Origin of the sequence: uncultured Pluralibacter sp. (assembly GCF_913775985.1) — a bacterium.
GTDB lineage: Bacteria > Pseudomonadota > Gammaproteobacteria > Enterobacterales > Enterobacteriaceae > Pluralibacter.
On sequence record NZ_CAJYMB010000157.1, the window covers coordinates 1 to 49,906 of the forward strand.

Consider the following 49,906-nt stretch of genomic DNA (forward strand, 5'->3'; position numbering starts at 1 on the left):
ATTCATGATTCTGTTCGGCAGCTATAAAGTGGTGCCGACCATTACCGTTATCTCCACCTTCGGTCTGGTCTTTGCCTCGGTCTACTCGCTGGCGATGTTGCACCGCGCTTACTTCGGTAAAGCGAAAAGCGAAATCGCGGCGAAAGAGCTGCCGGGGATGTCGCTGCGCGAGCTGTCTATCGTCCTGCTGCTGGTGGTTCTGCTGGTTCTGCTCGGGTTCTTCCCGCAGCCGATTCTGGATACCTCCCACGCTGCGATGAGCAATATTCAGCAGTGGTTTGTTAATTCCGTTTCTACTACAAGGCCGTAAATCGCCATGACAATAACTCCACAACAACTGATCGCACTGCTACCGCTGCTGATCGTCGGCTTGACGGTGGTGGTTGTGATGCTCTCCATTGCGTGGCGACGCAATCACTTTACCAATGCCACGCTGTCGGTTATTGGCCTCAACCTCGCGCTGCTGTCGCTGTGGTTCGTTGGCCAGGCCGGCGCGATGGACGTTACCCCGCTGATGCGGGTTGACGGCTACGCCATGCTTTATACCGGGCTGGTGCTGCTGGCAAGTCTTGCCACCTGCACCTTCGCTTACCCGTGGCTTGAAGGCTATTACGACAACAAAGATGAGTTCTATCTGCTGGTGCTGATTGCCGCTCTCGGCGGTATTCTGCTGGCGAATGCCAACCATCTGGCGTCGCTGTTCCTCGGCATTGAACTGATCTCGCTTCCGTTGTTCGGCCTGATTGGCTACGCCTACCGGCAGAAGCGCTCGCTGGAAGCCAGCATCAAGTACACCATCCTTTCGGCAGCGGCTTCGTCCTTCCTGCTGTTCGGTATGGCGCTGGTGTATGCTGACTCCGGCAGCCTGTCGTTTACCGCGCTGGGTAAAGCGCTGTCTGACAACATGCTGCACGAGCCGCTGCTGCTGGTTGGGCTGGGCATGATGATCGTGGGCCTGGGCTTTAAACTCTCGCTGGTGCCGTTCCACCTGTGGACGCCGGATGTCTACCAGGGCGCGCCTGCGCCGGTATCGACCTTCCTGGCCACCGCGAGCAAAATCGCCATCTTTGGCGTGGTGATGCGCCTGTTCCTGTACGCCCCGGTTGGCGACAGCGAAGCGGTGCGCACCGTGCTGGGCGTGATTGCCTTTGCCTCCATCATTTTCGGTAACCTGATGGCGCTGAGCCAGACCAACATCAAGCGTCTGCTCGGCTACTCTTCCGTATCGCATCTCGGCTATCTGCTGGTGGCGCTGATTGCGCTGCACAGCGGCGAAATGTCGATGGAAGCGGTAGGCGTCTACCTGGCCGGTTATCTGTTCAGCAGCCTCGGCGCCTTCGGCGTGGTGAGCCTGATGTCCAGCCCGTACCGCGGCCCGGACGCAGACTCGCTGTTCTCCTACCGCGGTCTGTTCTGGCATCGCCCGATCCTGTCGGCAGTGATGACGGTGATGATGCTCTCTCTGGCGGGTATCCCGATGACGCTGGGCTTTATCGGCAAGTTCTACGTGCTGGCGGTGGGCGTCCACGCGCATCTGTGGTGGCTGACCGGTGCCGTGGTAGCAGGTTCGGCGATCGGCCTTTACTACTACCTGCGCGTAGCCGTGAGCCTGTACCTCAGCGCCCCGCAGCAGCTCAACCGCGATGCGCCGTCTAACTGGCAGTACAGCGCGGGCGGCATTGTGGTGCTGATTTCCGCTCTGCTGGTGCTGGTGCTGGGTATCTGGCCTCAGCCGCTTATCGATATCGTACAGCTGGCGCTGCCGGCGATGTAAACGTAAGTTCTGAAATGAAAAAACCGCCGATTTAACCCGGCGGTTTTTTTATTGTGCGGAGTGTAAACAGGCTAGCTGTCGTCCTGACAGGTACGCGGCGTTATCTTGTTTTGTTGTGCGTAGGCGTTAGCGGATTTCTCGATAATCGGACGCAGCAGCGCCCAGTCCGGCGCAATCCAGTCGCTGATAACCTTCCAGTGCTGGCCGTCCCACTGCTGGAAAGTGACCCGGCCCTGGCCTTCGTGATCCTCGCAGGTGACATTAATCGAGTGGAACAATCCTTTTGCGCCAAGCGCTTCAACGCGGGCAGGATCGAGACGCAGATGCTCGAAGCCCCAGCGGATCTCATCGCCGGTCAGCGTACGGTGGCCGAATTTTTCCTGCGCGATGCGGATAGCTTCAACGTTGAGAATACCGTTAACGATCCCGAGATTGTGATACACGCTGCCGATACGCTTTCTGTCCTGCAGATTCCCCTTGTTCGCCCCGTATACCTTATCAATAATCTCCTTCACCACCGGATAGACCGCGCCCGATGCCTGCGTCGTCAGGGCGATATAGCCCTTCGCGGCGCTGCCGGCCGGGATAACGTCCTCTTCCGAGTTTGACCAGACGTTACCGATAATTTTTTCTGCCGGATAGCCAACTTTCTGAGCGGTTTTTAGCGCCACCGGGTTCATTACCCCAAAACCGCGCAGCACCACGAAATCCGGTTTGGCCCGGCGGATGGTCAGCCACTGGGACTGCTGCTCATTGCCGGGATGCGGAACTTCAATTTGCTGCAGCGTAAAGCCATACTTCTTCGCCAGCAGCTCGTAGATAGGGATAGTTTCTCTGCCATAGGGCGAACCGTGGTACAGCACGATAATCTTTTTCCCTTTGAGCTTTTCAAGCCCGCCGACCCGGCTGCCAATAAAGGTCACGATCCCGGAGGTTTCGCTATAGGGATTGAGCAGAAGCGGGAAGACGTAAGGGAAAACCCGGCCGTCGGTGGAGTCGGTTCTGCCGTGATCGATAGTGACCAGCGGCGTTTTATCACGGGTCACGTCATCAATCATCGCATAAGCAATACCGACGGAAAGGGGATTCCAGGCGGCAACGCCGGGACGGCTTTTTTGCCGCTTGTAGCATTCCACGCCGCGCTCTACCTCGTACTGGGTTTCGCACTCGTCCCAGGTCAGCTTGACGCCGTTAACCCCGCCGTCGCGCTGGTTTATTAGCGTCAGGTAATCAATAAAGCCGCCGAAAAATCCGCTGCCGGCTGCCGCATAGGGTCCCACCCGATAACTCTGCAGCGGAAAATACTGCTCATCCGCTCTGGCTCCCAGCGTCAGCTGCGCCGCCAGCAGAAACAGCCCGACGATAAAACGCACGCTCATTTTGACCATCTCTATCCCCTGTCATTAATTAAATTATTATTGTTGCCGCTGCGTCAGTTCCAGGCGTGCTGCGGCGGGTTCACGCCGTTTAAGGCATAGTTGCCCAGAATGGCGTACTTCCAGCGCACCGGATCGTGCAGCGTGTGGGTGCGGGCGTTGCGCCAGTGCCTGTCCAGATTATTGTTGGCAAGCGTGGATCGGGTGCCCGCCAGTTCGAACAGCCGGTTAGTGGCCTCAATGGCTATTTCGGTACTCAGTATTTTGGCTTCCGCCACCGCCAGCTGGGCCTTTACCACATTGTCAGTGGTGGCCTGCGCGACGGCCCTGTCGATCAGCAGGCCGGCCCTTTCCTGCAGCGCCTCGGCGGCATGCAGCCGCAGCGTCAGATCGCCAATCCGCTGAATGGTATAGGGATCCTGACTGGCGCTTTCCAGGCCGCTGTCCACCCACGGACGGGACTTTTCACGTACGAAGGTAATGGTGTCGGCAATTGCCGCCTCGGCAATGCCGGTATCCACGGCGACCTGGATAATCTGGGAGATAGCGCCGTCGGCACTGGGGGTTTCATAACCCTTGTAACCGGGTACCAGATGGCTTTTTTCCACCCGGACATTGTCCAGCAGCACGGTACCGCTGGCGGTAGTGCGCTGTCCGAAGGAGGACCAGTCGTCAATCACCGTTAACCCCGGCGCATCACGTTCGGCGATGGCGTACCAGGGGCGGCCCTTATCGTCCAGAGCCACAATCGGTACCAGATGCGCCAGCAGCGCGCCGCTGGCGTAAAACTTCTTCCCGTTGACCAGCACGTGATCGCCCTTGTCCCGCAGGCGGGTTTCGAAATCCGCTGCCCGCCGGCTGCCAAATTCAGAGAAGGCATTACCGAAGCGCGCCCCGCCGAGTACTAAATCGAACAGCGTTTTCTGCTGCGCCTCATCGCTGACCGTGCGGATAGCCGCCACTATCGCCAGATGGTTCTGGGAAATTTGCGCGATAGACGGATCTGCTGCTGCGATGGTCTGCACGACCCGGGCCAGCGTGGCGTAAGACACTTCCGGGCCGCCGAAGCGGCGGGGCACGTTGAGCGACCACAGCCCGCTTTGTGAAAAAGCGTCCAGCTCGGCGATGGGCAGCGTGCGGTGGCGATCGCGTTCGGCGGCGTTAACCGCAAACTGCGCCGCCAGCGCTTGCGCAACGCGAATCGCTTCTTCGTCGCTGGTAATAATGTGCGCCGGCTCGGCGGGTTTCGGATACCCCGGTACGCCCTGCGGCGCTTTTTCTACAGCGGATTGCGTGGTGCTCATAGTGATATCTCCTGTCAGAAAAGTTATGCCGCGAAGCCCAGATAGATTTTTTGGATGTCCTCCTGCTGGCTTAACGCCGCGGCGCTGCCGGACAGCGCCACGCGGCCGCTATCCAGCACGTAGGCCCGATGTGCATGGCGTAATGCGATGCTGGAATTTTGCTCTGCCACCAGAATCGACAGCGCGTGCTGTTGGTTGAGCTGGCGTAGAACGGTAAAAATCTCCTCTACCATTTTCGGCGCCAGTCCCATTGAGGGTTCATCCAGCAGCAGAAGCCGGGGTTTCGCCATCAGCGCCCGCCCAATGGCAACCATCTGCTGCTCGCCGCCGGAAGCCAGCCCCGCAGCGAGTCGGCACTTATCTTTCAGGCGGGGAAAAATGTGGTAGATCTCCTCCAGCCGCAGGCGAAGCTCCCGCCGGGACAGGGGATGCGCCAGCGTGCCGGCGATCAAATTTTCTTCAACAGTCAGTGAGGTAAAACAGTGCCGCCCCTCCAGAACCGAGGCGATCCCCCGGCGCACCAGCCCGTGGGGCGTCGCAGTGGTGATATCTTCTGCCGCCCACCGCACCCGCCCGGCAGTAACCTCTCCGCGCCGGGCGGGCAGCAGGCGGGCAATGGCCTGCAGCGCGGTAGATTTCCCCGCGCCGTTGCGTCCCAGCAGGGCCACGATTTCGCCTTCATTCACATACAGGCTTAGGGTTTCCAGGGCCACAATGTGCCGCTGGTAGCGGGCGCTGAGGTCGGTGACGTCAAGCAGTGGAGATGCATCAGGCACGGTGTTTTCTCCCGGCGGTAAAGCGGGCATACAGGCGCCCGGTAAGCGCCGCCAGGCCCTTCGGCTCGGCGATCAGAAAAGCGATGAGCAGCACGCCGACGATGATGTTTTGCACCAGCTCCAGCACACCGGAGTCAACGTGATCCCCCAGCAGCCACGAGCCGACCCGGGAGAGCAGCAGCGGAAACAGCGTCAGCAGCGCTGCGCCAAGATAGGCGCCGCGCACGGTGCCCAGCCCGCCGATAATAATGATGAACAGCAGCTGGAACGATTGCGCAAGGTCAAATCCGGCCGGCTCGATATTGCGCAGGTAGGCGAATGACCACAGCACGCCGGCGATGCCGATGATGAACGAGGAGAAGCCGAAGGCGAGCATTTGCGTGTACGCCACCGGTACGCCAATCACTTTCGCCGCCAGCGGATTATCGCGCACCGAGATAAAATTTCGCCCCGTGGAGCCGCGCACGACCCGCACCACCAGCCAGGTGAGCAGGCTCACTACGGTGAGGGTAAACAGATAGCGGCGTACGGCGCTGTCGATAACCCAGCCTCCGAACTGCAGCGGTGCCAGCGACACGACGCCCGAGGCGCTGTTAAGTGAAAACCAGCCAAAATTATTCAGCATCCACTGAATAAAAAACTGCGGCGCGAGGGTCGAGATTGCCAGATAAAAGCTGCTGAGCCGCAGGCTGGGTAGGCCAAAAATTAGCCCGATCGCCGCGCTGACGGTTCCCGCCAGCAGCAGCACGATGGGCAACGGTAGAAACGGAAGCCGGCTTATCAGGTTGAGGGCGGTATAGGCGCCGGCGGCCATAAAGGCCGCGCTGCCGAGCGAAATCTGTCCGGTATAGCCCGCAAGCACGTTCAGACCCAGCGCGGCCAGAGAGAGGATCAGAAACGGCGTCAGCACCGCATCAAACAGATATTCATTGCCGAGCCACGGCAGCAGAATAAACGCAGCGCCGGGCAGGAGCAGCCGCGTGGAATTAAGGCCCTTCAGGAATGCGCGGCGCGGGGCCGCAGGGAGCGTAGTCATCATTACAGCCTCGCCAGCCGACGGGATCCAAACAGCCCGGACGGGCAGATCAGCAGGAACAGCAGTACCGCCGCATAGGCAATCCAGCTGTCGATTCCGCCTCCCAGCAGCGGGCCAAGGTAGACTGAGCCGAGTTTCTCAATTGCGCCCACCAGCAGACCGGCCACAATGGCGCCGATAATGGAGTCGAATCCGCCCAGCACCAGCACCGGCAGGGCCTTGAGCACCACCAGCGAGAGCGAAAACTGCACCCCGAGTCTGGCTCCCCACAGCAGGCCAGCCACCAGCGCCACGACGCCGGCCGCGGCCCACACTACTGCCCACAGGCGGCCAATATTGAGCCCGACGGCAAGGCCGGCAAACGCATCATCAGCAACGGCGCGAAAGGCCAGCCCGGTATGGGTATAGCGAAAGAACAGGCTCAGCAGCAGAACCAGCAGGCCGGCGGCACCGGCCGCGAACAGATCGAACTGGCTTATCAGCACCCCGCCTATTTCAAAAGGGGTATCGTCAATGCCCAAATCCAGGGCGTGAACCTGAGTGCCCCACATCAGCTGAGCGGCACCTTCAATGATGTAGGACACCCCGAGCGTGGCGACAAACAGAATAATCGGCGGCTGGTTAACCAGCGGGCGCAGAACGGAATATTCGATCAGCATGCCCAGTAGCGAAACCGCGGCGAGAGCCACCAGCACCACAATCCAGGCTGGCCAGCCGCGTTCCAGCAGGCAGACGAAGGTCAGGGCAGCGAACAGCAGCATCGACCCCTGAGCGAAGTTAAAGACGCCCGAACTTTTGTACACCAGCACGAAGCCCAGCGCGACCAGGGAGTACATCACCCCGGAGAGCAGGCCGCCGATCAGCACTTCAAAGAAAAACGGCCAGTCGATATCCATTATGCGTCCTCCGTCCGGGGAGAGGCAGTACCGAGATAGGCGGCAATAACCGCCGGATCCCGGCGGATAACGTCGGGCGTACCCGACGCTATCGCGCGCCCGTACTCCAGAACCGTAATACGGTCTGACAGCGCCATTACCACGCCGATATCGTGCTCGATCAGCACAATCGTGGTGCCAAAATGGCGGCGAACCGCGCGGATCAGCTCGCAGAGTTCCTGCTTATCTGCGCCGGTACAGCCCGGCAATCACATTCAGCAGCGTGCTTTTACCCGCGCCGTTCGGGCCAATAATCGACAGCAGCTGGGAAGGGCCCGCCTGGAGCGAAACGTCCGTAAGGGCGCTGACGCCGCCAAAGGCGAGGGAGATGCCCGACAGCGTCAGCGTCAGGCCGCGAGCGCTGGTGCTGTCTTCCTCGGCGCTCCAGCCCGCGGCAACCGCCTGTCGGAGAGTAGTTAAAGAGCTATCGAATACGGTCATGAGCGGCTCCCGGGATTCAGCTCGCAGCCGCAGCCGCGGACTGTGCCTGCTGCTCCAGCTCGCGCACCAGAGGAATAATTTCCCGGCCGAAGTACTCCACCTCTTCCTGGAAGTGCAGGAACGCCAGCAGCAGCAGATCGACGCCTGCCAGCTTAAGCGCGACAATCCGTTCGGCGATCTGCTGCGGGGTGCCGATCAGATTGGTTTTAAATCCGTCGTTGTACTGAACCAGATCCTCAAATGTCGACTTTGCCCAGTTACCTTCACCTTCAGGGGAGGCGCTGCCGGCATTTTTCACCTCGTGCTGGAAACCCTTAACGGCGTCCGGATTAGCATTATCAATAATTTCCTGCAGCACCGCCTGTGCTTCCTCTTCGCTGCTGCGGGCTATAACAAAACCGTTGACGCCAATTTTGACCTTGTGCTGGTTCTGCGCCGATTTATGGTGGATATCCTCTACCTGCGTGCGGATATTCTCCAGCGAGCCGCCGTTGGTGAAGTACCAGTCGGATACCCGGGAGGCCATGTCTCTTGCCGCCCGCGAGCTGCCGCCCTGGAAAATTTCCGGCAGCGGCGAGAGCGGTTTGGGCTTGAGCGAATAGTCGCGGAAGCGGTAGAAGTCGCCGGCAAAGGTGAAGCTGGATTCCGACCAGATCCCTTTCAGGCAGCGGATAAACTCCTCCGAGCGCAGGTAGCGCTCTTCATGATCCAGCCACGGCTCGCCGATAGCCTTGAACTCCCCCCGGAACCAGCCGCTGACGATGTTGACCGCGATCCGCGGGCCGTACAGGTGGCTGATGGTGGCAATCTGTTTGGCGGCAAGCGTCGGGTTCCACGGGCCGGGAAGCAGCGCGGCGATCACGTTGAGCTTCTCCGTTGACGCCAGAAGCGCCTGGGAAAAGGACACGGATTCATGCTGGTTATCGGCGCCGTAGCCTGCGGTGAAGCGGATCTGGGTCAGGGCATAGTCAAACCCGGCGCGCTCGGCTATCTGCGCCAGCTTGCGGTTGTAGTCGATATCCCAGCTGGTCCGCTGGGGAATATTACTGATCACTAATCCACCGGATACATTGGGTACCCAATAGGCAAACTGAATCGGCTGATATACTGAATCTGAGCTGGACATGGCATTCCCCGTTTTATGCAGGTCAAAAGTTGGCATTGCGCATTGGTTATCGAATTTTTATATAACTATTTTATTAATAGTGATAATGAATGATAACCAAAAGCTATATGAGCCTTAGCATAATGCGTGCCACTGACGTAAGGTAAAAAAACGATTAAAAGTTAGGGGATTAGCAAACCTGGGAGGGCAGGGCACTGCTGCATTTGCAACAGGCGCGCGGCCGGGTTGTTACAAATGCAGCGCCCGCCGGAGGGGCGAAGGGGAGATCAGCGCAGGCTGAAGCGGCTGAAGTCTTCTGCCAGCTCGCACTGGGGAAATACCGTCCGGCATTCGGCCAGCAGGCGCTGGCAGCCCTGCCAGTCGTAGCGGGAGCTGACGTGGGTCACGATAAGCCTGCCGACCCCGGCCTCCCGGGCCAGTTCCGCCGTCTGTACCGACGTGGAGTGGCCCCGGCTGTTGGCCTTCTCCGCCATCGCGTGCTCAAGGGTGGTTTCGTGCACCATGATGTCCACGCCCCGGGCCAGCTCCAGCGCCGCCGGGCAGGGCGCGGTATCGCCAAAGATTGCCAGCTTCACGCCCGGCGTTGCGGGCCCGAGATAGTCCCGGCCGTTCACCACCTGGCCGTCCGGCATCGTCACCGTCAGCCCTTGCTTGAGCTGGTTAAACAGCGGACCGGCCTTGATACCGTCGGCCCGCAGCCGGACTGCGTCCAGCGGGCCGGGCTTATCGTGCTGCTCGATGCGGTAGCCGTAGCAGGTGACCGGATGCTCAAGCGGGTAGGCGATAACCCGGAAAAGCCCGTCGTCAAATACCTCTCCGGGGCCAATTTCCTCAATGGTCAGCGGGTAGTCGGTCCACGAACCGCTCAGGCGCAGGGCGGTTTCAACAAACTCCCCCAGCCCCGGCGGTCCGTACAGCGTTAGCGGCGCCGGGTTTCCCTGCATCGAGCGGCTGCACAGCAGGCCCGGCAGGCCAAACAGATGATCGCCGTGCAGGTGCGTGATAAAGATTTTATCCAGCTTGCCGGGATGATGCGGCGTGCGCAGGAACTGGTGCTGGGTTCCCTCGCCGCAGTCGAACAGCCACATCTGCGCGCTGTTCGGCTGCTGTAAATTGAGCAGTATCGACGTCATATTGCGGTGGCGGGTGGGGACGCCCGCCGATGTTCCCAGAAAAATCAATTCCATAATCCGTTAGCCTCGGCCTTTGCAACACGACCAGTATACCGTCATTCTCTAAGCTGCATCAGTGGGCTACGTTTGAACGTCACGATCTGCTGCCGGCTGAATTAAGATATACACTTTATTCCCCAACCGTTCCGGCAAGCCCCCGCTACGGCACGGTGGATTTACAAGATAAAACGGAGCACAGCATGATCCAGTGGAACGACCTTCACCATAGCCAGCTTACTGCCGCCCAGCTTTACACGCTGCTGCGCCTGCGCAGCGAGGTCTTTGTGGTTGAGCAAGCCTGTATTTACCAGGATATTGACGGCGATGACCTGACGGGCGAGAACCGCCACATCCTCGGCTGGCGCGGCGAAGAGCTGGTGGCGTATGCGAGGATCCTGATAAGCAACAGTGATATTGAGCCCGTGGTTATCGGCAGAGTGATTGTCAGCCCGTCCGCCCGCGGTGAGAAACTCGGCTATTCGCTGATGGAGCAGGCGCTTGCCAGCTGCCGGCAGCACTGGCCGCAGCGGGCAATTTATCTCGGCGCCCAGGCTCATTTGCAGCACTTCTATGCGCATTTTGGTTTTGTGCCGGTCACCGAAGTGTACGACGAGGACGGGATTGCGCATATTGGGATGGCGCGCGAAGCAAAATCGTGAATGTTTGCCTATAGTTAGCTTACGGATTAAACACGGAGAATGAAAATGGCATACCGTAACGATGAATCACGCTTTGACGATGACCTGACGCTGCTGAGCAACACCCTGGAAGAGATCCTTGCCGCATCCGGCGATCCGGCCGATCAAAAATATATCGAGCTTAAGCTGCGCGCCGAGCAGGCGCTTGACGACGTAAGAGACCGCGTTAGCCGCGCGTCGGATAATTATTACTACCGCGCCAAGCATGCGGTGTACCGCGCTGACGACTACGTCCATGAAAAACCCTGGCAGGGTATCGGCATTGGTGCCGCCGCCGGCCTGGTGTTGGGCCTGCTGCTGGCGCGCCGCTGAGCCATCCCCCGCATTAAATAACATCTTCCTCATTATGGGTACTGCCTTTTAGGGCCAGTACCCTTTATAATGTGCGGCTTTTGCCGAGGGAGGTTCGCGTGCAATTCATCACCGCCGCGCTGGAGACTCTGCAGGTTTCGCTGCAGGGCGTGCCGGATATCCCCGGTCTGCGCGTCTTCGACATCTCCGTTCCCCTGAAAGACGACTTCGATCCCCTGAGCTGGCTCAGCTGCCAGGCGCTGTATCCCCAATTTTACTGGCTACACCGCGATGAAAACGAAGAAGCCGCCGCCCTCGGTGCCGTCTGTCATTTTGATTCGCTGCCGGAAGCCCGCGCCTTTTTACAGCAGCAGGCTCGCCAGGATCTTCGCCTGTGGGGGTTAAACGCCTTTTCGCCGGAGCGCGGGCAGCTTTTTCTGCCGCGCCTGGAGTGGCGGCGCGAAAGGGCTGCCGTTGTTCTGCGCCTGAATCTCTTTAGCGCCACTTCCCTGCACGACGACGCGCGGCTCGCGCGGGCGCAGCTGGAGGCGCTGCGGCCTTCCGTACCGCTCCCGGCACTGAAATTAACCCTGACGCACGAGCGCAATCTCCCGGAATACGAAGGCTGGCGCAACCTCATCGAGCAGGCAACCCAGGCGATTGGCCGCGGCGAGCTGGAGAAGGTGGTACTGGCGCGCGCCAGCGACCTGCAATTCAATCAGCCCGTGAACGCCTCCGCGGTGATGGCCGCCAGCCGCCGGCACAACCTGAACTGCTATCATTTCATGATGGCTTTCGATCCGCACCGCGCCTTTCTGGGATCGACGCCGGAGCGGCTGTGGCGGCGGCGGGATTTGGAGCTCGACACCGAAGCGCTGGCGGGCACCGTGGCGAATCATCAGGACTCGCGTCAGGCCGCGCGCCTGGCGGAGTGGCTAATGCAGGACGACAAGAACCAGCGCGAAAATCTGCTGGTGCTGGAGGATATCTGCCAGCGGCTGCGCAACGACGTTAGCGCGCTTGAGGCTGCCGCGCCGGAAATCATTCGCCTGCGCAAGGTGCAACACCTGCGCCGCGCCGTGCGGGCAGTGCTGAACCGCGCCGACGACGGGCGCTGTCTCATTCAGCTGCAGCCTACTGCCGCGGTGGCCGGCCTGCCGCGCGAGAAAGCCCGGCGCTTTATCATCGACGGCGAGCCTTTCGATCGGGAGTGGTATGCGGGATCGGCAGGCTACCTGAGTCTGGCAAACAGCGAGTTTTGCGTGGCCCTGCGTTCGGCAAGCGTGACGGACAGTACGGTGCGGCTGTATGCCGGCGCCGGTATCGTCGCCGGTTCCGATCCGCAGCAGGAGTGGCAGGAGATAGAGCACAAGGCCGCCGGATTACGATCCGTGCTTTTTGGTGAGTGACGACACCTATTCGTGGGTGACTACACCTAATCCCGATGTATATCAAAAACCCGATTTTGGCGGTTGATTATACTTCTTGGCAAAATTGATTTCGGACGAACTCATGTCAGTAAGCGCATTTAACCGACGCTGGGCGGCGGTCATTCTGGAGGCTCTCACCCGGCACGGCGTGCAGCATATTTGCATCGCACCCGGCTCGCGTTCGACGCCGCTGACGCTGGCGGCGGCCGACAATCGCAGCTTCATACACCACACCCATTTTGACGAGCGGGGCCTTGGTCACCTGGCCCTGGGTCTGGCGAAGACCAGCGGTCAGCCGGTGGCGGTGATTGTGACTTCCGGCACGGCGGTGGCCAATCTCTATCCGGCGCTGATTGAGGCCGGACTTACCGGCGAAAAGCTGATTATGCTGACCGCTGACCGCCCGCCGGAGCTTATCGACTGCGGGGCAAATCAGGCCATTCGCCAGCCGGGCATTTTTGCCTCCCATCCGTCGCAAACCCTCTCGCTGCCGCGCCCGAGCCAGGATATTCCGGCCCGCTGGCTGGTGTCGACGATTGATAATGCGCTGGCCCGGCAGCAGGCGGGGGCGGTGCACATCAACTGTCCGTTCGCCGAGCCGCTGTATGGCGACATGGACGACACCGGCCTGAGCTGGCAGCAGACGCTGGGCGACTGGTGGCAGAGCGACAGGCCGTGGCTGAGCGAATCGCTGCACACCGAAAGCGCTAAGCAGCGGGACTGGTTCTTCTGGCGGCAGAAGCGCGGGGTCATTATTGCCGGGCGCATGAGCGCTGCGGCAGGCAAAAAAGTGGCGGAATGGGCACAGACGCTGGGCTGGCCGCTGATTGGCGACGTGCTGTCCCAGACCGGGCAGCCGCTGCCCTGTGCCGATCTGTGGCTGGGCAACGCCCGGGCCGTTGGCGAGCTGGCGCAGGCGCAAATTGTGGTGCAGCTCGGCAGCAGCCTCACAGGTAAGCGCCTCCTGCAGTGGCAGGCAGCCTGTGAGCCCGACGAGTACTGGCTGGTGGACAATCTGCCCGGACGTCTCGATCCGGCGCACCACCGCGGTCGGCGGCTGGTGTGCGACATTGAACGCTGGCTGGATCTGCATCCGGCAGAGAAGCGCCAGAGCTGGAGCCAGATCGTACCGGAGATTTGCGACGGCGCGCGGCAGGCGGTCCGGGCGCAGCGCGAACCGTTCGGCGAGGCTCAGCTGGCGCACCGCATCGGCGACTATCTTCCCGACCAGGGGCAGCTGTTCGTCGGCAACAGCATGGTGGTGCGCCTTATTGACGCGCTGGCGCAGCTTCCCGCGGGCTACCCGGTCAACAGCAACCGCGGCGCCAGCGGCATCGACGGCCTGATTTCCACCGCTGCCGGCGCACAGCGCGGCAGCGCCCGACCGACGCTCGCTATCGTCGGCGACCTTTCTGCGCTGTACGATCTCAACAGCCTGGCCCTGCTGCGCCAGGTTTCCGCGCCGCTGGTACTGCTTATCGTCAACAACAACGGCGGGCAGATTTTCTCCCTGCTGCCGACTCCGGTGGACAAGCGCCGGGATTTTTACACCTTGCCGCAGAACGTCAATTTTGAGCACGCGGCGGCGATGTTCGGCCTGGGCTACCGGCGCCCGGAAAGCTGGCAGCAGCTTGACGAGGTGATGAACGGCGCGTGGCGTCAGCCTGCGACTACCGTGGTTGAGCTGGCGGTTAACGAAACTGACGGCACGCGGACGCTCCAGCAGCTGCTGGCGCAGGTGAGCCAGCTATGAGCCTGCACGCTTCCTTGCATGCGGGTAACCCGGCGCTGCCGTGTCTGGTGTTCCTGCACGGGCTCTCCGGCGACAGCCGGGAATGGCAGGCGGTGGGCGAGCGGCTCGACGACTTTTCACGCCTTTATGTTGATTTGCCGGGGCACGGCGCATCGGCGGCGCTGCCGGGCGTTGATTTTGAACATACGGCGGCGCTGCTTCAGGAAACCCTGGAGCAGCACGCCATTGTTAATTACTGGCTGATTGGCTACTCCCTCGGCGGACGTATCGGCCTCTGTTTCGCCAGCCTGCAGCCGCGTGACGGCCTGCAGGGAGTGATTGTTGAAGGCAGCCACCCAGGCCTGACGAGCGACGAGGCCCGGCGCGAGCGTCGCGAAGGCGATCTGCACTGGGCCAGGCGCTTCGCCCGGGAGTCGCTGCATGACGTCTTCAGCGACTGGTATCAGCAGCCGGTTTTTGCCTCGCTGACCCCCAGCCAGCGGCAGGCGCTGGTGGCGCTGCGCTGCCGCAATCATGGTATTGCTCTGGCGGAAATGCTGATGGCCACCTCGCTGTCTGCACAACCGGATTTACGCCCCGCGCTCGCTGTCCGGGACTATCCTTTTTATTACCTGTGCGGCGATCGCGACGCGAAATTTATCGCCCTCGCGCAGGCGCTCGACGCGCCGTGCACCCGCATTCCACAGGCCGGACATAACGCCCACCGGGAAAATCCCGCCGCGGTCGCCGCATGTCTGGCGCAGATACTGAAACACTGACCACAGGAAAACCTATGATCTACCCCGATGAAGAAATGCTGTACGCCCCGGTTGAGTGGCAGGACTGCTCTGAAGGCTTTGAAGACATCCGCTACCAGAAATCCGCGGACGGCATCGCTAAAATCACCATTAACCGCCCGCAGGTGCGCAACGCTTTCCGTCCTCTGACCGTCAAAGAGATGATTCAGGCGCTGGCGGACGCGCGCTATGACGACAACGTCGGCACCATCATTCTTACCGGCGAAGGGGATAAAGCCTTCTGTTCCGGCGGCGATCAGAAAGTGCGCGGCGACTACGGCGGCTACCAGGATGACGCCGGTACGCACCACCTCAACGTGCTGGATTTCCAGCGCCAGATCCGCACCTGCCCGAAACCGGTGGTGGCGATGGTAGCCGGATATTCCATCGGCGGCGGCCACGTGCTGCACATGATGTGCGATCTGACCATCGCAGCGGAGAACGCCATCTTCGGCCAGACCGGACCGAAAGTGGGCTCTTTTGACGGCGGCTGGGGCGCATCCTACATGGCGCGCATCGTCGGTCAGAAAAAAGCGCGTGAAATCTGGTTCCTCTGCCGCCAGTACGACGCCAAAGAGGCGCTGGATATGGGCCTGGTCAATACCGTCGTGCCGCTGGCGGATCTCGAAAAAGAGACCGTGCGCTGGTGTCGTGAAATGCTGCAGAACAGCCCGATGGCGCTGCGCTGCCTGAAAGCGGCCCTTAACGCCGACTGCGACGGCCAGGCGGGCCTGCAGGAGCTGGCCGGTAACGCCACGATGCTGTTCTACATGACCGAAGAGGGTCAGGAAGGGCGCAACGCGTTCAACCAGAAGCGCCAGCCGGACTTCAGCAAGTTTAAACGGAATCCGTAATGCGCACGGCTCAGGTATACCGCTGGCAGGTGCCGATGGACGCGGGTGTGGTGCTGCGCGAGCGGCGCCTGAAAACCCGCGATGGACTTTTTGTCCGCCTCGGCAGTGCGGCGGGCGAAGGCTGGGGCGAGATCTCGCCGCTGCCGGGCTTCAGTACTGAAAGCCTTGATGAAGCCCGGGCGGTTACGCTGGCCTGGGTGCAGGCGTGGCGCGACGGGCATGAGCCCGCGCTGCCCGCGCTGCCGTCCGCCGCGTTCGGCATCAGCTGTGCGCTGGCGGAGCTTGCGGGCACGCTTCCCGCAGAGGCCGACTTCCGGGCCGCGCCGCTGTGTACCGGCGATCCCGATGCGCTGCTTCCGCTGCTCGAAACCATGCCGGGCGAGAAAATTGCCAAGGTGAAAGTCGGCCTGTGGGAAGCGGTGCGCGACGGCATGGTGGTCAACCTGCTGCTAGAGGCGGTTCCCGATCTCACCCTGCGGCTGGACGCTAACCGCGCCTGGACGCCGGCCAGGGCGCAGCAATTCGCGAAGTACGTCGCGCCGGAAAACCGCGCGCGCATCGCCTTTATCGAAGAGCCCTGCAAAACCCGGGATGACTCCCGCGCCTTCGCCCGTGAAACCGGCATTGCCATCGCCTGGGACGAAAGCCTGCGCGAGGCCAGCTTTACCTTCGACGCCGAACCCGGCGTTCGCGCGGTGATTATTAAGCCTACCCTGACCGGCAGCCTGCAAAAGGTGCGGGAGCAAGTGGACGCCGCCCGCGCGCTGGGCCTGACGGCGGTGATCAGCTCCTCCATCGAATCCAGTCTCGGCCTTACTCAGCTGGCGCGGATCGCCGCGTGGCTGACGCCGCAAACTCTGCCCGGGCTGGATACTCTTAATCTGATGCAGGCCCAGCTGGTGCGCCCGTGGCCGGGCAGCGAGCTGGCCTGCATGTCGCTGGATAATCTGGAACCGCTGTTATGACCTTTAGCGACTGGCCGTGGCGACACTGGTGCGCTCAGCGTCCGCAGGCGCGGGCGCTGCGGCTCGGCGATGAGAGCCTGAGCTGGCAGCAGCTGTGCCAGCGGATAGACGCTCTGGCAGCCGGATTTATCCGCCAGGGCGTGCGCCCCGGGCAGGGCGTGATGCTGCGGGCCTACAATCATCCGCAGGCCCTGCTGGCATGGCTGGCGCTGTTGCAGTGCGGGGCGCGGATCCTGCCGGTCAATCCGCAGCTTCCCCGGGCGCTGCTGGAAGTGCTGTTGCCGCAGTTCACCCTTAGCCACGCCCTGACCCTGGCGGACGACGGCGCATTTGATGGCCTGACAACGCTGGCCCTGCGTGAAGATTTGCAGGGGAACACGGAGGCTGGCTGGCAGCCGGCGCGGCTGGCGACCATGACCCTGACCTCCGGTTCCAGCGGCCTGCCGAAAGCGGCGGTACATACGCTGGCTGCCCACCTCGCCAGCGCCGAAGGGGTGCTGGCGCTGATGCCCTTTGAGCAAGACGACGACTGGCAGCTGTCTCTGCCGCTGTTTCACGTCTCCGGGCAGGGCATTCTGTGGCGCTGGCTGCTGCGCGGCGCGCGGCTAACGGTGCGCGAGCGGCTGCCGCTGGATGAGGCGCTGGCGGGCTGCACCCACGCTTCACTGGTGCCGACCCAGCTCTGGCGCCTGCTCAACGACAATGCGCCGCTGTCCCTGAAGTGCGTGCTGCTCGGCGGCGCGGCTATTCCGGTGGCGCTAGCCGAAGCCTGCCATACCCGGGGGATCCGAACCTTCTGCGGCTACGGCCTGACGGAGTTCGCCTCCACGGTATGCGCGAAAGAGACCGACGGTGCTGCGGATGTTGGCCGCCCGCTGCCGGGACGTGAAGTCCGCGTAGTGGACGGTGAAATCTGGCTGCGGGCCGCCAGCATGGCGGCAGGATACTGGCGCGACGGCGGGCTGGTGCCGCTCACCAACCCGCAAGGCTGGTTCGCCACCCGCGATCGCGGCGAGCTGCGCGACGGCGCGCTCACGGTGCTCGGGCGCATGGACAACCTCTTTTTCAGCGGCGGCGAGGGCATTCAGCCGGAGGAAGTCGAGCGGATTATCGCCCACCATCCGCTGGTGGAACAGGTCTTCGTGGTGCCGCTGGACGACGCCGAATACGGCCAGCGTCCGGTGGCGGTAGTGGAGGGCGGTGAAGGTCTGGATCTGCGGCAGAGGCCCGGCTGGGCGAGCAGCCGGCTGGCCTGCTTTCAGCGGCCAGTCTACTGGCTGCAGCTGCCCGGCAGCCTGAAAACCGGCGGGATTAAGATCTCCCGCCGGGCATTACGGGAATGGGTCAACGCAACCCTTGGAAGATAGCTGCCTTTCCCCTTTTCCGCCGCCTCCGCTATAGTGACTCCACCTCTTGTGATGGAGAACAACATGATTAACGTGGAGATGCTGTCCACCGGTGACGAAGTGCTGCACGGACAGATAGTGGATACCAACGCGGCGTGGCTCGCCGACCTCTTCTTTAGCCAGGGACTGCCGCTGGTGCGGCGCAATACCGTCGGCGACAGCCTCGAATCGCTGGTGGCGATCCTGCGCGAGCGCAGCGAACACGCCGACGTGCTGATTGTTAACGGCGGCCTCGGCCCTACCGGCGATGACCTGAGCGCGCTGGCGGCGGCCACCGCCAAAGGCGAAGCGCTGGTGCTGCACGAAGCGTGGCTGCAGCAGATGGAGCGCTATTTCAGCGATCGCGGCAGGGTCATGGCCCCGAGCAACCGCAAGCAGGCGGAGATCCCCGCCAGCGCCGAGCTGATCGATAATCCCGTCGGTACCGCCTGCGGTTTTGCCATCCAGCTAAACCGCTGCCTGATCTTCTTTACTCCGGGCGTGCCTTCTGAATTTAAAGTGATGGTCGAACAGCAGATCCTGCCGCGCCTGCGGCAGCGCTTTACGCTGCCCGAACCGCCGATTTGCCTGCGCCTCACCACTTTCGGGCGTTCGGAAAGCGATCTGGCCCAGCACCTGGACGGCCTGGCGCTGCCGCCGGGCGTGACGATGGGCTACCGATCGTCAATGCCGATTATCGAGCTTAAGCTGACTGGCCCGGCCTCAGAGCGGGACGCGATGCTGGCGCTGTGGCCGGAAGTTAAAAAAGTGGCCGGCGAGAGCCTTATTTTTGAGGGTACTGAAGGGCTGGCGGCGCAGATCGCCGGCGCGCTGAATGCCCGCAGCCTGAGCCTGACCCTCAGCGAGCAGTTTACTTCCGGGCTTATTGCCCTGCAGCTCGGACGGGAAAACGCGCCGCTGTTGGCAAGCGAGGTGGTTCCTTCTCAGGAGGAGACGCTGGCGCAAACTGCGCGCTGGACGGCAGAGCGGCGCGAAAATCGCTTCGCCGGGCTGGCGCTGGCGGTGAGCGGGCTGGAGCAGGATCACCTGAACTTCGCCCTGTCCACGCCGGATGGCACCCACGCTCTGCGGGTAGCGTTCAGCACCACGCGCTACAGTCTGGCGGTGCGTCAGGAAGTGTGCGCCATGATGGCGCTGAATATGCTGCGCCGCTGGCTGAACAACGGTCCGGTAGCGGCTGAGCACGGCTGGATTACGGTGGTTGAGGATCTGTATCTGCCCTGATGCGGTACCGGTTGTCGCAGTGTAAAAGGCCGCCGGGGCGAATCGCGCGTTGACGCATCGCTCCGGTGGCCTTTATCGATCGGGGAACCGGGAAAATTACTCTCCGCTCAGCGCCTGTGCCAGCAGTGAAATGGGATGTTCGCAGCGCTTGCTGGTGGACATCTCAATCTGCCATTTGCAGGTTTCGCAGTCGGTGATCACCAGATCCGCGCCGCTCTCCTCAATCTGCTGGAACAGCGGGGCGCCGATGGCCTGCGAGGTGAGATAGTTTTCCGCCTTAAATCCGTAAGTGCCCGCAATGCCGCAGCACTGAGAATCCAGCACTTCCACTTCCAGCTCGGGAATGCTGCGCAGCAGCGCCAGGGTATAAATCGCCCAGCCCATTTTCTCCATGTGGCAGGCTGTGTGATAGACCACTTTTAGCGGCAGGCGGCGCAGGGGCAGGGTTTTCCCGCTGTCCAGCTGCTTCCAGATCCAGCGGGTAGCCAGTTCGATATGATCCCGCAGCCCGGCGTTGTCCACGTCCAGCAGGTGCGGATACTCATCGCGTAGAGTAAAGGTGCAGGTTGACGATGTCCCCAGCACCGGCAGCTGTTTTTCCACAATCGCCTGACGCAGCGCCCGGGTATTGCTCCGCGCCTGCTTTTTCGCCTTATCCATAAAGCCGTTAGCAATCAGCGGCACGCCGCAGCACTTCTCTTTTTCCAGCAGCTGCACGCCGGTGTCCAGCGCGTTCATCACCCGCACCAGATCCTTGCCGAGCTGGGGGTTGTTGTAGTTCACATAGCAGCCGTGAAAAAAAGCGACCTGCTGCGGATACTGCGCCTGTTGCGCGGCGATGCCGCGGTACCAGCGGCGAAACGTCGTGCTGCCGTATTTTGGCAGCGCGCGGCGGCGGTCGATTTTAAGGGTTTTGTCCAGCAGCCCGCGCACCGGGCCAAGCCCGGTTGTCGCGTTAACGATGGGCGCAAAGGGCACGGAGAGCGATCCCATTAAGTCCGTGTGGCTGAGGATCGCATCGCGCAGGGTCGGTTTTTTCTGGCTGTACTGCGCCCGGGCGCGCTGAATAATATCGCCAATTTTGACATCTGACGGGCAGGCTACCTCGCAGCGCTTGCAGTTGATACAGTCTTTCAGCGCTTCGTCGTAGAGCGCGCCGTTCTTCAGGCGCAGGCGCTCGCCGTCCGGCCCGGCCTGCTTCGGGCCGGGGTAGTGCGGGTTGACCCGAACCATCGGGCAGACGGTGGTGCAGACCGTGCACTTGATACAGCTTTCAAAGCGGGTATTGCTCATGCCTCACCTCCTGCAAGAGCGCTGATTTGTCGGGCGGCGTGTAGCGCGGTTACGGCGCTGACGCCGCCGCCGCAGCCCTGGTCGATGGCGTCAAAGCCGCCCAGCACGCCGCCGATGGCGTAGAGATTGTCGATTGGCTCGCTATTCCGGTAGCCCCGCAGCGAACCGTCGGTTTTGACGCCGCACTGCTGCCAGGGCTGAGTGTCGAAGAAATCAGCGTTATACCAGCCGCTTCTCGCGGGTAGCGCGGTGACGTCAAGATTGAACACCGGTTCGCAAACGTCACTGCGCCCGGCCACCAGCCCGCCGCTGAAGAAGCTGCCGCTGGCGAGTACCGCGAAGCGCGTCTGCAGCGGCACGTCGCCGTGATTGCGGGTTGATACAGAGGCGACTCGCGCGTCGGCATAGGTAATATGGGACACCTCGTCGCCGGCAAGCCAGGTGCCGCCGAGCTTAACGAAATTGCGCTGCAGCGCAGCGTGCATGCGGATCCCGGGCACCGACGGCGGCATGGTGGGCAGCAGTTCCAGCGGGCAGGGAAGCTGTTCGTTAAGCCAGCGCCACAGCTGCTGATTTTGCAGCCCGAAGCAGGCCGGGAACAGCAGCCGGTCATAGCGGGCGGCGATGGGCTGCAGGGCCGCGAGCAGCGGCGCCCACTGGCTTTTTTCATCCAGCAGCCGGGCGATGTTGACGGAGCGAAACTCGGAGGCGTTATCCCGCAGGCCGTCCAGCTGCGGCAGCTCAATCTCCATGGCGTCCGCCAGCGCGCCGGCCTGGCGCAGGGCCGGGGCGGCAAGGTGCGCCTGAAAGTCCGGGAAGCCGCTGATGCCGATTACCGCAATACGCTGGCCCGCTACCGGCCCGACAGGCGCTTCTTCCGGGCTTAGCCAGGTATTCTTCAAGCTGCCGAGTGGCGTTACCCGCGCGTGAAGTTGCTCGGTGCCGCCCTGCATCGCAATCCCGCAGCTGGCCAGCAGCTTTTCTGCCTGCCGGGCGTATTCAATCACCTGATCGGCGCCAATCAGGCTGTAGGGATGTTGCGGATATTTTTTTTCCAGCACGCTGAGACCAGCCGCCAGCTCGTCAGGGCAGGCGGCATCGAGCAGATCCAGCGAGCCGGATGAGAAGTGCAGCCCGTTCTGGCCGCGGCTGATGATGGCGCAGCGCAGTCCTTGCTGGGTAAGCGCAATACCGCATAGTAAACCTGCCAGCCCGCCGCCGACGATAAGCGTGTCAAACTTCATCCTGATTCTCCTTTTGCAGGCCGCAAAGCCCGAGCCAAACCCAGCGGGTAAAATCGCTCTCCCGCAGCGCGTCGCCCCATGCGATGGGCTGCACGCCTTTCCAGCGCTCGTTGAGAAAATCGGAGAGCTGATTAAGCGACTGCGCTGGCGTGGTGACCTCGAAACGGTTGAGCAGCGCCGCTGCCCGGCAGGCGCACAGCTCGCCCTGGCAGGTGCCCATCCCAACCCGGGTGCGCCGGCGCAGGTCGAGCAAATTCTTAACCGCCAGGTTATCCACCGCGTACTGTACTTCGCCCGCGGTGACCGCTTCACATTCGCAGACCAGGCTGCGGTGCAGGCGGGAGTCGCCAAGCCACGCCGGCGTGCGATCGCCGTGGCGATAGACCGCGGAGCCGCGCAGCGGAGCGGGGAGCGAAATTACCTTTTGCAGGGTTTTTTCTGCTGGCTCCTGCGAGCCAGGCAGTGGCGTGGTGGCGGTGGTGCAGCGGGCGCTGTGATTGAGCTTGCGGCATACCGCATCGGTGGCCATCTCGGCCATCAGGCGGTAGGTCATCAGCTTGCCGCCGGTAATGGTAATGAACCCTTCCAGCCCGTCCCTTTCAGCGTGGTCCAGCAGCACGATGCCCCGGCTGACGCTGCGGCCACTCGGATCGTCATCGCTGGCAACCAGCGGGCGCACGCCGCTGTAGGCGCGCAGAATGCGGGTGTGGGCCATGATCGGCGCCAGCTTTTCCCCCTCCCGCAGCAGAATATCCACCTCCTGCGGCGTCACCCGGTTGCAGTCAATGTCTTTATAGTCAATGTGCGTTGAGGTGGTGCCAATCAGCGAAATGGTATCCCCGGGCACCAGAATGTCGGCATCCGCGGGCTTGCGGCAGCGGTTAATCACGTGCTGATTGATGCGGTGATCGAAGATGAGCAGTGAGCCTTTCGCCGGGAACATGCGCACGCTGAGATCGGCATATTCGGCAATGCGCTGCCCCCAGATCCCTCCCGCATTGACCACCACCGGGGCGTGCAGCATTTCACTCACTCCCGTGGTTTTGTCATAAATCACAACCCCGCTTACTGTTCCCCCGCTGCGGATAAGCCCGGTGACTTCGCAGCCGGTGCGCACCCGGGCGCCGTGCTCGCGGGCATCCAGCATGTTGGCGGCGGTGAGGCGAAACGGATCGACCGTGCCGTCGGGAACGCTGACCGCGCCGATAAGCGCCGGGTTTACCGAGGGCTCAATGCCCAGCGCCTGGGCAGGCGTGAGGCGGCGGGCGTCTATGCCGGCGGCGAGGCAGGCATCAATAAACGTTTGCTGATAGTCGAGGCAGTCTTCCGGCAGGGTAATGAACAGGCCGTCTGTTGCTTCGATACAGTGGCGGGCAATGCGCTTGAGGATTGCATTTTCAGCGATGCACTCCCGGGCGGATTCGGGATCGGTAACGGCATAGCGCGCGCCGCTGTGCAGCAGACCGTGATTGCGCCCGGTGGCGCCGGTGGCTATATCATCTCGTTCAACGAGCGTTACGCGCAGGCCGCGCAGCGCGCAGTCGCGGGCAATGCCCGCGCCCGTTGCGCCGCCGCCGATCACGATAACGTCGCTTTCGTATGCGGAAGAAGGGCTCATGAAACATCCTTTGTTTTCGTTTTAGTCCATTTAGCCACAATTATGTTGTGGATTGTTTGATATCGAGCATATTCGAGCGTCAAAAGAAAATAAAATGTGATATTGTGCGCACATTGGGGTAATTTGTCATGAAAATGTAACAGTCTGTGCGACAATTCACAGTCAAATTACGTCAATTCCCTTACTGTCAGGCCGCAATAATGATTTCACTCACTTTCGTTTTTGCTCGACTGCGTTCTTTTAATGTCTGTGGCCACGGAGGCTATTCATGTTAAGTATTTTTAAACCTGCTCCGCATAAAGCGCGTGTCGCAGATGCGGAAGTCGATCCGCTCTATCGCCGCCTGCGCTGGCAAATCTTTATTGGTATCTTCTTTGGCTATGCCGCCTATTACCTGGTGCGTAAAAACTTTGCGCTGGCGATGCCGTATCTGATCGAGCAGGGCTTCTCCCGCGGTGATTTGGGCTTTGCGCTGTCGGGCATTTCTATCGCCTACGGTATTTCTAAATTCATCATGGGCTCGGTTTCGGATCGCTCGAATCCGCGCGTCTTCCTGCCGGCTGGCCTGATTCTGGCGGCGCTGGTGATGCTGATCATGGGCTTTGTGCCCTGGGCGACCTCCAGCATCATGGTGATGTTTGTTCTGCTGTTCATGTGCGGATGGTTCCAGGGGATGGGCTGGCCGCCGTGCGGTCGCACCATGGTGCACTGGTGGTCGCAGAAGGAGCGCGGCGGTATCGTTTCGGTCTGGAACTGCGCGCACAACGTGGGCGGCGGTATTCCGCCGCTGCTGTTCCTGCTCGGGATGGCGTGGTTCAACGACTGGCACGCGGCGCTGTATATGCCTGCCTTCGGCGCTATCCTGGTGGCGATTATCGCTTTTGCCCTGATGCGCGATACGCCGCAGTCCTGCGGCCTGCCGCCTATTGAAGAGTACAAAAACGACTACCCGGATAACTACTCTGAGCAGGATGAAGAAGAGCTGACCGCGAAGCAGATCTTCATGCAGTACATTCTGCCTAACCGCCTGCTGTGGTATATCGCCATTGCTAACGTGTTTGTTTATCTGCTGCGTTACGGCATTCTCGACTGGTCGCCGACCTACCTGCGCGAAGTGAAGCATTTTGCGCTGGATAAATCTTCCTGGGCTTACTTCTTCTATGAGTACGCGGGGATCCCGGGAACGCTGCTGTGCGGCTGGATGTCGGATAAGGTCTTCCGCGGTAACCGCGGAGCAACCGGCGTGTTCTTTATGACGCTGGTGACTATCGCTACCGTGGTTTACTGGCTCAACCCGCCGGGCAACCCGGGCATCGATATGATCTGCATGATCGTTATCGGCTTCCTGATTTACGGCCCGGTAATGCTGATTGGCCTGCACGCGCTTGAGCTGGCACCGAAGAAAGCAGCGGGCACTGCCGCAGGCTTTACCGGTCTGTTTGGCTATCTCGGCGGATCTGTCGCGGCGAGTGCTATCGTGGGCTACACCGTTGACTTCTTCGGCTGGGACGGCGGCTTCATGGTGATGATCGGCGGCAGCGTGCTGGCGGTACTGCTGCTGGCCGTGGTGATGGTTGGCGAACGTAAACAGCACCAGCAGGCGCTGGCGAAGAAAGATTAAGGAAGACGACATGAAGCATGTATTTAGCGTGCTGATGGTCGGAATTGCGCTGGCGGGCTGTGCCGCCAGCGGGATTGCCGCCGCTGCCGGAGATAAAATTGTTATCGCCCACCGCGGGGCCAGCGGCTATCTGCCGGAGCACACGCTGCCGGCGAAAGCGATGGCTTACGCCCAGGGCGCCGACTATCTCGAACAAGATCTGGTCATGACGAAAGATGACCATCTGGTGGTGCTGCACGACCACTATCTCGATCGCGTCACCGATGTCGCCGAGCGCTATCCGTACCGCGCCCGCAAAGACGGTCGCTTTTACGCCATTGATTTTACCCTTGCGGAAATCAAATCCCTGAAGTTCTCCGAAGGATTTGAGGTGAAGGACGGCAAGCGGGTGCAGACGTTCCCGGGCCGCTTCCCGATGGGTAAATCCGATTTTCGGATCCATACCTTCGAAGAGGAGATCGAGTTCATTCAGGGCCTGAATCACTCGACGGGGAAGAATATCGGTATTTATCCGGAGATCAAATCCCCCTGGTTCCACCATCAGGAAGGTAAAGACATTGCTGCCCGCACGCTGGAGGTGCTGAAGAAATACGGCTACACCAGCAAGCAGGACAAAGTCTATCTCCAGTGTTTTGATGCCGACGAACTTAAGCGCATCAAGACCGAGCTGGAACCGAAGATGGGGATGAACCTCAATCTGGTGCAGCTGATTGCCTATACCGACTGGAATGAAACGCAGCAGAAGCAGCCGGACGGCAAGTGGGTAAACTACAGCTATGACTGGATGTTCAAACCCGGGGCGATGAAGAAAGTGGCGCAGTACGCCGACGGCATCGGCCCGGACTACCATATGCTGCTTGCGGATGACTCCACGCCGGGGCACATCAAAGTGACGGCGATGGTGAAAGAGGCGCACGCCAGCAAGCTGCAGGTCCATCCGTATACGGTTCGCGCGGACCAGCTTCCGCCTTACGCCAGCAATGTGAATCAGCTGTACGAAGCGCTGTACAAGCAGGCGGGCGTGGACGGGCTGTTTACCGACTTTCCGGATAAAGCGGTGGAGTATCTGAAAACCCAGCAGTAAGCGTTGATAACAGACGATAAAAGGGCCGCAAATGCGGCCCTTTTTTACATCTCTATTTCGATATCGCCCTTCGCTTTGCAGCAGCAGGGCAGGATCTCGCCCTGGTTAACAAAGGCCAGCGGTTCGGTGAGCCAGTCGACCTGGCCGGAAACCAGCCGGCAGCGGCAGGAGCCGCAGTAGCCGGAGCGGCACTGGTATTCCACTTCCACCTTGTGCGATTCAAGCGCCACCAGCAGAGAAGGGTGCTCCTCCCGGCATAACAGCTGGGTGCCGGAAAGGAGAAGGGTCACGCGGCTCATCAGAGCTGGAAGCTGCTCAGGTCGTCGGCGTCGATTTCGGAGTCGATCTGCCCGACCAGATAGGAGCTGACCTCCACTTCCTGCGGCGCCACCTGCACGTTATCGGATACCAGCCAGGTGTTGATCCACGGGATCGGGTTGGAGCGGGTTTCGAACGGCAGATCCAGCCCCACCGCCTGCATGCGGATATTGGTGATGTACTCGATGTACTGGCACAGGATCCCCTTGTTGAGGCCAATCATCGAGCCGTCGCGGAACAGGTAGTCCGCCCACTCTTTCTCCTGCTGGGCTGCCAGCACGAACAGGTCGTAGCACTCCTGTTTGCACTCTTCGGCAATCTCCGCCATCTCCGGATCGTCCTGGCCGCTGCGCAGCAGGTTCAGCATGTGCTGGGTGCCGGTGAGGTGCAGGGCTTCGTCGCGGGCGATCAGGCGAATGATCTTGGCGTTGCCTTCCATTAGCTTGCGCTCGGCAAAGGCAAAAGAGCAGGCGAAGCTGACGTAGAAACGAATCGCTTCCAGCGCGTTAACGCTCATCAGGCACAGGTAGAGCTTTCTTTTCAGCGCCCGCAGGTTAACGGTAACGGTTTTGCCGTTCACAGTGTGGGTGCCTTCGCCCAGCAGATGCCAGTAGCTGGTGAGCTCAATCAGATCATCGTAATAGTGGGAGATGCCTTCAGCGCGCTTTTGGATCTGCTCGTTGGTGACAATATCGTCAAACACCGTCGCCGGATCGTTGACGATATTGCGGATGATGTGGGTGTAGGAGCGGGAGTGGATGGTTTCTGAAAAGGCCCAGGTCTCAACCCAGGTTTCCAGCTCCGGGATGGAAATCAGCGGCAGCAGGGCCACGTTCGGGCTGCGTCCCTGAATAGAGTCCAGCAGCGTCTGGTACTTCAGGTTGCTGATGAAAATGTGTTTTTCGTGGTCCGGCAGGGCCTGATAGTCGATGCGGTCGCGGGAGACGTCGACCTCTTCCGGGCGCCAGAAGAAGGAGAGCTGCTTTTCGATGAGCTTCTCAAAGATGTCGTATTTTTGCTGATCGTAGCGGGCCACGTTAACCGGCTGGCCGAAGAACATCGGCTCTTTAAGCTGATCGTTTTTCGTCTGTGAAAAAGTGGTGTATGCCATTGCGGTGTCCTGTTGAAATTTCGCAGCCCGGCGCCTGGGCGTCTTTCGAACTGCGATGCAAGGGCCGGGCAGGCGGAGCGCTGCCCGGCGGGTAACTTAGATTTTGCACGCGCCGCTTTCGCAGCCGTCGTCCTGGATAGACGGGGCCATATCGTCCTGCGTATCCTCTGCGCCATCGCGGGTGTTGTGGTAGTACAGCGTTTTCACGCCGAACTTATAGGCGTTGAGCAGGTCTTTCAGCAGCTGCTGCATCGGTACTTTGCCCGACGGGAAGCGGGTCGGATCGTAGTTGGTGTTGGCAGAAATCGACTGGTCGATAAACTTCTGCATGATGCCCACCAGCTGCAGGTAGCCGTCGTTATTCGGCATTTCCCACAGCAGCTCGTAGGCGCCCTGCAGGTTTTCGTAATCCGGCACGACCTGACGCAGGATGCCGTCCTTCGACGCCTTGATGCTCACGTGGCCGCGCGGCGGCTCAATGCCGTTGGTGGCGTTGGAGATCTGCGATGAGGTCTCCGACGGCATCAGGGCTGAAAGCGTGGAGTTGCGCAGGCCGTGAGTTTTAATGGATTCACGCAGGCTTTCCCAGTCGTAGTGCAGCGGCTCGTTAACGATGGTATTCAGGTCTTTCTTGAAGGTGTCGATCGGCAGAATACCCTGCGCGTAGGTGGTCTCGTTGAACCACGGGCAGGCACCCTGTTCCTTCGCCAGCTCGTTAGAGGCTTTCAGCAGGTAGTACTGAATGGCTTCGAAGGTTTTGTGGGTCAGGGCGTTGGCGCTGCCGTCGGAGTAGCGCTTGCCGTGCTTCGCCAGATAGTAGGCAAAGTTGATTACGCCGATACCCAGCGTGCGGCGGCCCATCGCGCCGCGCTGGGCGGCAGGGATCGGGTAGTCCTGATAGTCGAGCAGGGCATCCAGCGCGCGTACCGCCAGAATCGCCAGCTCTTCCAGATCGTCAAGGCTGTCGATCGCCCCGAGGTTAAAGGCCGACAGGGTGCACAGCGCGATTTCGCCGTTTTCGTCGTTGACGTCGTCCAGCGGTTTGGTCGGCAGGGCGATTTCCAGGCACAGGTTGGACTGGCGCACCGGGGCGACCACGGGATCGAACGGGCTGTGGGTGTTGCAGTGGTCAACGTTCTGAATGTAGATGCGGCCGGTTGAGGCGCGCTCCTGCATCATCAGCGAGAACAGCTCGGCGGCTTTAATGCGCTGCTTGCGGATGCTGTCGTCTTTTTCATATTTGGTGTACAGGCGCTCGAACTCGTCCTGGTCGGCGAAGAAGGCGTCGTACAGGCCCGGCACGTCGGACGGGCTGAACAGGGTGATCTCTTCCCCTTTCAGCAGGCGGGTGTACATCAGCTTGTTAATCTGCACCCCGTAGTCCATGTGGCGCACGCGGTTAGCGTCAGTGCCGCGGTTGTTTTTCAGCACCAGCAGGCTTTCAACTTCCAGATGCCACATCGGGTAGAACAGGGTTGCCGCACCGCCGCGCACGCCGCCCTGGGAGCAGGATTTCACTGCAGTCTGGAAGTGCTTGTAGAACGGAATGCAGCCGGTGTGGAACGCTTCACCGCCGCGGATCGGGCTGCCGAGGGCGCGGATGCGTCCGGCGTTAATGCCGATGCCGGCGCGCTGGGAAACGTATTTCACAATGGCGCTGGAGGTGGCATTAATAGAATCGAGGCTGTCGCCGCACTCGATCAGCACGCAGGAGCTGAACTGGCGCGTCGGGGTACGCACGCCGGACATAATCGGCGTCGGCAGTGAAATTTTGAAAGTAGAAACCGCATCGTAAAAGCGCTTCACGTAGTCGAGGCGCGTTTCACGCGGATAGCCCGAGAACAGGCAGGCGGCGACCAGGATATAGAGGAACTGCGCGCTTTCGTAGATTTCACCGGTGACGCGGTTCTGCGCCAGGTATTTGCCTTCCAGCTGCTTCACAGCAGCGTAGGAGAAGTTCATGTCGCGCCAGTGGTCGATAAAGCCGTCCATCTGCTGGAACTCTTCTTCCGTGTAGTCTTCCAGCAGATGACGATCGTATTTACCCAGCTCGACCATCTTCACCACGTGGGCAAACAGCGCCGGCGGCTCGAACTGGCCGTAGGCTTTTTTACGCAGGTGGAAGATAGCCAGGCGCGCGGCAAGGTACTGGTAGTCCGGGGCGTCGCGGGAGATGAGATCCGCAGCCGCCTTGATGATGGTTTCATGGATGTCGCCGGTTTTGATCCCGTCGTAAAACTGAATGTGGGAGCGCAGTTCGACCTGTGAAACAGAAACGTTGTTCAGGCCCTCTGCCGCCCAGTCCAGCACCCGATGAATTTTATCGAGATTAATGCGCTCGGTGCGGCCATCTCGCTTGGTCACCATCAGACTTTGATTCATGTGCTTTTTACCTGTCCGTGAATTATCCGTGAAAAAATATCCCCTACTTATCCACAAAGGGTCGCTGTGACTAACTCTGTGGATAAATACTATATGTAGGGGTTATGAAATAAGTAGAACGCTATATGGTGAGTATTCTAGTAAGGAATCATTTAAGTACAAGGGTTGATTTTGACGTTAAATTGAGGTTGCGGCAGGGTAATAAAGGCTAAGTCCACGGTCCATAAGGGCTACAGAAAATGTCAATAATTACAGAAAAAAAATGAAAATTTGATCGGGCGCTGATTTCTTCATCGTTGTGGTGAATTGCGCAACTGACGCTGCGCAATTTGTCATAAGTAAAGCCAATATTGTGCTGTTCTGCGGGGCGTTTTGTGAAGCGTTTAACCACTTTTGAGGTGGGGTTTTTCGTCCCTGTTTTCTCTTTATACATCCGCGATGGAAAATTACCCCGCCGGTGTTTCGCTGCTGTTCGTGATGAGCAGGGGAGCGTCGGCTTTTGCCGTGGTGTGCAACATATAGTTCACATCAACGCCCGGACCGAGCTTAAAGCTGTTGGTCAGCAGGTTATAGTGCAGGCCGGTGATGTGCTGCTCGCGCAGAACCGTATCGTCTACCCAGCCGAGCAGTTCGGAAGGCTTGATGAATTTCTTCACGTCGTGGGTGCCTTTGGGTACCATCTTCATCACGTACTCTGCACCGAAGACCGCCAGCAGCCACGCTTTGGGGTTGCGGTTGATAGTCGAGAAGAAGACCTGCCCGCCGGGTTTCACCAGAAGTGCACAGGCTCTGACTACTGACGCCGGATCGGGAACGTGCTCCAGCATCTCCATGCAGGTCACCACATCGTACTGCTGAGGGTGGGCGTCGGCGTGGTCTTCCACAGTTTCCTGAACGTACTCAACCTTAATGCCGCTTTCAAGCGCGTGCAGGCGCGCTACCTGGAGCGGCTCCGCACCCATGTCCAGCCCGGTAACATTCGCCCCTTCGCGGGCCATGCTTTCGGCCAGGATCCCGCCGCCGCAGCCGACATCCAGTACCTTTTTATCAAACAGTCCGCCCGAGCGTTCGGCGATGTAGCCCAGCCGTAAAGGGTTAATGCGGTGCAGCGGTTTAAACTCTCCTTCGAGATCCCACCAGCGGGAGGCGACGGCTTCAAATTTCGCGATTTCCGCGCTGTCGACGTTAGCCACCGTCGGTTTTTCGGCATTCATGGGCGCATTCACTCCTTTCTTTATAAGACCTGTAAGTATATCAGCCATCCGGGATCAATAAAGCGCCGGGCGGGTACTATAGGTTTACCTCAATGACGGCGTCTGTGTTATAATTTGCGACCTTTGAATCCGGGAAACAGTAGAGGGATAGCGGTTAGATGAGCGACCTTGCGAGAGAAATTACACCGGTCAACATCGAGGAAGAGCTTAAAAGCTCCTATCTGGATTATGCGATGTCGGTCATTGTTGGCCGTGCGCTGCCGGATGTCCGCGATGGTTTGAAGCCGGTACACCGTCGCGTGCTTTACGCCATGAACGTATTGGGCAATGACTGGAACAAAGCCTATAAAAAATCAGCCCGCGTGGTGGGTGACGTTATCGGTAAATACCACCCACATGGTGACACCGCCGTTTATGACACCATAGTACGTATGGCACAACCATTCTCCCTGCGCTACATGCTGGTCGATGGCCAGGGCAACTTCGGTTCTGTTGACGGCGACTCCGCTGCAGCGATGCGTTATACGGAAATCCGTATGTCGAAAATCGCCCACGAACTGATGGCGGATCTCGATAAAGATACCGTTGATTTCGTGGATAACTATGACGGCACGGAACGTATTCCGGACGTCATGCCAACCAAAATTCCTAACCTGCTGGTTAACGGTGCCTCGGGCATTGCCGTGGGCATGGCGACCAACATCCCGCCGCACAACCTCACGGAAGTGATCAACGGCTGCCTGGCCTACATTGACGATGAAGACATCACCATTGAAGGGTTGATGGAGCACATCCCGGGCCCGGACTTCCCGACGGCGGCAATTATCAACGGACGCCGCGGCATCGAAGAAGCCTACCGCACCGGCCGCGGTAAAATTTACATTCGCGCCCGCGCGGAAGTAGAAGCCGATGCCAAAACCGGCCGCGAAACCATCATCGTCCACGAAATTCCCTATCAGGTGAACAAAGCGCGCCTGATCGAGAAGATCGCCGAGCTGGTGAAAGAAAAACGCGTTGAGGGCATCAGCGCCCTGCGCGACGAATCTGACAAAGACGGCATGCGCGTTGTTATCGAAGTCAAGCGCGATGCAGTGGGCGAAGTGGTGCTGAATAACCTCTACTCCCAGACCCAGCTGCAGGTCTCCTTCGGCATCAACATGGTTGCGCTGCACCACGGTCAGCCGAAGATCATGGCGCTGAAAGATATCATTGCCGCGTTCATACGCCACCGCCGCGAAGTGGTTACCCGCCGGACTATTTTCGAACTGCGCAAGGCCCGCGATCGCGCGCACATCCTTGAGGCGCTGGCTATCGCGCTGGCTAACATCGATCCGATTATCGAGCTGATTCGCCGTGCGCCTAACCCGGCTGAAGCGAAAGCCGGCCTTATCGCCCGGCCGTGGGAGCTCGGTAACGTTTCCGCCATGCTTGAGCGCGCCGGTGATGACGCCGCCCGTCCGGAGTGGCTGGAGCCGGAGTTCGGTATTCACGACGGTAAATATTACCTGACCGAGCAGCAGGCCCAGGCGATCCTCGATCTGCGCCTGCAGAAGCTGACCGGTCTGGAGCACGAAAAGCTGCTCGACGAATACAAAGAGCTGCTGGAGCAGATTGCCGAGCTGCTGCACATTCTTGCCAGCGCTGACCGCCTGATGGAAGTCATTCGCGAAGAGCTGGAGCTGGTTCGCGATCAGTTCGGCGACCAGCGCCGCACTGAAATCACCGCTAACAGTGCCGACATCAACATCGAAGACCTGATTACTCAGGAAGACGTTGTGGTGACGCTGTCGCACCAGGGCTACGTTAAGTACCAGCCGCTGAGCGACTATGAAGCCCAGCGCCGCGGCGGCAAAGGCAAGTCTGCCGCACGCATTAAAGAAGAAGACTTTATCGATCGCCTGCTGGTGGCCAATACGCACGACACCATTCTGTGCTTCTCCAGCCGGGGTCGCCTGTACTGGATGAAGGTTTATCAGCTGCCGGAAGCGAGCCGCGGCGCCCGCGGACGTCCGATTGTTAACCTGCTGCCGCTGGAAGCCAACGAGCGTATTACCGCGATTCTGCCGGTTCGGGAATACGAAGAGGGCGTCAACGTCTTTATGGCGACCGCCAGCGGTACGGTGAAGAAAACGGCGCTGACCGAGTTCAGCCGCCCGCGCTCTGCCGGTATTATCGCCGTCAACCTCAACGAGGGCGACGAGCTGATTGGCGTCGATCTGACGTCGGAAGGCAACGAAGTCATGCTGTTCTCTGCGGCCGGTAAAGTGGTGCGCTTTAAAGAGAACGCCGTCCGTGCGATGGGCCGTACCGCCACCGGCGTGCGCGGCATCAGACTCGCCGGGGAAGATAAAGTGGTTTCGCTTATCGTACCGCGCGGTGAAGGCGCTATCCTCACCGTGACCCAGAACGGCTACGGCAAGCGCACCGCGGAAAGCGAGTACCCGACCAAGTCCCGCGGCACCCAGGGCGTTATCTCTATCAAGGTCACCGAGCGCAACGGCAGTGTGGTTGGCGCGGTGCAGGTAGAAGATACCGACCAGATCATGATGATCACCGATGCCGGTACGCTGGTGCGCACCCGGGTATCGGAAATCAGCGTGGTGGGTCGTAACACCCAGGGCGTTATCCTCATCCGCACCGCGGAAGATGAAAACGTAGTGGGTCTGCAGCGCGTGGCCGAGCCGGTAGATGACGAAGAGCTCGACTCCATCGACGGCAGCGTAGCGGAAGGCGATGATGAAATCGCGCCGGAAACCGATGCTGAAGACGATGCAGCCGATGAGGCCGAGGACGAATAATCGTTCGAAAAACCTCCGCAAGGGCCGGTCTGTACCGGCCCTTTTTGTTTGGACGTTGCGGGCCTGTGAATTAACCGCTACTTTAACCCCATCTTTATTATGCAGACGGCTAAACCTTGAAATACCTTGTCTCTTTCCGCACAACTCTGAAGGTTTCCCGCTACCTGTTCCGGGCGCTGGCGCTGCTGGTCTGGCTGCTGATTGCGGTGATTTCCGCGTTTTATATTGTTAACGCGCTACATGCTAAAGAAGAGCAAATTCATCAGGAGTTCAACCTCAGCTACGATCAGGCCCAGCGCTATATTCTGCGCACCGCCGACGTGCTGAGAGAGCTGAAGTACATTGCTGAAAACAAGCTTATTGCTGAAAGCGGTACGGCAAAGCCCGGCGGCACGTTTTCCGGCTTCGAACCGCTGTTTCCCGATGCCGAGTGCGGCGAGATGGAGGAGACCTGGCGCAACTCGCTGGAGTCCCTGGCGTGGTTTACCCGCTACTGGCGCGACAGCTTTTCCCCGGCATTCGATCTCAACCGCCTGTTTCTAACCAGCAGCGACAACCAGTGCATTGCCAATTTTGGCCTGCGGGAGTCGGCGATGGAGCATGACCAGACGCTGAAAGCGCTGCACGAGCGCATTGTGAATTATCGCAGCGGCGCCCGGGACGAGCGCGGCAACAATCTGTACTGGATCAGCGGCGGCCCGCGGCCGGGCGTGGGCTTTTTCTATGCCCTGACGCCGGTGTATCTCTCCAGTCAGCATCAGGCAATGCTCGGCGTAGAGGCGAGCATCCGCATGGAGAACTTCTTCACCCCGGGCAGCATGCCGATGGGCGTGACCATCGTCGATGAAAACGGGCTGCCGCTGATTACGATGGCCGGACCGGAAAACAATCTGCGGGTCGACCCGCGCTGGATGCAGGAGCGCTCATGGTTCGGCTACAGCGACGGATTCCGCCAGCTGGTGCTGAAAAAGAGCCTGCCGCCGTCATCGCTGAGCATTATCTACACCGTGCCGGTAAACCAGGTTTTCGACGGCATCCGCATGCTGATCCTTAACGCGCTGCTGCTGAATATTCTCACCGGCGCGGCGCTGTTTATGATTGCCCGCATTTACGAGCGGAAAATCTTTATTCCCGCCGAAACCGACGCCCAGCGGCTGGAAGAGCACGAGCAGTTCAACCGCAAAATTGTGGCCTCGGCGCCGGTGGGGATCTGCATTTTGCGCACCCAGGACGGCACCAATATTCTCAGCAACGAGCTGGCCCATAACTATCTCAACATGCTCACTCATGAAGACCGGCAGCGGCTGACGCAGATAATCTGCGGGCAGCAGGTGAACTTTGTTGACGTCATGACCAGCAATAACACCAACTTGCAGATAAGCTTCGTCCACTCGCGCTATCGCAATGAAAATGTGGCTATTTGCGTGCTGGTTGACGTATCGGCCCGCGTCAAAATGGAGGAGTCGCTGCAGGAGATGGCCCAGGCCGCCGAGCAGGCCAGCCAGTCTAAATCCATGTTCCTCGCCACCGTCAGCCACGAGCTGCGCACGCCGCTGTACGGGATTATCGGCAACCTCGATCTGCTGCAGACTAAAGAGCTGCCGAAAGGCGTCGATCGGCTGGTGACGGCGATGAATAACTCCTCCAGCCTGCTGCTGAAAATCATCAGCGATATTCTCGACTTCTCTAAAATTGAGTCCGAGCAGCTGAAAATTGAGCCGCGGGAGTTTTCGCCCCGGGAAGTGATGAGCCACATTACTGCCAACTACCTGCCGCTGGTGGTACGCAAGCAGCTGGGACTTTACTGCTTCGTGGAGCCGGATGTGCCGCTGCAGATGCAGGGCGATCCGATGCGCCTGCAGCAGGTTATCTCTAACCTGCTGAGCAACGCGATTAAGTTCACCGATACTGGCTGCATCGTGCTGCATCTGCGGTGTACCGAGGAGTATCTCAGCATCTGCGTGCGGGACACCGGCGTCGGCATCCCGGCAAAAGAGGTGGTGCGCCTGTTCGATCCGTTCTTCCAGGTGGGCACCGGCGTGCAGCGTAACTTCCAGGGCACGGGGCTGGGGCTCGCCATCTGCGAGAAGCTTATCACCATGATGGACGGCGATATTTCGGTAGAAACCGAGCCGGGTATGGGGAGCCGCTTTACTATCCGCATCCCGATGTACGGCGCCCTGAGCCTGCCTCCTGCCGGTAGCGGCGCCCTTGCGGGCAAGCGCTGCTGGCTGGCTATCAATAACGCCTCGTTGACGCAGTTTGTCGAGTCGCTGCTGCTGCGCCACGGCATTGAAGTGCTGGCTTACGAAAATCAGGATCCTAACAGCGACGATATTCTGATTGCCGATGAAGAACTGGCCGCGCCGTGGCCGGGCAGGGCGGCGATTATTTTCAGCCGCCGCCATATCGGCATTGCCCAGGAGCGGGCGCCGGGGGAATGGCTGCACAGCGTGGCGTCGCCGCACGAGCTGATCCTGCTGCTGGCGCGCATCTACAGTATTGCGCTTGAAAATATGGCCGGTGAGGATGCGCTGCCCGCGCCGGAGACCAGCGCCGACGCCAACGATGACATGATGATTCTGGTCGTGGACGATCATCCGATTAACCGTCGACTGCTGGCGGATCAGCTGGGATCTTTGGGCTACCAGTGCAAAACGGCAAACGACGGTATCGATGCGCTGAACGTGCTGAGCAAAAATCACATTGATATCGTGCTTAGCGACGTCAACATGCCAAACATGGACGGCTATCGCCTGACCCAGCGCATTCGCCAGCTTGGGCTAACGCTGCCGGTAGTGGGCGTCACCGCCAACGCGCTGGCGGAAGAGAAGCAGCGCTGTCTGGAGTCGGGAATGGACAGCTGCCTGTCGAAACCGGTTACGCTGGACGTTATCAGCAAAACCCTGGCGGCGTACGCGGCGCGGGTGCGCGCCAGCAGGAGCTGACACTGCGGGCAATAAAAAGCCTCCGCCGGAATGAAGCCGGCGGAGGCTTTTTTACAACCAGCGGAAAGAGGTTAGTCTTTATCCGCCGGGCTGAGGGTAACGGAAGATAGATAGTTCAGCAGGGCGATATCGTTTTCCACGCCCAGCTTCATCATCGCCGACTTCTTCTGGCTGCTGATGGTTTTGATGCTGCGGTTCAGCTTGCGGGCAATCTCGGTAACCAGAAAACCTTCTGCAAACAGGCGCAGCACTTCGCTCTCTTTCGGGGAAAGGCGTTTGTCGCCGTAGCCGCCGGAGCTGATTTTCTCCAGCAGGCGCGAGACGCTTTCCGGGGTAAATTTCTTGCCTTTTTGCAGCGCGGCCAGCGCTTTTGGCAGATCGGTCGGCGCGCCCTGTTTCAGAACGATACCCTCGATGTCCAGATCGAGAACCGCGCTGAGGATCGCCGGGTTGTTGTTCATCGTCAGTACGATGATTGAAATAGCCGGAAAGTGGCGCTTAATGTACTTGATCAGCGTAATACCGTCGCCGTACTTGTCTCCGGGCATGGAGAGGTCGGTGATCAGTACATGAGCATCCAGTTTCGGCAGGTTATTGATAAGCGCGGTGGAGTCTTCAAATTCGCCGACGACATTCACCCACTCGATTTGCTCAAGTGATTTACGAATACCGAACAGTACAATCGGGTGATCGTCAGCAATAATAACGTTCATGTTGTTCATGTATTAGGCTACCTTGCTACATCAGGCTTTTGACATAAGCGTCAATGTCGCCGATATATTTCTCTGTGCCGGGGGCATCTTTCTCACGAATGAGCTGCTCCAGCGTTTCACATAACTGCTTGCCGGGGATCAGATTTAACATGGCAAACACCCCTTTGAGGCGGTGGGCCGTCTGTGCCAGCGCAGCAAAATCGCGAGTCGAAGACTCAGTATACAGCCTATTAACATCTTCCGGAACTGTGTCAACAAACAGTGCATAATAGCCGCTGGCGTGGAGTTCGGCGTTCGCATTCGTCCCTGCAGGTGCTACCTCAGTTTGCTCCTGCGCCAGCTGTTCTTCGATAAGCTGCAGGACGGCTTCCTGCATCGTATTACTGATATTAAAGTTTACCTGCAGCAGGCCGGGGCCCAGCTTGCGTATTCCGGCCACATCATCGCTTAAAAGCAGGCCCGGCGCAGTAAGATTAGACGGATTATCTGTCAAAAACAGATCGTAATCTTGACTTGCCAGCCTTTCGTCGTGGGTGATGCAGCTTGCGCCCCAGTTTTCCAGCTGGCGGGTGACGATGCTGCGGATTTCATTAGAGGTGATATCGGTCATCACGATAACATCATCCAGCAGCTTCTCTTCAGCATCATTTTCCTGCGCGCGGGGCGCCATCTTAACGTGCAGGGAGTAGCGGGTTCCCAGCGACTCCCGGGCTTTAATATTCAGATGTCCGCCGAGCTTTCTCGCCAGCTGGTCGCAAAGCCAGAAGGAGAGGGGATTGGCCTTGCCGTAGCGATCGCCCTGAGTTTCATTAAGGAACGGGAAGTGCAGGTTGTCGATTTCGCTGGTGGAGACGCCGTTGCCGGTATCCCGAATGCGGAACGTGAGGCGATCGTCGCCGGATTCGTCCTGGCTGACTTCAAGGGTTAACTTGCCGATCTGGGTGGTGCTCACCGCGTACTGAATTAATAGCTGGAGGATCTTTTTAAGCGCCGCGCGATCGCCGTGGCGCTCTTCGGCAATCTCCAGCTGGTTATCAATCAGCAGCTGGAGTCCCTTGCGCTTGATGGCCGGCAGCACTTCCGGTACTACTTCATCAATTAAATCCTGAATGGAGAACAGGCTCGCCGATCCTTTCCAGCCGTCGTTTTCAAGCACGTTTGCCAGCTGGATCTCATCGACCAGCCGCGCCAGCGTATCCGCCTGGCGAGTCAGTTTTTTCGCCGCTTCGCCTTCAACGTCTGCCGCACTCTCGGCCAGGTGCTGAATCGGCTGCTTCAGCGCAGCAGCGATATTTTGCATAAATGAAATGCGGCCCTGCTGGTTTTTCTCGTACAGGCGCTGGGCCTGCTTGAGCTTTTTATTCACCAGCACTTCTTTATCCTGATCGCGAATGACGAAAATTTGCGTGCGAGCCAGCACCTGACTGCGGAACTGGCGGATCTCATACAGCTCGTTGTTCACGGTCGCGTGGATAACACCCTGATGCTGATCTGCCATATTGGTGATGTTCTGCAGATTGAGGTGTGGCAGCAGGTGATCGGCAATCTTGTTGCTGATAATGGTGCGGTTAGATTCCTGATCGTGCACCAGCAGGCCCAGGGGCAGCAGCGACACAATCTCTTCATTAATGGCTTTCAGCGCACGCAGTTCGCCGCTCGCCGGGGCGGCAACCGTGCCGGACTCCGCGCGTCGGGTGCCGGTGTAATTGCGAAACGTGGTGTAGCCGAACAGCGCCAGCGCCAGCAGGCCAATATTCAGCAGCAGCGGTAGCAGGATATTTTGCAGGGTATCCAGCAGCAGCGTGCCGAGAGGAACCTGCCAGACCAGATGCATTGAGGTCGAATTGATGGCGGAGGTAATTTCAATGTGGCCGCCGTTAACGTGGACGTTTGCGCTGTCCGCCGCTTCTTTGTCACTGCTGTACAAATTTGCCTGGCTGGCGTCGTTGTCAAAGCGGAAGTTTTCGAGCGCCATCCCCGGCGGAACCAGATCGTTTATCGGCAGATCAAAGGCTACAACCGTGGCCAGATGCCCCGGCTGATTAAAGGTAGTGCGCAGGGTGAAGTAGTAGCCGTTTTGCCAGGCCAGCTGGCGCAGGGGCGAGAAGCTCTCGCGCTCGTCCAGCGTATTGGCCTGCTGCAGCATTTCCGCACGGCGGCTGTCGACGATGCTGCCAATCGTCGAGTCTTTAAAACCGGCCGACAGATCTTTGAGCGGTAGGGTGGATATCAGGATCAGGCTGTTGTCCTGGCCGTTAAGGTAATACATCGACCAGGGCGCGGTCTCGGCGCCCCAGAGCGTGTCGAGATAATTCGACATCTTCTGCGTCATCGCGAGCGTGGCGCTGTCGTGAGAGCCGAAAATCAGCGCTTCCGTTTTGCGCCGCGGCTTATCGAGATAGAAAACATCCTGCTTCAGGCGGGTTTCCTGAAGCCCGCCGTCGGTATCCGCGCCGGTTGCCGAGGCGGCTATGGTGTCGTAAATCTGCCATGTCGCATAGCGCCAGGTGTCAATGCGCTTGTGGATGGCGTGAGTCATGTCAACGACTTGATAGCTTTTATCCCTTAACCACGTGTTGACCGCGCTTTGAATCATCACGCCCATTGTCACCAGCAGGACGACAATCAGCAGAAGAAAGAAGCGGGTAATGTTGCCCGGCATGAGCGAAAATTTATTTGGGATCATTGTGTCAGAATGACTCATTAGCGTGTGGAATCCGTGATGACAGCACCGGCTGCGCGTCCGGCATCCGTGTGCGTAGCCTGCTCTTTCATCAGCAAGATGATGATGAAAGAGCAGGTTAACATTAAGCAGGCAGTATATACACAAAACGACATAAGTTGCATCAGAGTAACAGCACGGTGAATATCTGCCCATAATCATCGGGTTCATCAGCGCCGCAGACAAAAAACGCACACGCGGGAGGCTTTGTAATGGAATGGGGAGCGATAACCGGGACTACCTGACAGGGTATATTTAAGCGCGGTGATTATTTCCCGGCGGTAGCATAACTTTTACAGCCGGCGTGTAAAGAAAGGTAAAAAAAAACCGGGTGCGAAGCACCCGGCAGGAATAACGGTAAACTGACATTCAGAGATGAATGACGGTAATAAATAAAGTTAATGATGATAGCGCTGAATATATTATAGATAAGACATACTTTTGTTTTACCATTCAGTGCGGTAAAAACAGGGGGATATATCGGCGTGAATTATAAAGAAAACTTAATTTTGTTTGTTTATTCATGCGCTATTTCTTTAGCATTTAATGCCGTTATGAAGTTCCCTGTTATTAACATTTTGAAATATATTTAGCATGCCTGGAAACATCTTAGTAGGTCTTGCAGCATTTTGCAGTTGGATATTTCTGTTTTTTGCCGCACAATGTGTTCGCCGACTGATTTAAGGGTTAATCAGTAAGCAGTGGCATATAAAAAGGCATATAACAGAGGGTTAATAACATGAAAGCTAAAGTCCTTTCTCTCCTGGTACCCGCATTGCTGGTAGCAGGCGCAGCGAACGCGGCTGAAATTTACAATAAAGACGGTAACAAATTAGATCTGTACGGCAAAGTTGACGGTGAGCACTACTTCTCCAATGACGACAGCGTCGACGGCGACCAGTCCTATATTCGTATCGGTTTTAAAGGTGAAACCCAGGTAAATGACCAGGTAACCGGCTACGGCCAGTGGGAATACCAGGTTCAGGCGAACAGCGCTGAAGACAGCAACGATTCCTTTACCCGCGTAGGTTTTGCCGGTCTGCGTTTTGCTGACACTGGCTCCATCGATTACGGCCGTAACTACGGCGTTATCTACGACATCTCCTCCTGGACTGACGTCCTGCCGGAATTCGGTGGCGACACCTACGGCGCGGATAACTTCCTGATGCAGCGCGGTAATGGCATGCTGACCTACCGCAACACTGACTTCTTCGGTCTGGTTGACGGTCTGAACCTGGCTCTGCAGTACCAGGGCAAAAACGGCAGCCCGGATGGCGAATCTGGCGGCACGACTAACAACGGTCGTAAAGGCCTGCGTCAGAACGGTGACGGCTTTGGCGGCTCTCTGACCTACGATCTGGGCGAAGGCTTCAGCGTCGGTGGTGCGGTAGCCAGCTCCAAGCGCACTGCTCGCCAGAACTCCAGCGCATATCGTGGTAGCGGCGATCGCGCAACTGCCTACACCGGCGGCGTGAAATATGACGCTAACAACGTGTACCTGGCCGCTGAGTTTACTCAGGCATACAACACTAGCCGTTTTGGTGGCGATGGCGTTGATACCGTAAACGGTTTCGCTGACAAGTCTCAGAACTTTGAAGCGGTAGCCCAGTACCAGTTCGACTTCGGCCTGCGTCCGTCCATCGCTTACCTGCAGTCCCGCGGTAAGAAAGTTCAGGGCTACGGCAAAGAAGATATGGTTAAATATGTTGATATCGGTACTTACTACTACTTCAACAAAAACATCTCCACTTTTGTCGATTACAAAATCAACCTGATCGACAAGAGCCAGTTTACCCGCGATACCAACACCAGCACCGACAACATCGTTGCAGTTGGCGTGGTTTACCAGTTCTAATCAGCCGCGATTTTTCGCATGCTGCTAAGGGGCCCTTCGGGGCCCTTTTTTTATCCCTCGTTTAGCGAGGCTGGTGTACTCTTGGCCCGCAATGAAGAGGGTAATGAAATGATCAAAACGCTATTTCGCACCGCCGCCGCTGCCGCAATTTTGCTTATAGCCGGCTGCGACGGGGAAAATTCGTCCGATGTGGGCGGTCAAAACCTCGTGCTGGAAGGTAAAACCATGGGGACGTCCTGGCGAGTCAGTGCCGCAGGTATTGACCCCGCGCGCGCCGACGCGCTGCGCCAGAAGATTCAGGCGCAACTTGACGCCGATGATATGCAGCTCTCCACCTGGAAAACAGATTCGGCCCTGATGCGCTTTAACCGAACGACCAGCATCGCGCCCTGGCCGGTACCAGAGGCGATGGCGGATATCGTCACGCAGTCGCTGCGGATTGGTGAAAAAACCGGCGGTGCGATGGACATCACCGTCGGCCCGCTGGTTAATCTGTGGGGATTCGGGCCGGACAAGCAGCCGCTAAAAACTCCGTCCGCAGCGCAGATTGCCGCAGCAAAAGCCCGGACAGGCCTGCAGCATCTTGCGGTTATTAATAAGTCCGGCAGCCAGTACCTGCAAAAAGATCTTCCCGATCTGTATGTCGATCTCTCGACGGTGGGCGAGGGTTACGCGGCAGACCATCTGGCGCAGCTGATGTCTCAGGAAGGGATCTCCCGCTATCTGGTGTCCGTTGGCGGGGCGCTGGTGAGCCGGGGCACCAGCGGGCGAGGCGCCCCGTGGCGGGTCGCCATTCAAAAACCTACCGATCGGGAGAACGCGGTGCAGGCCGTTGTTGATATTAACGGACACGGAATCAGCACCTCGGGCAGCTATCGCAACTATTATGAACTGGACGGCAGGCGCATTTCTCACGTGATCGACCCCCGAACCGGCGCGCCGATCCAGCACAATCTGGTGTCGGTCACGGTCATTGCACCGACGGCGCTTGAAGCGGACGGCTGGGATACCGGGCTGATGGTGCTAGGTCTTGAAAAAGCCAAAGCGGTAGTGCAGCAGCAGGGTCTTGCCGTTTATATGATTTACAAGCAGGGCAACACTTTCCGCAGCTGGATGTCGCCGCAGTTCACACCGTTTCTTGTTAACGACAGTCATTAATTTTCCGGAGGTGCCGCGTGCTCGATCTGTTTGCTGATACTCCCCCGTGGCAGGAACCACTCGCGCCGGGAGCAATCATCCTGCGCCGCCGGGCGCTGGCGGACGCGGAAAGCCTGATGGCGGGCATTGAGCAGGTTATCGGGCAGTCGCCCCTGCGCCAGATGGTCACGCCCGGCGGCTATACCATGTCGGTGGCGATGAGCAACTGCGGCGAGGTGGGCTGGACCACGGACCGGCGCGGCTATCTCTACTCCCCGATCGATCCGCAGACCGGGGCGCGCTGGCCGGCGATGCCGGCGGCTTTTCTGATCCTGGCACAACGCTGCGCCAGCGAGGCGGGCTACGATCGTTTCTGCCCGGATGCGTGCCTGATCAACCGCTACGCGCCGGGAACCAAGCTGTCGCTGCACCAGGATAAAGACGAGCAGGAACTGGCTGCGCCTATTGTCTCTGTGTCGCTGGGGCTGCCCGCCATTTTCCAGTTCGGCGGCCTCAGCCGCGGCGATCCGCTGCAGCGCCTGCTGCTGGAGCACGGTGACGTGGTGGTGTGGGGTGGTGCGTCGCGGCTGTTCTATCACGGGATCCAGCCGCTGAAAGAGGGGTATCATCCACTCACCGGCGGCTTCCGCTTTAATCTTACTTTTCGCCAGACCGGGCTCGCCGCGCAATAAAAATAAGAATTATTCTTGATGTCAGAGGCGTCACGTTTAAACTGCTGGCTGTTTTTGCTTTCGTCTGGAATCCGTTATGCAACTCCTTCTTCTGGTCTGGCGGCAGTACCGCTGGCCTTTTCTGGCGGTGATGGCCCTCAGCATGCTCAGCGCCGCGCTCGGCATCGGTCTTATCGCCTTTATTAACCAGCGCCTGATTGAAAATGTCGATATATCCCTGCGGGTGCTGCCGGAGTTTCTCGGATTGCTGCTGCTGCTAATGGCAGTAACGCTGGGTTCCCAGCTGGCGCTGACGCTGCTCGGGCACCATTTTGTCTACCGCCTGCGCGGGGAGTTTATTAAGCGTATCCTCGATACCCGGGTGGAGCAGGTTGAGCGGCTGGGCAGCGCCGCGCTGCTGGCCGGATTGACCAGCGACGTGCGCAGCATCACTATCGCCTTTGTGCGCCTGCCCGAGCTGGTGCAGGGGATTATTTTGACGCTTGGATCCGCGGCCTGGCTCGCGTGGCTGTCCGGTAAAATGTTGGTGGTTACCGCGCTGTGGGTGGCTCTGACTATCTGGGGCGGCTTCCTGCTGGTGTCCCGCGTTTACCGCCACATGGCGCAGCTGCGCGAGTCGGAAGAGAAGCTCTACGGCGACTACCAGACGGTGCTGGAAGGGCGCAAAGAGCTGACGCTGAACCGCGAGCGCGCGGAGTATATTTACCGCCAGCGCTACACGCCCCACGCCGGAGAGTACCGCCACCACATCATTCGTGCTGATACCTTTCATCTGAGTGCCGTTAACTGGTCGAATATTATGATGCTCGGCGCTATCGGACTGGTGTTCTGGATGGCAAACGGGCTCGGCTGGGCCAATACCGCCGTCGCCGCTACCTATTCGCTGACGCTGCTGTTTCTGCGCACGCCGCTGCTGTCTGCCGTCGGCGCGCTGCCGACGCTGCTAAGCGCGCAGGTGGCGTTTAAAAAGCTCAACCAGTTCTCGCTTGCGCCTTACCGGGCAGAGTTTGCCGCAGCGCAGCCGCGCCGCGAATGGCAAACCCTGGAGCTGCGCGACGTGACGTTTTGCTATCAGGATAATGCCTTCGCGGTAGGGCCCGTTAACATGACGCTGCGCCGGGGCGAACTGGTATTTCTTATCGGCGGCAACGGCAGCGGCAAGTCGACCCTGGCGATGCTGCTCACTGGGCTGTATCAGCCTACCGGCGGACAGATCCTGCTGGACGGCGAAGCGCTTGCCGCCAACGATCCCGACGCCTATCGCGGCCTCTTCTCCGCCGTCTTTACCGATGTTTGCCTGTTCGAAAATCTGCTCGGGCCGCAGGGTAAGCAGGCGGATCCGACGCTGGTGGCCAAATGGCTGGAGCGCCTGCAGATGGGCGATAAGCTGGAGCTGGAAGAGGGAAAAATTCTCAATCTTAACCTTTCGAAGGGGCAGAAAAAGCGCGTCGCGCTGCTGCTGGCGCTGGCCGAAGAGCGCGATATCCTGCTGCTCGACGAGTGGGCAGCCGATCAGGATCCACATTTCCGCCGCGAGTTTTACCAGGTCCTGCTGCCGCTGATGCAGCAGATGGGCAAAACCCTGTTTGCTATCAGCCACGATGACCACTATTTCATTCACGCCGACCGGCTGCTGGAGATGCGCAACGGCACGCTGACTGAGCTGACGGGAGAGGCGCGCGAGGCAGCCTCCCGGGATGCGGTTGCCCGCACCGCCTGATGCAGCGGCTCCGTCCGGCGGGGCCGCTGTCCTCTTTTTGTCCAGTCGTCCCGCCGCTTGTTATCTTTTCCCTCTGCCCGCGCTATCCTTAGCGGCTGGCCCCGATGATAAGGATTTCCCGAACGATGTCCGTGTTTCATAAAAACAGTGCCAGAGTGCGGGACGAAGAGCGTGCCCGGCTTATCTGGCTGTTAACTACCGATAAAGCCATCACCTCCGCGCTGACCGGCAAGCTTACGCTGGCGGAGCAGTATGACGAAAGCAAGCTGGGCGATGATATTGCCGAAGTGGGCGCGCTGGTCGCCCACCTGCCGCCGCCGGATCTGGCGGATACCCTTGAGGCGCTGCCCACCGAGGAGCGCCACGCCCTCTGGGGGCTGGTCGAAAACGGCAAGCGCGGCAAGGTGCTGCATGAAGCTTCTGAAAGCGTCTGGGACGATCTTATTGCGGGAATGAGCGATAAGGCGCTCATTGACGCCATGGAAGGGCTGGATATTGATGAAAAAATCTATCTGGTTCAGCACCTTCCGCGCAATCTCACCGGCCGCCTGCTGACCACGCTGCCGGCGGAAGAGCGCGCCCGGGTGCGCCAGGTGATGAATTACCAGCCGGACAGCGTCGGCGCCATCATGGAGTTCGAGGTTATCACCATTCGCCCCGGCGTAACGCTCGGCGCCGTGCAGCGTTACCTGCGCCGGCTGGGCAAAATGCCGGAGAACACCGATAAGCTGTTCGTTATCGACCGCGACAAAAAGCTGCTCGGCGAGTTGAGCCTGCAAACGATTCTGCTGCATTCGGCCCACCGCGCCGTGGGCGACATGATGGATGCCGCCCCGGTCACTTTTCATCCCCATGAAGATCCTGAGAAAGTCGCGCGTACCTTCGAGCGTGACAACCTGCTCAGCGCCGCGGTAATCGACGACAGCGGCCAGCTGCTGGGGCGCCTGACCATCGACGAAATTGTAGACGTGGTGTACGAAGAGAGCGATAACGATATCCGCCAGATGAGCGGCCTGAGCAATGACGAAGACGTGTTTGCGCCCATCGGCAAGGCGGTAAAAACCCGCTGGGCGTGGCTGGCGGTCAACCTCTGCACGGCGTTTATCGCCTCGCGGGTGATCGACGGCTTCGAACACACCATTTCGCAGCTGGTGGCGCTGGCCTCGCTGATGCCGATTGTGGCGGGTATTGGCGGTAATACCGGCAACCAGACCATTACCATGATTGTCCGCGCCCTGGCGCTGCAGCATATCCAGCCGGGCAACTTCTCTTTCCTGATCCTGCGTGAAATGGGCGTGGCCTTAATCAATGGCCTGGTGTGGGGCGGCATTATGGGGCTGGTGACCTGGGGGCTGTATCACGATCCGGCGCTTGGCGGCGTGATGATGCTGGCGATGGTGCTCAACCTGCTGGTGGCGTCGCTGATGGGGGTGCTGATCCCGATGGTGATGATCAAGCTGGGGCGCGACCCGGCGGTCGGCTCCAGCGTATTGATCACCGCCATTACGGATACCGGCGGCTTCTTTATTTTTCTTGGGCTGGCGACGCTGTTTCTAATTTAAGCGCGTGGCGGCGGCGGATATGGCCCGGCACCAGGGCCATCACGATCAGGCCGGCCAGCACGCCCACCGCGAGGTTGCCGGTGCCGACGGTAGCGATAACGGTAGCCAGCATCACTACGGTGGCCGACCACGGCATCTGCTTAAGGCTGGCCGGCTGAATGCTGTGCCAGCTAAAGGTTTTCACCGCCACAATCACCATAATTCCCGCCAGCACCGCCATCGGAATTTTTGCCATTACGCTGCTCAACGCCGTCACCAGCAACAGCAGGACCAGCCCGGCAACCAGGGTTGAGATCCGCGTGCGCCCTTTGCCCATTTCCACATTGACAATGGTCTGGCCTATCATCGCGCAGCCGGCGATGCCGCCGTAAAACCCCGCCAGAATATTGGCGATACCGAGCCCCGCGCTTTCCCGGGATTTGCCCGACGGCGTGGCGGTAATGTCGTCCACCAGCCGGGCGGTCAGCAGTGACTCCATCAGCCCGACAAAGGCAATGCTCAGCGCGCAGGGCCAGATTATCTGCAGCGTGTGCAGGTTGAGCGGCACCTGCAGAACGTTCAGGCCCGGCAGGCTTCCGCTCATGGCACCTTCATCACCGACGGTGGGCAGCGGCTGGCCGCTGAAAATCGCGACCGCCGTCAGAAACACCACCGCAATCAGCGGAGAGGGAATACTTTTAATCACCCGCGGCGCAAGCAGCACAATCAGCATTGTGGCGGCGAAAAGCGCCAGAATCAGCGGGTTGCGGCTCCAGAAATGAGGTACCTGGGCGAAGAAGATCAGTATCCCCAGTGCGTTAACAAAGCCGGTCATAACTGCCTGCGGGATGAATCGCATCAGCCGGGCCATTCCCAGGGCGCCGAAAGCAATCTGAATAATCCCCGCCAGTACCACCGCCGGCAGAATATAGCCGACGCCGTGCTGGTGAACCATCGGGCCAATGACCAGCGCCACGGAGCCGGCGGCAGCGGTGACCATGGCCGGACGCCCGCCCAGCACGGACATAGCAAGGCACAGCACCACAGATGCTATCAGGCTCACTTCGGGAGAGACGCCGGCGATAACCGAGAAGGAGATAACTTCCGGGATCAAGGCCAGGGCAGTAATAACGCCGGCCAGCGCTTCGCGCGTTAGCAGGGCGGGCGAGCGAAGAACCTGAGCCACGGCGCTGCCGGTACCCGAGGGAGACGAAGAAGAGGTCATAGGCATCTTAAAATTAAGGTTATGGAAGGTGTCGAATACATAAGCAATGGTATGTGCACACCATCACAAAACGGTCGATTTTAGCGCGTCACGTCACACTAATCCAGTACCGGAATTCATTCCTGAGACACATCCATTAAACATTCTGATAACACTTATCAAAACCAAATTTAAACTTTAAACAATATTTAAATTTTTAATCGCTGGTGCTAACGTGGTTCTCTCCGAATCGTTTCACCTGCGCTTTTATCAACGCGAGTACAGTAAGGCTGACTAAGATGACTAAGAAAATGGCCGCACGACGCTCACAGACGGCGAGTTCGCATGCCAATAGTCAGGCAGCGCATGCCGATCTCCCTACAGAGCATCAGACGGATGTGTTATTGATTGGTGGCGGCATCATGAGTGCCACCCTCGGGACGTGGCTTCAGGAACTGGAGCCCGACTGGTCGATTACGATGGTCGAGCAAATGGAAAGCGTTGCTGCGGAAAGCTCAAACGGCTGGAACAACGCCGGCACCGGCCACGCCGCGCTGATGGAGCTTAACTATACGCCGCAAAAGCGCGACGGCTCGGTCAGCATTGATAAAGCCGTTGAAATCAACGAGGCCTTCCAGGTTTCGCGCCAGTTCTGGGCGCATCAGGTCCAGCGCGGTATGCTCCAGCGTCCCAAATCTTTCATTAACGCCGTCCCGCACATGAGTTTTGTGTGGGGCGAAGATAACGTTAATTTCCTGCGCCAGCGCTACGCCGCGCTGCAGCAGTATCCGCAGTTTCAGGGCATGCGCTACTCCGAAGATCCCGTACAGCTTGAGCGCTGGGCGCCGCTGGTGATGGAAGGGCGCGACCCGCAGCAGAAAGTGGCCGCCACCCGCGCGGAAACCGGTACCGACGTCAACTACGGCGAAATCACCCGCCAGCTGATCGGCGGCCTGGGCCGCAGCGCCAATTTTTCTCTCCAGCTGAATACCGCGGTGCGGCGCTTTAAGCGCAACGCCGATAACAGCTGGACGGTTACGGTATCCGATGCCCGCGGCCGCAGGCCGTGGCGCAAAATCCGCGCGAAATTTATCTTTATCGGCGCCGGCGGCGCGGCGCTTAAGCTGCTGCAGAAAACCGGCATTCCGCAGGCGAAAGAGTACGCAGGTTTCCCGGTAGGCGGCCAGTTTATGGTGTGCGAAAACCCGGAGGTGGCCCAGCATCACCTGGCGAAGGTTTACGGCAAGGCCTCGGTCGGCGCGCCGCCGATGTCGGTACCGCACATTGATACCCGCATTATTGACGGCAAGCGGGTGGTGCTGTTCGGGCCGTTCGCTACCTTCTCAACCCGCTT

At 59.3% G+C, this 49,906-nt stretch carries 39 protein-coding genes and 1 pseudogene; 21 read left to right on the forward strand and 19 right to left on the reverse strand.

Annotated elements, in window-relative coordinates:
- Both QZ766_RS22425 and nuoN read left to right on the forward strand, forming a co-directional pair.
- Positions 1 to 310: pseudogene (locus QZ766_RS22425) on the forward strand (NADH-quinone oxidoreductase subunit M); the annotation flags it as partial.
- Between the two features lie 6 nt (positions 311 to 316).
- Positions 317 to 1,774, forward strand: coding sequence for an NADH-quinone oxidoreductase subunit NuoN (nuoN, locus tag QZ766_RS22430; protein ID WP_297207528.1), 1,458 nt, complete (start codon positions 317 to 319; stop codon positions 1,772 to 1,774).
- A gap of 71 nt (positions 1,775 to 1,845) precedes the next feature.
- Here the strand turns inward: nuoN and QZ766_RS22435 are convergent, their stop codons facing one another.
- The 9 genes from QZ766_RS22435 to rnz all read right to left on the reverse strand — a co-directional run bounded on the left by QZ766_RS22435 (position 1,846) and on the right by rnz (position 9,955).
- Positions 1,846 to 3,162, reverse strand: a complete 1,317-nt coding sequence (locus QZ766_RS22435) for an ABC transporter substrate-binding protein (protein ID WP_297207530.1) — start codon at positions 3,160 to 3,162, stop codon at positions 1,846 to 1,848.
- Positions 3,163 to 3,206: 44 nt separating this feature from the next.
- Positions 3,207 to 4,454, reverse strand: coding sequence for an SfnB family sulfur acquisition oxidoreductase (locus QZ766_RS22440; protein WP_297207532.1), 1,248 nt, complete (start codon positions 4,452 to 4,454; stop codon positions 3,207 to 3,209).
- A gap of 23 nt (positions 4,455 to 4,477) precedes the next feature.
- Positions 4,478 to 5,230: an ABC transporter ATP-binding protein gene (locus QZ766_RS22445; RefSeq protein WP_297207534.1), complete on the reverse strand. Its 753-nt coding sequence runs from the start codon at positions 5,228 to 5,230 to the stop codon at positions 4,478 to 4,480.
- A complete protein-coding gene (locus tag QZ766_RS22450; protein ID WP_297207536.1) occupies positions 5,223 to 6,269 on the reverse strand; it encodes a branched-chain amino acid ABC transporter permease in 1,047 nt (348 codons plus the stop codon). Before QZ766_RS22450 ends, QZ766_RS22445 begins: the two co-directional genes overlap by 8 nt.
- Positions 6,269 to 7,162 (reverse strand): branched-chain amino acid ABC transporter permease, encoded by an 894-nt coding sequence (locus tag QZ766_RS22455; protein WP_297207538.1) that lies wholly within the window; start codon positions 7,160 to 7,162, stop codon positions 6,269 to 6,271. The genes QZ766_RS22450 and QZ766_RS22455 overlap by 1 nt, the downstream gene beginning before the upstream one ends.
- Positions 7,162 to 7,410 carry a hypothetical protein gene (locus tag QZ766_RS22460; protein WP_297207541.1) on the reverse strand — a complete coding sequence of 83 codons (249 nt, stop codon included), beginning with the start codon at positions 7,408 to 7,410 and terminating at the stop codon, positions 7,162 to 7,164. Before QZ766_RS22460 ends, QZ766_RS22455 begins: the two co-directional genes overlap by 1 nt.
- Complete coding sequence (locus tag QZ766_RS22465) at positions 7,385 to 7,642, reverse strand: ATP-binding cassette domain-containing protein (RefSeq protein ID WP_297207543.1); 258 nt, start codon at positions 7,640 to 7,642, stop codon at positions 7,385 to 7,387. Before QZ766_RS22465 ends, QZ766_RS22460 begins: the two co-directional genes overlap by 26 nt.
- A gap of 16 nt (positions 7,643 to 7,658) precedes the next feature.
- Positions 7,659 to 8,768, reverse strand: a complete 1,110-nt coding sequence (gene sfnG / locus QZ766_RS22470; protein ID WP_297207546.1) for a dimethylsulfone monooxygenase SfnG — start codon at positions 8,766 to 8,768, stop codon at positions 7,659 to 7,661.
- A gap of 266 nt (positions 8,769 to 9,034) precedes the next feature.
- Entirely contained in the window at positions 9,035 to 9,955 is a 921-nt protein-coding gene (gene rnz / locus QZ766_RS22475) for a ribonuclease Z (protein ID WP_297207548.1), read from the reverse strand.
- 185 nt (positions 9,956 to 10,140) lie between these two features.
- Here rnz and QZ766_RS22480 point away from each other — a divergent pair, with 185 nt between their 5' ends.
- The 9 genes from QZ766_RS22480 to QZ766_RS22520 all read left to right on the forward strand — a co-directional run bounded on the left by QZ766_RS22480 (position 10,141) and on the right by QZ766_RS22520 (position 19,337).
- Entirely contained in the window at positions 10,141 to 10,599 is a 459-nt protein-coding gene (locus QZ766_RS22480; RefSeq protein WP_297207549.1) for a GNAT family N-acetyltransferase, read from the forward strand.
- 45 nt (positions 10,600 to 10,644) lie between these two features.
- Positions 10,645 to 10,950 carry a stress response protein ElaB gene (gene elaB, locus QZ766_RS22485; RefSeq protein ID WP_297207552.1) on the forward strand — a complete coding sequence of 102 codons (306 nt, stop codon included), beginning with the start codon at positions 10,645 to 10,647 and terminating at the stop codon, positions 10,948 to 10,950.
- A 98-nt stretch (positions 10,951 to 11,048) separates the two neighbouring features.
- A complete protein-coding gene (menF, locus tag QZ766_RS22490; RefSeq protein WP_297207555.1) occupies positions 11,049 to 12,338 on the forward strand; it encodes an isochorismate synthase MenF in 1,290 nt (429 codons plus the stop codon).
- 103 nt (positions 12,339 to 12,441) lie between these two features.
- Positions 12,442 to 14,112 (forward strand): 2-succinyl-5-enolpyruvyl-6-hydroxy-3-cyclohexene-1-carboxylic-acid synthase, encoded by a 1,671-nt coding sequence (gene menD / locus QZ766_RS22495; protein ID WP_297207558.1) that lies wholly within the window; start codon positions 12,442 to 12,444, stop codon positions 14,110 to 14,112.
- Positions 14,109 to 14,870, forward strand: coding sequence for a 2-succinyl-6-hydroxy-2,4-cyclohexadiene-1-carboxylate synthase (menH, locus tag QZ766_RS22500; RefSeq protein ID WP_297207560.1), 762 nt, complete (start codon positions 14,109 to 14,111; stop codon positions 14,868 to 14,870). The genes menD and menH overlap by 4 nt, the downstream gene beginning before the upstream one ends.
- 14 nt (positions 14,871 to 14,884) lie before the next feature.
- A complete protein-coding gene (menB, locus tag QZ766_RS22505) occupies positions 14,885 to 15,742 on the forward strand; it encodes a 1,4-dihydroxy-2-naphthoyl-CoA synthase (RefSeq protein WP_297207562.1) in 858 nt (285 codons plus the stop codon).
- Positions 15,742 to 16,707: an o-succinylbenzoate synthase gene (menC, locus tag QZ766_RS22510; RefSeq protein WP_297207565.1), complete on the forward strand. Its 966-nt coding sequence runs from the start codon at positions 15,742 to 15,744 to the stop codon at positions 16,705 to 16,707. The genes menB and menC overlap by 1 nt, the downstream gene beginning before the upstream one ends.
- On the forward strand, positions 16,704 to 18,074 hold the full coding sequence (menE, locus tag QZ766_RS22515; RefSeq protein WP_297207568.1) for an o-succinylbenzoate--CoA ligase: 1,371 nt from the start codon (positions 16,704 to 16,706) through the stop codon (positions 18,072 to 18,074). The genes menC and menE overlap by 4 nt, the downstream gene beginning before the upstream one ends.
- A gap of 63 nt (positions 18,075 to 18,137) precedes the next feature.
- Positions 18,138 to 19,337, forward strand: a complete 1,200-nt coding sequence (locus QZ766_RS22520) for a nicotinamide mononucleotide deamidase-related protein YfaY (RefSeq protein WP_297207571.1) — start codon at positions 18,138 to 18,140, stop codon at positions 19,335 to 19,337.
- Positions 19,338 to 19,433: 96 nt separating this feature from the next.
- On the opposite strand, the gene glpC is transcribed toward QZ766_RS22520, so the two are convergent.
- The 3 genes from glpC to glpA are packed head-to-tail and all read right to left on the reverse strand — an operon-like array spanning position 19,434 to position 23,492.
- Entirely contained in the window at positions 19,434 to 20,630 is a 1,197-nt protein-coding gene (glpC, locus tag QZ766_RS22525) for an anaerobic glycerol-3-phosphate dehydrogenase subunit GlpC (RefSeq protein ID WP_297207573.1), read from the reverse strand.
- Positions 20,627 to 21,874, reverse strand: a complete 1,248-nt coding sequence (gene glpB / locus QZ766_RS22530; protein WP_297207576.1) for a glycerol-3-phosphate dehydrogenase subunit GlpB — start codon at positions 21,872 to 21,874, stop codon at positions 20,627 to 20,629. The genes glpC and glpB overlap by 4 nt, the downstream gene beginning before the upstream one ends.
- Entirely contained in the window at positions 21,864 to 23,492 is a 1,629-nt protein-coding gene (gene glpA / locus QZ766_RS22535; protein WP_297207578.1) for an anaerobic glycerol-3-phosphate dehydrogenase subunit A, read from the reverse strand. The genes glpB and glpA overlap by 11 nt, the downstream gene beginning before the upstream one ends.
- A gap of 268 nt (positions 23,493 to 23,760) precedes the next feature.
- Between glpA and glpT the strand changes: the two genes are divergently transcribed.
- Both glpT and glpQ read left to right on the forward strand, forming a co-directional pair.
- Positions 23,761 to 25,113 carry a glycerol-3-phosphate transporter gene (gene glpT, locus QZ766_RS22540; protein ID WP_297207579.1) on the forward strand — a complete coding sequence of 451 codons (1,353 nt, stop codon included), beginning with the start codon at positions 23,761 to 23,763 and terminating at the stop codon, positions 25,111 to 25,113.
- A 10-nt stretch (positions 25,114 to 25,123) separates the two neighbouring features.
- Positions 25,124 to 26,197 carry a glycerophosphodiester phosphodiesterase gene (gene glpQ / locus QZ766_RS22545; RefSeq protein WP_297207582.1) on the forward strand — a complete coding sequence of 358 codons (1,074 nt, stop codon included), beginning with the start codon at positions 25,124 to 25,126 and terminating at the stop codon, positions 26,195 to 26,197.
- 44 nt (positions 26,198 to 26,241) lie between these two features.
- On the opposite strand, the gene yfaE is transcribed toward glpQ, so the two are convergent.
- The 4 genes from yfaE to ubiG form a co-directional block, all read right to left on the reverse strand.
- On the reverse strand, positions 26,242 to 26,496 hold the full coding sequence (yfaE, locus tag QZ766_RS22550; protein WP_297207585.1) for a class I ribonucleotide reductase maintenance protein YfaE: 255 nt from the start codon (positions 26,494 to 26,496) through the stop codon (positions 26,242 to 26,244).
- Positions 26,496 to 27,626: a class Ia ribonucleoside-diphosphate reductase subunit beta gene (gene nrdB / locus QZ766_RS22555; protein WP_297207588.1), complete on the reverse strand. Its 1,131-nt coding sequence runs from the start codon at positions 27,624 to 27,626 to the stop codon at positions 26,496 to 26,498. The genes yfaE and nrdB overlap by 1 nt, the downstream gene beginning before the upstream one ends.
- A 96-nt stretch (positions 27,627 to 27,722) precedes the next feature.
- Positions 27,723 to 30,008: a class 1a ribonucleoside-diphosphate reductase subunit alpha gene (nrdA, locus tag QZ766_RS22560; RefSeq protein WP_297207591.1), complete on the reverse strand. Its 2,286-nt coding sequence runs from the start codon at positions 30,006 to 30,008 to the stop codon at positions 27,723 to 27,725.
- Between the two features lie 446 nt (positions 30,009 to 30,454).
- A complete protein-coding gene (gene ubiG / locus QZ766_RS22565) occupies positions 30,455 to 31,222 on the reverse strand; it encodes a bifunctional 2-polyprenyl-6-hydroxyphenol methylase/3-demethylubiquinol 3-O-methyltransferase UbiG (protein ID WP_297207594.1) in 768 nt (255 codons plus the stop codon).
- Between the two features lie 158 nt (positions 31,223 to 31,380).
- On the opposite strand from ubiG, the gene gyrA reads away from it, so the two are divergent.
- Together gyrA and rcsC are read left to right on the forward strand one after the other, a co-directional pair.
- Complete coding sequence (gene gyrA / locus QZ766_RS22570; RefSeq protein ID WP_297207597.1) at positions 31,381 to 34,020, forward strand: DNA topoisomerase (ATP-hydrolyzing) subunit A; 2,640 nt, start codon at positions 31,381 to 31,383, stop codon at positions 34,018 to 34,020.
- A gap of 116 nt (positions 34,021 to 34,136) precedes the next feature.
- Positions 34,137 to 36,968, forward strand: a complete 2,832-nt coding sequence (gene rcsC / locus QZ766_RS22575; protein WP_297207599.1) for a two-component system sensor histidine kinase RcsC — start codon at positions 34,137 to 34,139, stop codon at positions 36,966 to 36,968.
- 71 nt (positions 36,969 to 37,039) lie between these two features.
- Here the strand turns inward: rcsC and rcsB are convergent, their stop codons facing one another.
- Entirely contained in the window at positions 37,040 to 37,690 is a 651-nt protein-coding gene (rcsB, locus tag QZ766_RS22580) for a response regulator transcription factor RcsB (RefSeq protein ID WP_297207601.1), read from the reverse strand.
- A 16-nt stretch (positions 37,691 to 37,706) separates the two neighbouring features.
- Positions 37,707 to 40,385 carry a phosphotransferase RcsD gene (gene rcsD / locus QZ766_RS22585; RefSeq protein WP_297207603.1) on the reverse strand — a complete coding sequence of 893 codons (2,679 nt, stop codon included), beginning with the start codon at positions 40,383 to 40,385 and terminating at the stop codon, positions 37,707 to 37,709.
- 757 nt (positions 40,386 to 41,142) lie between these two features.
- Between rcsD and ompC the strand changes: the two genes are divergently transcribed.
- The 5 genes from ompC to mgtE all read left to right on the forward strand — a co-directional run bounded on the left by ompC (position 41,143) and on the right by mgtE (position 47,369).
- On the forward strand, positions 41,143 to 42,258 hold the full coding sequence (gene ompC / locus QZ766_RS22590; protein WP_297207606.1) for a porin OmpC: 1,116 nt from the start codon (positions 41,143 to 41,145) through the stop codon (positions 42,256 to 42,258).
- Between the two features lie 108 nt (positions 42,259 to 42,366).
- Entirely contained in the window at positions 42,367 to 43,416 is a 1,050-nt protein-coding gene (gene apbE, locus QZ766_RS22595; protein ID WP_297207609.1) for an FAD:protein FMN transferase ApbE, read from the forward strand.
- Positions 43,417 to 43,433: 17 nt separating this feature from the next.
- Positions 43,434 to 44,087 carry a DNA oxidative demethylase AlkB gene (gene alkB, locus QZ766_RS22600; RefSeq protein ID WP_297207612.1) on the forward strand — a complete coding sequence of 218 codons (654 nt, stop codon included), beginning with the start codon at positions 43,434 to 43,436 and terminating at the stop codon, positions 44,085 to 44,087.
- Positions 44,088 to 44,163: 76 nt separating this feature from the next.
- On the forward strand, positions 44,164 to 45,807 hold the full coding sequence (locus QZ766_RS22605) for a multidrug ABC transporter permease/ATP-binding protein (protein ID WP_297207614.1): 1,644 nt from the start codon (positions 44,164 to 44,166) through the stop codon (positions 45,805 to 45,807).
- A 125-nt stretch (positions 45,808 to 45,932) separates the two neighbouring features.
- Entirely contained in the window at positions 45,933 to 47,369 is a 1,437-nt protein-coding gene (gene mgtE / locus QZ766_RS22610) for a magnesium transporter (protein ID WP_297207616.1), read from the forward strand.
- On the opposite strand, the gene QZ766_RS22615 is transcribed toward mgtE, so the two are convergent.
- The gene (locus tag QZ766_RS22615) at positions 47,332 to 48,573 is read right to left on the reverse strand and encodes a SulP family inorganic anion transporter (RefSeq protein ID WP_297207618.1); all 1,242 of its coding nucleotides are present in this window, start codon (positions 48,571 to 48,573) and stop codon (positions 47,332 to 47,334) included. The genes mgtE and QZ766_RS22615 overlap by 38 nt on opposite strands.
- Positions 48,574 to 48,851: 278 nt before the next feature.
- Here QZ766_RS22615 and QZ766_RS22620 point away from each other — a divergent pair.
- On the forward strand, positions 48,852 to 49,906 hold a 1,055-nt coding region (locus tag QZ766_RS22620), incomplete at its 3' end, for a malate:quinone oxidoreductase (protein ID WP_297207621.1).

What these genes read in the sequence shown, in the direction of transcription:
- nuoN (WP_297207528.1), top strand. Translation starts at nt 317, where the DNA reads ATGACAATAACTCCACAACAACTGATCGCACTGCTACCGCTGCTGATC.
- QZ766_RS22435 (WP_297207530.1), bottom strand. Translation starts at nt 3,162, where the DNA reads ATGGTCAAAATGAGCGTGCGTTTTATCGTCGGGCTGTTTCTGCTGGCG.
- QZ766_RS22440 (WP_297207532.1), bottom strand. Translation starts at nt 4,454, where the DNA reads ATGAGCACCACGCAATCCGCTGTAGAAAAAGCGCCGCAGGGCGTACCG.
- QZ766_RS22450 (WP_297207536.1), bottom strand. Translation starts at nt 6,269, where the DNA reads ATGATGACTACGCTCCCTGCGGCCCCGCGCCGCGCATTCCTGAAGGGC.
- QZ766_RS22455 (WP_297207538.1), bottom strand. Translation starts at nt 7,162, where the DNA reads ATGGATATCGACTGGCCGTTTTTCTTTGAAGTGCTGATCGGCGGCCTG.
- QZ766_RS22465 (WP_297207543.1), bottom strand. Translation starts at nt 7,642, where the DNA reads ATGACCGTATTCGATAGCTCTTTAACTACTCTCCGACAGGCGGTTGCC.
- sfnG (WP_297207546.1), bottom strand. Translation starts at nt 8,768, where the DNA reads ATGTCCAGCTCAGATTCAGTATATCAGCCGATTCAGTTTGCCTATTGG.
- rnz (WP_297207548.1), bottom strand. Translation starts at nt 9,955, where the DNA reads ATGGAATTGATTTTTCTGGGAACATCGGCGGGCGTCCCCACCCGCCAC.
- QZ766_RS22480 (WP_297207549.1), top strand. Translation starts at nt 10,141, where the DNA reads ATGATCCAGTGGAACGACCTTCACCATAGCCAGCTTACTGCCGCCCAG.
- elaB (WP_297207552.1), top strand. Translation starts at nt 10,645, where the DNA reads ATGGCATACCGTAACGATGAATCACGCTTTGACGATGACCTGACGCTG.
- menD (WP_297207558.1), top strand. Translation starts at nt 12,442, where the DNA reads ATGTCAGTAAGCGCATTTAACCGACGCTGGGCGGCGGTCATTCTGGAG.
- menH (WP_297207560.1), top strand. Translation starts at nt 14,109, where the DNA reads ATGAGCCTGCACGCTTCCTTGCATGCGGGTAACCCGGCGCTGCCGTGT.
- menB (WP_297207562.1), top strand. Translation starts at nt 14,885, where the DNA reads ATGATCTACCCCGATGAAGAAATGCTGTACGCCCCGGTTGAGTGGCAG.
- menC (WP_297207565.1), top strand. Translation starts at nt 15,742, where the DNA reads ATGCGCACGGCTCAGGTATACCGCTGGCAGGTGCCGATGGACGCGGGT.
- menE (WP_297207568.1), top strand. Translation starts at nt 16,704, where the DNA reads ATGACCTTTAGCGACTGGCCGTGGCGACACTGGTGCGCTCAGCGTCCG.
- QZ766_RS22520 (WP_297207571.1), top strand. Translation starts at nt 18,138, where the DNA reads ATGATTAACGTGGAGATGCTGTCCACCGGTGACGAAGTGCTGCACGGA.
- glpC (WP_297207573.1), bottom strand. Translation starts at nt 20,630, where the DNA reads ATGAGCAATACCCGCTTTGAAAGCTGTATCAAGTGCACGGTCTGCACC.
- glpB (WP_297207576.1), bottom strand. Translation starts at nt 21,874, where the DNA reads ATGAAGTTTGACACGCTTATCGTCGGCGGCGGGCTGGCAGGTTTACTA.
- glpA (WP_297207578.1), bottom strand. Translation starts at nt 23,492, where the DNA reads ATGAGCCCTTCTTCCGCATACGAAAGCGACGTTATCGTGATCGGCGGC.
- glpT (WP_297207579.1), top strand. Translation starts at nt 23,761, where the DNA reads ATGTTAAGTATTTTTAAACCTGCTCCGCATAAAGCGCGTGTCGCAGAT.
- glpQ (WP_297207582.1), top strand. Translation starts at nt 25,124, where the DNA reads ATGAAGCATGTATTTAGCGTGCTGATGGTCGGAATTGCGCTGGCGGGC.
- yfaE (WP_297207585.1), bottom strand. Translation starts at nt 26,496, where the DNA reads ATGAGCCGCGTGACCCTTCTCCTTTCCGGCACCCAGCTGTTATGCCGG.
- nrdB (WP_297207588.1), bottom strand. Translation starts at nt 27,626, where the DNA reads ATGGCATACACCACTTTTTCACAGACGAAAAACGATCAGCTTAAAGAG.
- nrdA (WP_297207591.1), bottom strand. Translation starts at nt 30,008, where the DNA reads ATGAATCAAAGTCTGATGGTGACCAAGCGAGATGGCCGCACCGAGCGC.
- ubiG (WP_297207594.1), bottom strand. Translation starts at nt 31,222, where the DNA reads ATGAATGCCGAAAAACCGACGGTGGCTAACGTCGACAGCGCGGAAATC.
- gyrA (WP_297207597.1), top strand. Translation starts at nt 31,381, where the DNA reads ATGAGCGACCTTGCGAGAGAAATTACACCGGTCAACATCGAGGAAGAG.
- rcsB (WP_297207601.1), bottom strand. Translation starts at nt 37,690, where the DNA reads ATGAACAACATGAACGTTATTATTGCTGACGATCACCCGATTGTACTG.
- rcsD (WP_297207603.1), bottom strand. Translation starts at nt 40,385, where the DNA reads ATGAGTCATTCTGACACAATGATCCCAAATAAATTTTCGCTCATGCCG.
- ompC (WP_297207606.1), top strand. Translation starts at nt 41,143, where the DNA reads ATGAAAGCTAAAGTCCTTTCTCTCCTGGTACCCGCATTGCTGGTAGCA.
- apbE (WP_297207609.1), top strand. Translation starts at nt 42,367, where the DNA reads ATGATCAAAACGCTATTTCGCACCGCCGCCGCTGCCGCAATTTTGCTT.
- QZ766_RS22605 (WP_297207614.1), top strand. Translation starts at nt 44,164, where the DNA reads ATGCAACTCCTTCTTCTGGTCTGGCGGCAGTACCGCTGGCCTTTTCTG.
- mgtE (WP_297207616.1), top strand. Translation starts at nt 45,933, where the DNA reads ATGTCCGTGTTTCATAAAAACAGTGCCAGAGTGCGGGACGAAGAGCGT.
- QZ766_RS22615 (WP_297207618.1), bottom strand. Translation starts at nt 48,573, where the DNA reads ATGACCTCTTCTTCGTCTCCCTCGGGTACCGGCAGCGCCGTGGCTCAG.